The 57671-nt window shown below is 72.6% G+C and carries 47 protein-coding genes, 2 tRNA genes and 1 pseudogene (1 of these 50 running past the window's edge); 15 read left to right on the top strand and 35 right to left on the bottom strand.

Annotation, left to right across the window (positions count from 1 at the left end; translation table 11 throughout):
- Together ACFV88_RS08965 and ACFV88_RS08960 are read right to left on the bottom strand one after the other, a co-directional pair.
- Positions 1-522, bottom strand: the 5' portion of a protein-coding gene (locus ACFV88_RS08965) for a dihydrofolate reductase family protein (protein ID WP_385487631.1). It extends 42 nt beyond the left edge of the window; only the first 522 of its 564 coding nucleotides appear in the window; its start codon is at positions 520-522; its stop codon lies off the left edge, out of view.
- A 105-nt stretch (positions 523-627) separates the two neighbouring features.
- Positions 628-1629 carry a zinc-binding dehydrogenase gene (locus ACFV88_RS08960; RefSeq protein WP_385487629.1) on the bottom strand — a complete coding sequence of 334 codons (1002 nt, stop codon included), beginning with the start codon at positions 1627-1629 and terminating at the stop codon, positions 628-630.
- A gap of 233 nt (positions 1630-1862) precedes the next feature.
- Between ACFV88_RS08960 and ACFV88_RS08955 the strand changes: the two genes are divergently transcribed.
- The gene (locus ACFV88_RS08955) at positions 1863-3539 is read left to right on the top strand and encodes a PA14 domain-containing protein (RefSeq protein ID WP_385487627.1); all 1677 of its coding nucleotides are present in this window, start codon (positions 1863-1865) and stop codon (positions 3537-3539) included.
- 24 nt (positions 3540-3563) lie between these two features.
- On the opposite strand, the gene ACFV88_RS08950 is transcribed toward ACFV88_RS08955, so the two are convergent.
- From ACFV88_RS08950 to ACFV88_RS08935, 4 genes are all read right to left on the bottom strand, one after another.
- Positions 3564-4199 (bottom strand): dihydrofolate reductase family protein, encoded by a 636-nt coding sequence (locus tag ACFV88_RS08950; protein WP_385487625.1) that lies wholly within the window; start codon positions 4197-4199, stop codon positions 3564-3566.
- A 152-nt stretch (positions 4200-4351) separates the two neighbouring features.
- Positions 4352-5614, bottom strand: a complete 1263-nt coding sequence (locus ACFV88_RS08945; protein WP_385487623.1) for a DUF418 domain-containing protein — start codon at positions 5612-5614, stop codon at positions 4352-4354.
- Entirely contained in the window at positions 5611-6228 is a 618-nt protein-coding gene (locus tag ACFV88_RS08940; protein WP_385487621.1) for a TetR/AcrR family transcriptional regulator, read from the bottom strand. The genes ACFV88_RS08945 and ACFV88_RS08940 overlap by 4 nt, the downstream gene beginning before the upstream one ends.
- Before the next feature lie 158 nt (positions 6229-6386).
- Positions 6387-6815: a hypothetical protein gene (locus ACFV88_RS08935; protein WP_385487619.1), complete on the bottom strand. Its 429-nt coding sequence runs from the start codon at positions 6813-6815 to the stop codon at positions 6387-6389.
- Between the two features lie 159 nt (positions 6816-6974).
- Between ACFV88_RS08935 and ACFV88_RS08930 the strand changes: the two genes are divergently transcribed.
- Together ACFV88_RS08930 and ACFV88_RS08925 are read left to right on the top strand one after the other, a co-directional pair.
- Complete coding sequence (locus tag ACFV88_RS08930; RefSeq protein ID WP_385487617.1) at positions 6975-8096, top strand: NADAR family protein; 1122 nt, start codon at positions 6975-6977, stop codon at positions 8094-8096.
- 596 nt (positions 8097-8692) lie between these two features.
- Positions 8693-9050: pseudogene (locus ACFV88_RS08925) on the top strand (hypothetical protein); the annotation flags it as partial.
- Between the two features lie 65 nt (positions 9051-9115).
- On the opposite strand, the gene ACFV88_RS08920 reads toward ACFV88_RS08925, so the two are convergent.
- Entirely contained in the window at positions 9116-9661 is a 546-nt protein-coding gene (locus ACFV88_RS08920; protein WP_385487615.1) for a dihydrofolate reductase family protein, read from the bottom strand.
- 156 nt (positions 9662-9817) lie between these two features.
- Here ACFV88_RS08920 and ACFV88_RS08915 point away from each other — a divergent pair, with 156 nt between their 5' ends.
- Positions 9818-10723, top strand: a complete 906-nt coding sequence (locus ACFV88_RS08915; protein WP_385487994.1) for a LysR family transcriptional regulator — start codon at positions 9818-9820, stop codon at positions 10721-10723.
- On the opposite strand, the gene ACFV88_RS08910 is transcribed toward ACFV88_RS08915, so the two are convergent.
- A complete protein-coding gene (locus tag ACFV88_RS08910; RefSeq protein WP_385487613.1) occupies positions 10681-11157 on the bottom strand; it encodes a hypothetical protein in 477 nt (158 codons plus the stop codon). The genes ACFV88_RS08915 and ACFV88_RS08910 overlap by 43 nt on opposite strands.
- Before the next feature lie 946 nt (positions 11158-12103).
- Here ACFV88_RS08910 and ACFV88_RS08905 point away from each other — a divergent pair.
- Complete coding sequence (locus tag ACFV88_RS08905; RefSeq protein WP_385487611.1) at positions 12104-13300, top strand: response regulator transcription factor; 1197 nt, start codon at positions 12104-12106, stop codon at positions 13298-13300.
- A 75-nt stretch (positions 13301-13375) separates the two neighbouring features.
- Here the strand turns inward: ACFV88_RS08905 and gdhA are convergent, their stop codons facing one another.
- The 8 genes from gdhA to hrcA all read right to left on the bottom strand — a co-directional run bounded on the left by gdhA (position 13376) and on the right by hrcA (position 24132).
- On the bottom strand, positions 13376-14734 hold the full coding sequence (gene gdhA, locus ACFV88_RS08900; RefSeq protein WP_385487609.1) for an NADP-specific glutamate dehydrogenase: 1359 nt from the start codon (positions 14732-14734) through the stop codon (positions 13376-13378).
- Positions 14735-14930: 196 nt separating this feature from the next.
- Positions 14931-15833 carry a ribonuclease Z gene (locus tag ACFV88_RS08895; protein ID WP_385487607.1) on the bottom strand — a complete coding sequence of 301 codons (903 nt, stop codon included), beginning with the start codon at positions 15831-15833 and terminating at the stop codon, positions 14931-14933.
- Between the two features lie 3 nt (positions 15834-15836).
- Positions 15837-16190, bottom strand: coding sequence for a histidine triad nucleotide-binding protein (locus tag ACFV88_RS08890; RefSeq protein ID WP_385487992.1), 354 nt, complete (start codon positions 16188-16190; stop codon positions 15837-15839).
- A gap of 113 nt (positions 16191-16303) precedes the next feature.
- Positions 16304-19612, bottom strand: coding sequence for a S41 family peptidase (locus ACFV88_RS08885; RefSeq protein WP_385487605.1), 3309 nt, complete (start codon positions 19610-19612; stop codon positions 16304-16306).
- Between the two features lie 261 nt (positions 19613-19873).
- Positions 19874-20629, bottom strand: coding sequence for a 16S rRNA (uracil(1498)-N(3))-methyltransferase (locus tag ACFV88_RS08880; protein ID WP_385487603.1), 756 nt, complete (start codon positions 20627-20629; stop codon positions 19874-19876).
- On the bottom strand, positions 20626-21699 hold the full coding sequence (locus ACFV88_RS08875; RefSeq protein WP_385487601.1) for a nitronate monooxygenase: 1074 nt from the start codon (positions 21697-21699) through the stop codon (positions 20626-20628). Before ACFV88_RS08875 ends, ACFV88_RS08880 begins: the two co-directional genes overlap by 4 nt.
- A 282-nt stretch (positions 21700-21981) precedes the next feature.
- Positions 21982-23115 (bottom strand): molecular chaperone DnaJ, encoded by a 1134-nt coding sequence (dnaJ, locus tag ACFV88_RS08870; RefSeq protein WP_385487599.1) that lies wholly within the window; start codon positions 23113-23115, stop codon positions 21982-21984.
- Positions 23116-24132 carry a heat-inducible transcriptional repressor HrcA gene (gene hrcA, locus ACFV88_RS08865; RefSeq protein WP_385487597.1) on the bottom strand — a complete coding sequence of 339 codons (1017 nt, stop codon included), beginning with the start codon at positions 24130-24132 and terminating at the stop codon, positions 23116-23118.
- 262 nt (positions 24133-24394) lie between these two features.
- Between hrcA and ACFV88_RS08860 the strand changes: the two genes are divergently transcribed.
- The 4 genes from ACFV88_RS08860 to ACFV88_RS08845 all read left to right on the top strand — a co-directional run bounded on the left by ACFV88_RS08860 (position 24395) and on the right by ACFV88_RS08845 (position 26777).
- Positions 24395-25123, top strand: a complete 729-nt coding sequence (locus ACFV88_RS08860) for an MBL fold metallo-hydrolase (RefSeq protein ID WP_385487595.1) — start codon at positions 24395-24397, stop codon at positions 25121-25123.
- A gap of 94 nt (positions 25124-25217) precedes the next feature.
- Positions 25218-26027: a DUF3097 domain-containing protein gene (locus tag ACFV88_RS08855; protein ID WP_385487593.1), complete on the top strand. Its 810-nt coding sequence runs from the start codon at positions 25218-25220 to the stop codon at positions 26025-26027.
- A gap of 91 nt (positions 26028-26118) precedes the next feature.
- Positions 26119-26559 carry a hypothetical protein gene (locus ACFV88_RS08850; RefSeq protein WP_385487591.1) on the top strand — a complete coding sequence of 147 codons (441 nt, stop codon included), beginning with the start codon at positions 26119-26121 and terminating at the stop codon, positions 26557-26559.
- Positions 26560-26618: 59 nt separating this feature from the next.
- Entirely contained in the window at positions 26619-26777 is a 159-nt protein-coding gene (locus ACFV88_RS08845; protein ID WP_385487589.1) for a hypothetical protein, read from the top strand.
- Between the two features lie 19 nt (positions 26778-26796).
- Here the strand turns inward: ACFV88_RS08845 and hemW are convergent, their stop codons facing one another.
- Positions 26797-28029: a radical SAM family heme chaperone HemW gene (hemW, locus tag ACFV88_RS08840; RefSeq protein ID WP_385487587.1), complete on the bottom strand. Its 1233-nt coding sequence runs from the start codon at positions 28027-28029 to the stop codon at positions 26797-26799.
- Between the two features lie 89 nt (positions 28030-28118).
- Entirely contained in the window at positions 28119-30434 is a 2316-nt protein-coding gene (locus ACFV88_RS08835; RefSeq protein ID WP_385487585.1) for a SpoIIE family protein phosphatase, read from the bottom strand.
- Between the two features lie 393 nt (positions 30435-30827).
- Here ACFV88_RS08835 and ACFV88_RS08830 point away from each other — a divergent pair, with 393 nt between their 5' ends.
- On the top strand, positions 30828-31424 hold the full coding sequence (locus ACFV88_RS08830) for a two-component system response regulator (RefSeq protein ID WP_385487583.1): 597 nt from the start codon (positions 30828-30830) through the stop codon (positions 31422-31424).
- A gap of 141 nt (positions 31425-31565) precedes the next feature.
- Here ACFV88_RS08830 and ACFV88_RS08825 read toward each other — a convergent pair whose 3' ends face one another.
- A complete protein-coding gene (locus ACFV88_RS08825) occupies positions 31566-33455 on the bottom strand; it encodes an AMP-dependent synthetase/ligase (RefSeq protein ID WP_385487581.1) in 1890 nt (629 codons plus the stop codon).
- A gap of 367 nt (positions 33456-33822) precedes the next feature.
- The gene (lepA, locus tag ACFV88_RS08820) at positions 33823-35688 is read right to left on the bottom strand and encodes a translation elongation factor 4 (protein WP_385487579.1); all 1866 of its coding nucleotides are present in this window, start codon (positions 35686-35688) and stop codon (positions 33823-33825) included.
- Between the two features lie 304 nt (positions 35689-35992).
- On the opposite strand from lepA, the gene rpsT reads away from it, so the two are divergent.
- Positions 35993-36259, top strand: a complete 267-nt coding sequence (rpsT, locus tag ACFV88_RS08815) for a 30S ribosomal protein S20 (RefSeq protein WP_385487577.1) — start codon at positions 35993-35995, stop codon at positions 36257-36259.
- A gap of 326 nt (positions 36260-36585) precedes the next feature.
- Here the strand turns inward: rpsT and holA are convergent, their stop codons facing one another.
- Positions 36586-37572: a DNA polymerase III subunit delta gene (gene holA / locus ACFV88_RS08810; protein WP_385487575.1), complete on the bottom strand. Its 987-nt coding sequence runs from the start codon at positions 37570-37572 to the stop codon at positions 36586-36588.
- A gap of 314 nt (positions 37573-37886) precedes the next feature.
- Here holA and ACFV88_RS08805 point away from each other — a divergent pair, with 314 nt between their 5' ends.
- Positions 37887-38624, top strand: a complete 738-nt coding sequence (locus tag ACFV88_RS08805) for a restriction endonuclease (protein ID WP_385487573.1) — start codon at positions 37887-37889, stop codon at positions 38622-38624.
- Between the two features lie 43 nt (positions 38625-38667).
- Here ACFV88_RS08805 and ACFV88_RS08800 read toward each other — a convergent pair whose 3' ends face one another.
- The 6 genes from ACFV88_RS08800 to ACFV88_RS08775 all read right to left on the bottom strand — a co-directional run bounded on the left by ACFV88_RS08800 (position 38668) and on the right by ACFV88_RS08775 (position 45763).
- Positions 38668-39168, bottom strand: coding sequence for a VOC family protein (locus ACFV88_RS08800; protein WP_385487571.1), 501 nt, complete (start codon positions 39166-39168; stop codon positions 38668-38670).
- 130 nt (positions 39169-39298) lie between these two features.
- Positions 39299-39544: a hypothetical protein gene (locus tag ACFV88_RS08795; RefSeq protein WP_385487569.1), complete on the bottom strand. Its 246-nt coding sequence runs from the start codon at positions 39542-39544 to the stop codon at positions 39299-39301.
- 118 nt (positions 39545-39662) lie between these two features.
- Positions 39663-40541: a YceI family protein gene (locus tag ACFV88_RS08790; protein WP_385487567.1), complete on the bottom strand. Its 879-nt coding sequence runs from the start codon at positions 40539-40541 to the stop codon at positions 39663-39665.
- 216 nt (positions 40542-40757) lie between these two features.
- Complete coding sequence (locus ACFV88_RS08785) at positions 40758-43295, bottom strand: ComEC/Rec2 family competence protein (protein WP_385487565.1); 2538 nt, start codon at positions 43293-43295, stop codon at positions 40758-40760.
- Complete coding sequence (locus ACFV88_RS08780) at positions 43292-44212, bottom strand: helix-hairpin-helix domain-containing protein (RefSeq protein WP_385487563.1); 921 nt, start codon at positions 44210-44212, stop codon at positions 43292-43294. The genes ACFV88_RS08785 and ACFV88_RS08780 overlap by 4 nt, the downstream gene beginning before the upstream one ends.
- Positions 44213-44320: 108 nt before the next feature.
- On the bottom strand, positions 44321-45763 hold the full coding sequence (locus ACFV88_RS08775) for an amidase (protein WP_385487990.1): 1443 nt from the start codon (positions 45761-45763) through the stop codon (positions 44321-44323).
- A 119-nt stretch (positions 45764-45882) separates the two neighbouring features.
- Here ACFV88_RS08775 and ACFV88_RS08770 point away from each other — a divergent pair, with 119 nt between their 5' ends.
- Complete coding sequence (locus tag ACFV88_RS08770; protein WP_385487561.1) at positions 45883-46536, top strand: TetR/AcrR family transcriptional regulator; 654 nt, start codon at positions 45883-45885, stop codon at positions 46534-46536.
- On the opposite strand, the gene ACFV88_RS08765 is transcribed toward ACFV88_RS08770, so the two are convergent.
- The 3 genes from ACFV88_RS08765 to leuS form a co-directional block, all read right to left on the bottom strand.
- Entirely contained in the window at positions 46533-47393 is an 861-nt protein-coding gene (locus tag ACFV88_RS08765) for a DegV family protein (RefSeq protein WP_385487559.1), read from the bottom strand. The genes ACFV88_RS08770 and ACFV88_RS08765 overlap by 4 nt on opposite strands.
- Before the next feature lie 70 nt (positions 47394-47463).
- Entirely contained in the window at positions 47464-48189 is a 726-nt protein-coding gene (locus ACFV88_RS08760) for a hypothetical protein (protein WP_385487557.1), read from the bottom strand.
- 232 nt (positions 48190-48421) lie between these two features.
- A complete protein-coding gene (gene leuS, locus ACFV88_RS08755) occupies positions 48422-51376 on the bottom strand; it encodes a leucine--tRNA ligase (RefSeq protein WP_385487555.1) in 2955 nt (984 codons plus the stop codon).
- 907 nt (positions 51377-52283) lie between these two features.
- On the opposite strand from leuS, the gene ACFV88_RS08750 reads away from it, so the two are divergent.
- Complete coding sequence (locus tag ACFV88_RS08750; RefSeq protein ID WP_385487553.1) at positions 52284-53486, top strand: cytochrome b/b6 domain-containing protein; 1203 nt, start codon at positions 52284-52286, stop codon at positions 53484-53486.
- Positions 53483-55108, top strand: coding sequence for an NADH-ubiquinone oxidoreductase-F iron-sulfur binding region domain-containing protein (locus ACFV88_RS08745; RefSeq protein WP_385487551.1), 1626 nt, complete (start codon positions 53483-53485; stop codon positions 55106-55108). The genes ACFV88_RS08750 and ACFV88_RS08745 overlap by 4 nt, the downstream gene beginning before the upstream one ends.
- Positions 55109-55248: 140 nt before the next feature.
- On the opposite strand, the gene ACFV88_RS08740 is transcribed toward ACFV88_RS08745, so the two are convergent.
- From ACFV88_RS08740 to rsfS, 5 genes are all read right to left on the bottom strand, one after another.
- Positions 55249-55321, bottom strand: a tRNA-Ala gene (locus tag ACFV88_RS08740).
- A 124-nt stretch (positions 55322-55445) separates the two neighbouring features.
- Positions 55446-55679, bottom strand: coding sequence for a hypothetical protein (locus tag ACFV88_RS08735; RefSeq protein WP_255951692.1), 234 nt, complete (start codon positions 55677-55679; stop codon positions 55446-55448).
- 499 nt (positions 55680-56178) lie between these two features.
- Positions 56179-56251 (bottom strand) — tRNA-Ala (locus ACFV88_RS08730).
- A gap of 90 nt (positions 56252-56341) precedes the next feature.
- On the bottom strand, positions 56342-57022 hold the full coding sequence (locus tag ACFV88_RS08725; RefSeq protein ID WP_385487548.1) for a histidine phosphatase family protein: 681 nt from the start codon (positions 57020-57022) through the stop codon (positions 56342-56344).
- Positions 57019-57477, bottom strand: a complete 459-nt coding sequence (rsfS, locus tag ACFV88_RS08720) for a ribosome silencing factor (RefSeq protein WP_385487546.1) — start codon at positions 57475-57477, stop codon at positions 57019-57021. The genes ACFV88_RS08725 and rsfS overlap by 4 nt, the downstream gene beginning before the upstream one ends.
- Between the last annotated feature and the right edge of the window lie 194 nt (positions 57478-57671).

Here is a 57671-nt window from a genome sequence, read left to right as displayed (position 1 = left end):
GAACGTGCGGGTCTCGACCAGTTCGAGGTCCACTCGGCGTTCGTGCCGGGGGAAGAACGGGATGCCGCCGCCGACCAACACCGGGTAGACCACGGCCCGGTACTCGTCGATCAGGCCCGCCTCGGCGGCTTCCGCCGCCAGCCTCGCGCCGCCGATCGCGATCTCGCCCTCCCCCGGCTCGGCGCGCAACCGCTCGATCTCCTCCACCAGGCCGCCGGCAGCCAAGCGGGCGTTGCCCTGCACCGTCGACAGCGTGTGGGAGAACACCACCTTGGGGAGCGGGTTCCAGAGCGCGATCCATTCGCGCTGCGCGTCGTCGAGCGAGGCGTCCTGGTCGGCGGTCTCCCAGTACAGCATCGTCTCGTACAGCCGCCGCCCCAGCAGATGGACGTCGACCCCGCGGATCTCGTCGATCCAGAAGCGGAAGACGTCCGGGTCGGGGGCCGTCCAGTCGAAGGTGCCGTCCGGCCCGACGATGTAGCCGTCCAGGGAGACGCTCATCGAGTAGGTCACGTTGCGCATCGGAAGTCCTCCTCGGTCACGGGGTCCGACCCTACGACCGGGAGCCGTCACGGGACCCGTCGCGACGCGCGCGATCCCCCGGGGTCTCGGGGATCGCCCCGCGTCTCACCCCAGGGTGAGGACCAGCTTGCCGAACTGGCTGCCGCCGGCCAGTTCGGCCAACGCCTCCGCCCCCTCGGCCAGCGGGAACGCCCGGTGCACGACCGGACGGAGACGGTGTTCGGCGACGAACGCCAGCATCGCGTGGAACTCCTCCGCGCTGCCCATCGAGGTCCCCAACAGGCTGATCTGCCGGAAGAACAGTTCGCGCAGCGACAGCGTGACGTCCGCGCCGGTCGTCGCGCCCAGCGTCACGAACCTGCCGCCGGGGCGCAGCGCGGCGAGCGCGGGTGCGAACGTCGCCGATCCGATGCTGTCGACCACCAGATCGGCCGGCCGGACCAGTTCGGCGGCCCAGTCCGCGTCGCTGCGCAGGGTGTGGTCCGCGCCCAACTCCCGTGCCCGGCGGAGCTTTTCCTCGCTGCGGGAGGTGACGCTGACGGTCGCGCCCGCCGCCTTGGCCATGGCGAGGGCGATCGTCGCCACCCCGCCGCCGATGCCGGGCAGCAGCACGTGTTCGCCCGGAGCGAGGGCGCCGCGGGTGAAGAGCGCCCGGTACGCGGTGACGGCGGAGAGCGGGAGGGCGGCGGCCTCCGCCCAGTCCAGGTGCCCGGGCTTCGGGAGGACATTGCGCGCCGGTACGACCACGTACTGCGCGAACGTGCCCTGGGTCGGGCCGCCCAGGATGCCGGGCACCTCCGGCACCTCCGAGGCGCGGTCCCAGTCCAGTGTGGGGTTGATGATCACCTCGTCGCCCACGGCGAGGCCGGTGCCGGTGACCCCGTCTCCGGTCGCGGCGACGAGGCCCGCGCCGTCGGCCCCCAGGACCAGCGGGGCGTCGGCCGGCGTCCGGGCACCGGCGACGAAGAGGTCCCGGTGGTTGAGTCCGGCCGCCTTCAGTTCGATGAGGACGTCCCCGGGGCCCACGTGCTGCACCGCGGTCTCGTTCACGGCCACACCGGCGAGCCCGCCGGGTCCGTCGTGCGTCACGGCCTTCATGCGTTCCATCACCACTCCATCGGTCGGTTGCGTGCCCCGTTCAGCTACTTCTTCACCCTGTCACGGCACCGGTCCGCAGCCATGTGGCGGCCCGTGTCCCCCGGAGGGCGGGGAGCGGGAACGTGCCTGGTCATGGCGGTACAACCAAGGGGCCCCCTCGTAGGTCTGGATCTCGATACCAGCACTGCTGCGCTGCCGGGCCCACCGCTCGGCGGGCGCTACAAGAGGGACCGAGGCACTGAATGAACCCAGCAAGACGCACCACGACGGCCAGCGCCGTGGTGTTCGCGGTGGCGGGTGGACTGCTCACCGCCGTCGTTCCGGCGGCTCCTGCCGCCGCCGCGCCGAACTGCGCGTCCCCCGTGTTCACCCGGCAGTTCTTCGCCAACACCACGTTCTCGGGTGCGCCGAAGAAGACGGACTGCGACGGCTCGGTCAACGAGAGCTGGAGCGGTTCTCCGGCGCGCGGTCTGCCCAAGGACAAGTTCGGGGTCCGTTGGACGGTGACACGTGACTTCGGGTCCGGCGGCCCCTTCTCGCTGCCCGTCGAGGCGCGCGACGGCATCCGCGTGTACGTGGACGGGGCCCGCAAGGTCGACCTCTGGCGGGACGTGTCCCGGACCGTGAAGAAGACGGTGAACGTCACCGTGCCGAAGGGCCGGCACACCCTGCGGGTGGACTTCGTCAACTGGACGGGGCCCGCGAACGTCAAGTTCGGCTACACGCCCCGCACTTCGGCGAGCGTGGACCGGGTCAAGCCGCTGGTGCCCGCGGGTCCCGCGGTGAGCTACGACCGCACCCGCAGCAAGGCGCGCATCAGCTGGGCGAAGAACAAGGAGCTGGACCTCGCCGGCTACCGGGTGTTCCGGCGGGCCAGCGGCGACGCGTTCTCCTCCCGGCCGCTCACCACCACCAGCGCCACCTCGTACACCGACACGCTGCCCAAGGCCGGCACCACGTACCACTACGAGGTCCGCGCCCACGACAAGGCGGGCAACCAGTCGGCCGGCACCGCCGACCTGAAGGTCGTCGCCGTGGACGAGGTCGCACCGGCCCCCGTCACCGGGCTGGCGGCCACCGGGAGCACGGCGGGCAACCGGGTGTCCTGGAAGGCGTCCGCGTCCCGCGACACCGTGCGCTACCAGGTCCACGCCTCGCCGATCGGGTCACCGGACCCGGACGGCCCGACGCTCGTCACCGGCACCTCGTTCCACGACGGCGGCGCGGTGGTCGGGCAGCCGACCCAGTACCGGGTGCTCGCCGTGGACGCGGCGGGGAACGTGTCAGCGGCGGCGAGCACGACGGCCGTGCGGGTCGCCCCGGCCGACGTGCCGGTCCCCGAGGAGCTGACCGGCAAGCCCGAGGACGAGGCCAGCGTCGTCGCGTTCGAACTCATGGTGGACACCGACGGGACGGGCGTCGGCGGCTACCGCCTCTACCAGCGGCAGGGCACCACGGACGGTTGGACGGCCGCCGCGGACATCGAGACGTACGAGCAGCGCGGGCGGCACACCGCCGCGAAGGCGGGACGGACCCAGTACTACGTGGTGGCGCTGGACGGTCAGGGCCGGGAAGGTGCGCCCTCCCGGACCGTCACCGTCAACCGGGTGACCCCCGTGTACGGGACGGAACCGAGCCGCCCGCAGCTGACCGTGGACCGTGAGGGCAGCCCCCACACCGGCAGCTTCGTCGTCAAGGTCAAGCCCGCCGCTGCCGACAAGGACCGCAAACTGGGCGGATACATCTGGGAGTTCTCCGGGGCCTGCGGATACTCCTCGTGGCAGCGGATCTACGGCCAGACCGGGACGATCACCTGGCAACCGACCTGGGACGGTCCCTGCATGCTGTCGGTGCGGGCCGCGGACTACTACGACACCAGGGCCGGCGCGGAGGCCGTCCGGGAGTTCATGATCCGCTGACCCGGGCGGGTGCCGGGGGCGGCTTCAGCGGTCGCCTCCGGCACCCCGGTCCGGTGCGCTCATGTCCCCCGTGGCGGGCGTGCCGTCGGCGAGCCCGTAGCGCAGGTGCACGGTGCCCTTCGGGGTGGCGGCCGGAGGGGCGAGCAGAGTGACGTTGGTGGGCACCGCGCCGTCGGCGAACACCTTCTTGCCGACTCCGAGCACGATCGGGTGCAGCCACAGGTCGAGACGGTCGAAGAGCTTTTCGCGCAGGAGGGTCTGTACGAGGTCCAGGCTTCCGACGACCTTCACGTTCTCGTGGCGGTCGCGGACCTCGCGCACCGCGCGGGCCAGGTCCGGGCCGAGCAGTTCGGACCCGGCCCACGGGAGGTCGGGCCTGCCGCGGGAGGCCACGTACTTCGGGACGGCGTTGAACAGGGCGGCGAACTCGTCGCCGTCCTGGTGCGGCCAGTAGGCGGCGAAGATGTCGTACGTCCGCCGGCCGAGCAGCAGTGCGTCGGTGCCTTCGTACGCGGCGCTGATCTGTGCCCCGGCGACCTCGTCGATCAGGGGCGCCTGCCAGCCGCCGAACGGGAACCCCGCCGGGTCCTCGTCGGGGCCGCCGGGCGCCTGCCCGACGAGGTCCAGGGTCGTGAACAGCTCGATGTGGATGAGGCCCATGGGCTACTCCCGGTGCGTCGGTGCGTTCTCCGTCAAGAGATAGCCCCGTGGGCGCCCACGGGCCCATCGCCGCGCCGGGACGCGGCGTGACGCAGTCGGGTGGAGCAGTCGTTTCGTCCGGCCGGCCCCTTGGTGCAGCGCAGGGACGTCGCTCACCGCTTCGCGGTCCACGTCGGTATCCGCCACACCGTGACCGCCCTCAGGGCCCATTCGGCGGGACCGTAGCGGTGGGTGCGCAACCACCAGTGGCTCATGAGGAGTTGGGCGACGTAGATCAGCGGGACGACGGCGACGACCGTCAACGGGCTGAGCCGGTCGACCAGTCCGAATCCGTAGCCGGTGAACAGGACTCCCAGGGTGGCGGATTGGAGGAGGTAGTTCGTCAGGGCGGTCTTGCCGAGCGGGGCGAGCGCCCGCTGAACCGCACCGCCCGGCCGGGTGCGGAACAGGGCGAGCCCGAGGACCACGTACGAGGCGGTGAGCAGCGGGGCGGTCAGTTGGCCCACTCCGAAGGCGAGGGTTTCCCGGGCGGAACCCTGGGCGTAGGCGGCGCTGGTCGCGTAGAAGACGGCGCCGGCGAGGCCGATGGGGCCGCCGATCAGCAGGGTGCGGCGGAGCAGCGTGCGGTACTGCTCGGGCCGGGCGAAGAGCTGGCGGCGGCCCGCCGCGTAACCCAGGAAGAACATGGCGAGCGCGTTGGCGCCCTGGACCAGGACGAGGATCGCGAAGGTCTCCGCGAGGTGGCCCGAGTGGAAGCCCGCGGTCGCCGCGGCGTCCCCGCCGAACGCGGCGAGCTTGTCGGCGGCTTCGGAGTCGGCCGGGGCGTCCGAGCCGCCGTCCGTGAGAGCGGCGAGGCCGAGGAGCAGCCAGCCGACGCTGATCGTGACGAGCAGGGCGACCGCCACCTTGACCGCCCGGGCCGGCGCGGTGGAGCGGCAGGCCAGCAGGATCAGTCCGAGCAGCGAGTACAGGGCCAGGATCTCGGCGTAGTAGAGCAGGGCGCCGTGCAGCAGACCGAGCACGAGCAGGCCGGCCTGGCGGCGCAGCATGCGGGGGCGGAACGAGGCGCCCGCCCGTTCGGCGGCGCCCATCTGGAGCGTGAAGCTGTAGCCGAAGAGGAACGAGAACAGCAGGTAGAACTTGGTCTCGAAGAGCAGGGACATCGTGAACCTGACGGCGTGGTCGAGTCCCGAGTCGTAGGTCGGATTGCTGGTGGTGCCGGCGTAGTAGGGGTCGGCGAACGCCCAGACGTTGACGATGAGGATGCCGAAGAGGGCGAAGCCCCGCAGGGCGTCCACGTTGAGGAGGCGCACGGCTGCCGCTCCCTCGCCGGCGCCCGCTCCTGATTCGGGGCTCGCGTGCGGGCGCGGGTGTCGCGCTCCGGTGGCGCTCGTGCCGTGGTGGGTGTCCGTCACGGCGCCTCCCCCTCCGGGTGCTCCTCGCGGAGCAGTGCGGTGACCATGCGGCGCAGGACCGGTGCCTGTTCGCGCGGCTGGAACTGGGGGTCGGCGGCGACCCGGGCGAACACCCCGTCGACCAGGGCGGCGAGCCAGGTGGCCGCCGCGTCCGCGGTCAGGGGGGTGCGGAGCTGTCCGGCTTCGTCGGCGGCGCGCACCAGGGCGGCGAGGCCGTCGCGGAAGGAGCGGTCGTTGGCCTTGAAGCGGGTGGCCACGTCCTCGTCCCGGTGGGCCTGGGCGGCGATCTCCAGGGCCAGGCCCGCGAAGACGGGATCGGCGGCCAGGGCGCACACCTCCTCCAGGAAGGCGAGCAGTGCGGCGAACGGGTCGTCCGCCAGGGCCAGTTCGGCCACGGAGGCGGCGGTTTCCGCGCCGTCGCGCTCCACCAGGGCGAGCAGGACCTCGTGTTTGGACCGGAAGTAGTGGAAGAGGTTGCCGGAGCTCATGCCGACGGCCGCGCAGATGTCGGCGGTGCGGGTCGCCTCGTATCCGCGTTCGGCGAAGCAGACGGCAGCGGCGTCGAGCAGCGCCTTGCGCTTGGCGGCGCGCTGGGCCGGGTTCACGGTTCGCATGGATCGAATCTTACATTGACCGGTCACTTAATTAATACCCTCGGGGAGCGTCGCCCCGTCTCAGCTGATCTGGTCCGGTGCCGGCATTTCGAACCGATACCACGCCCGGGCGGTCAGCCAGGACCGGCATGCGAGGGGCCTAGATGGTGCCCTTTGGGTTAGTACGCCGTGGTCGTACCCGGCTCCGCAGGGATCTCACCGCGGAGCAGACGGACAAAGGCATCAGCGAACTTCACCAGGAGGGCCGTATCCAGGTCGCGGTTGAACGACTCTGCCCCGCCGCCGGTTCCGAACGCGTTCACGACGTCCTTCGGAATCGCGGGGGCCCACCGCATCAGCCGCTGCCGCACCCGCTCCGCCAGGGCGAGCACCATGGCGATGCGCTCCGGATCAACTCCCACGTGCTCATCGAGGCACGACGAAACACACCCCATGAAGCCCGTGGTCGCCTGTGATCGCCAATCGGCCCGGGCAGCATCGAGCCACGCCGGACGATCGGCGACATCGTCTGCCTCTTCGGACAGGAGGTAGAGGTACACCTCGGCCTGAAAGTCACGCGCCCAGAACCCGCATCCGCGGTGGTCCATGTAGGAGCTCCCCATGGGCTCAGTAGAGCATTACCTCGCGAAAGCTCCGCGTTCGACCACCAGGTTCAGCGCCGGACGACGTGTCGGACCTTGAGGTGTGGGGAGCCGCCCAGAGGATGTTCACGGTCCGGGCGGCGATGGCTGCGGCACAATCCCGGGATGATCGGCAATCGGATCACTCATCGCACAGCGGACGGCGTCCGCATACCCGGGACCTGGCGGCACGCCTTCATCCGCAACGGCGACCGCTACTTCCTCACTGACCTCTTCATCTACGCGGACGGGCTCATCGACTGCTGGGGCCTGGTCACCGTCGAGGAGTTCGACGAAAAGCTGCGCGCCGGCTGGGTGGCCACCAGCTTTCCGGAGGGTGGCGAGGCGTCCGCCCACGAGCTGGCGGACTGGACGTTCAGCGAGCCGGAGAGCCGACTCACGCCCGAGCTGCTGGCCGCCGAAGTCCGCGACGCCATCGACCAGCTGAACGGGCGGCCCGACTCGACGGACCGCTGCCTGCTCGCTGTCGACGCGTTCCTCGCCGACCGGACCGAGGAGAACCGGGCCGCGGCCCGTGCCGCGTTCCTTGCCGTCCCGGAGCCGCAGCGCCGCTTCGCGCTGGGCGACATGGACAGCAAGGACTGGGCGCTGCGCGTACTGGTGGCAGGGCCTGGTGGCCGGACCTACCTCTCGTTCGACGGGACGGTCACGCAGGAGACCTACGACAGCGCCCTCGCGTACTTCGAGGAGCGGGCCCGGTGGAGGGCCCAGAGGGCCACCCGCGTCCCTGCGGACGGACCGGCGGCACCGCACGCACCGGCTGTCAAGCTGTACCACTCGTATCCGAGCGAGCCGGTGGCCGATCCCGGAAGGCTCGGCCTGCGGCACGATTACCCGGCCCCGATCACGGTCGCCGACACCGGCTACCCCTCCGTCGTCCATGCCTACTGGGCCTTGTCGGTCGCCGAGCCCGAGACGCGGCACACGATCGCGACGGCGGAGACCGCCTCCGCAGCGCGGACGCTCGCGGCCGGGGCACCCCGCCGCGAGGACTGGGAGCACGTCCGGACCGCCGTCATGACGCACCTGCTGCGCGCCAAGTACGACCAACACCCCGAGCTGGCCGAGATCCTGCTGGCGACGGACGACGCCACTGTGATCTACGACGACATGAACTCGCCCTTCTGGGGCGACAATGCCGGCGAGGGCCGCAACTGGTCGGGGCGTCTTCTCGAACTCGTGCGCTCCGAGTTGCGGATGCGGCGGGCAGGGATGTTCGGGGTGTGAGCAAGCCGGATGCACGGCCTCACCAAGCCGGTCGGACTTCGATGAGAATGACCGAACTTGGGGTCCCCGTAGCACTCGGGAAAGATCGGGCGGATATGGCTGAGCAGCTCCAGGTCGATCCGGACGCCATCCGCGCGTACGGGCGGGCGGGCGAAGACCCGCACGGAGCACTTGCGGCTGGCGGCGCGGTACTTGAGATGGATGCCGGGCTCGGGATGACCCGGCTGCGATGGTTGGGCACGGGGCCGGTGGAGGCGTCGCCGGCAGCGGTGAAAAGCGGAGATCGCGAAACTGGAGTTCCTGTACTCCGACCCCGGCCAGCGGTTGCCGATCACCCTCTACCGCGCCGCGTCCAAACCCGAGGCGGAACCTGCGTTCCCGCTGACGGGACCACTGCCGACCCGCCAGCGTAGCGTTCACCTTCACTTCATTGCAACGCCGAGAGGGATGTCGTTGCGTTAAAGCCAAAACCATTGCAACAATATCCGCCCTACGACCTGCATAGATACAGATCCTTCGCAATATCCTTGTTGCCGTGATGATAAATGCAACGTAGCGTTCTCATTATCAGAAACAACGAATCGAAGGAACGCACGATGCAGAAGTTCGACACCCCGGCCCCGATCTCCGCCGACCGCGCCGACACCACGGCCGAGGCCCTGTGCCCGTGGACGCCTCGAAGGCCCGCGACGTGACAGCGGCGGCGCAGACCACGGTCGAATACGGCGACGGGGTCCTGCGGATCGAGGCCGCACCGGCGAAGAAGCGTGCGTCAAACTCGACGAGGCCGCGAGCGCCCGCCTCACCCTCCTCGCCGGTGACGTGTCGATCGACGCCGCCCGCGGAGTCTCAGCCTCCCTGGACGCCGGCACCACCCACGGCCGGATCCACAACGCGCTCAAGGACACCGAAGGCGTCGCCGACCTGCACATCCGTGCGACCACCGCCTACGGCGCCAACCTGACCGCCCCGCCCCGCCCCGCACCAGTGGTCACCCGGCGCGGGCCGATGCGGGTGCGTCAGGCCGCCGGTGCCGGGCGGTAGTCGAGGACGATCGCGCCCGAGCTGAAGGACTGGGTGCCCGCGAGCGTCCAGGTCTTCGGGGCGAGGCCGTCCACGAACAGGCGCTTGCCGGTGCCGACGGTCACCGGGTAGAGGAACAACTTGAGTTCGTCGACCAGGTCGTGCTCGATCAGCGTGTTGACGAGCGTGGCGCTGCCGTAGATCAGGAGGTCGCCGCCCGGCTCGGCCTTGAGCTTGGCGACCTGTTCGACGACGTCGCCGTCGAGGATCGCCGCGTTCCAGGTCGCCGTCTGCAGCGTGGTGGTGGCGACGTACTTGGGGATGTGGTTCATCCGCGCGGTGAACTCGTCCGACTCGTCGCGCGGGGGCCACGTCTTCGCGAAGATCTCGTACGTCGCGCGCCCCAGCAGCAGGGCGCGGCTCGCGCGCAGTTGGCCGTTCTGGTACTTGGCGTGCTCGTCGTTCCAGAACGGGCCGGTCCAGGCGGGGTCCTCGACCACGCCGTCCATCGTGATGTACATGACCGCAACGACCTTGCTCATGCGGAAGTCTCCGTTTCGCAGGATGAGGGAGTGCGCTCCGAGGCCCCGGGGGCCCTTCGGACGCGACCCCTTCAGCGTGCAAGATCAGCGCGCGGCGCAACAAGACCCGACCGAGCCACGCAAGGTTGAGCACGATTAAACGATCAAGGGGTGAGCATGCTGGAACGGATGGAGCTCGAAGCGTTTCTCACACTCACCGAGGAGCTGCACTTCGGGCGCACCGCGGAACGCCTGCACGTCACGACCGGCCGGATCAGCCAGACCATCCGCAAGCTCGAACGCCGCGTCGGCGGCCTGCTGTTCGAACGCAACAGCCGCAAGGTGACGCTGACCGCGCTTGGTGAGCAGCTGCGCGACGACCTGCGCCCCGCGTACGACCAGATCGCCGCCGGGCTCGCACAGGCGGTCACCACGACCCGCGGCGGGCGCATCGAGGGTGTGGTACGCGTCGGCTTCTCCGCGCCGTGGTGCGGCAACCTGCTCGTCAAGGCCGCCGACCGGTTCCGCGTGCGCCATCCGGACAGCGTGGTGGAGATCGAGGAGATCCAGCTCCTCGACCCGCTCGGCCGCATGCGGGCCGGCGAAGTGGACCTGCAACTCACCGATTTCCCCATCGACGAGCCCGACATCGTGCAGGGTCCGCTGATGTTCGCCGAGCCGCGCGGACTGCTGGTGCCCGCAGGCCACCCCTTCGCAGGCAAGGACTCCGTCTCGATGGAAGACCTCGCCGACACGACGCTGGTCACGATCGTCTCGGAACACATCCCCGAATACTGGATGGACCACCACTTCCCCCGAAGAACCCCGTCCGGCCGGCCGATCCCGCAGGGGCCGGCCACCCGCTTCTGGCCCGAGGTCCTGGTCCACGTCAGCATGGGCGTCGGCGTCAGCACGGTGGCGATGCGCGCCCGGGACTTCCACTCCCGCCCGGGCCTGACCTTCGTCCCGCTGCACGACGCCCCACCGATCGACTACGGCTTCCTGTGGCCCCGCACCGGCCTGAGCCCCATCGCCTCGTCCTACCTCGACATCGTCCCCGAACTCGCCACCCCCATCCGCTGACCGCTCCCGATCCCGGTGTTCCTCAACGTCGATGTCGGCGGTTGTGTTCGTCGTTCTCGGCGGTGACGCGGGCGGAGGTCGGGGGCGGAGCGACCCTTCTCCGCGAGGTGCTTGAGTCCGGAGCGTCGCAGTTGGTGGAGCGTGTAGCCGCTGCCGTGCGGGTCGTGCAGCGCGGACGCGGTCTTGAACAGGCGCTCGGCCCGCGGGTACGACAGGCGGCCTCGGCCGGTCGCCGGGTCGATGTCCGCCAGGGCGGGGGCGCGCCTGCCGGAGGCGGGGGCCCGGCGGTCGGCGAGGAACACCGGTCCGATGACGCGGCCTTGGAGCAGGCGGGGCAGCAGGCGCGCGGTGGGAGTCTCCCCGTGCACGTACGCGGTGCCGCCGCCCTTCTCCGCCACCCGGCCGCGGTGGAACTCCAGGTCGAGGCCGGGCACGTCGAGCCCGAGCAGTTCGTCCGCCCGCGCGCACGTCTCGTACGCGAGGCGCTAGAACGCGCGTTCCCGCAGGGCAGAGCGGTCGTCGGTGAACAGCCGTTTCCAGCCGGGCGCGGGGGACGGCCTTGTCTCGGTCGCGAGTCACCTTGCGGCGCTCCAGCCGCCGGCCGGGGTCGGTGGTCAGCCAGTCTTGGCGCGCATCTCCATGTCACATGAGGAATTGGCGACCGAGGCGGCGAGGAAGACCATCCGTCAGCCATATCCGCCCGGTCTTTCCCGAGTGCTACGGGGACCCCAACTTCGAGAATGACCGAACTTCGCCGAGACGGGTCACCCGCTCCCGTCACTACCTTGATTGCGTGTGCTTGCCGGCCCGTCGTCCCCCACGGGACCGTGGAAGGCACACCACCCCGTCACGCCGATCACGACGCGTCCGAGACCTGCTTTCACGGCCCGACCGCCGCATGCGTGTCGCGACGGCCCGTGAAGGTCCGCGAGCGCCGTCGAAAGGAGGACCTCGATGCGCACGGTCGGTGCGGGGACGACACGGAGGGGACCGCGCCGGACGACGGTCTCGGCTCGATCCGGTCCTCGTCGTCCCGGAGGTGGTGACCGTTCGTGGGTGCTCCACGGCCTGCACGGCGGAAGGGGGCGCGTACCGTGCTGTGTCGGTGGATGCGGTCGCGAACCCTCACCGACGGGCAGGCCCTCGCCGTTGCGGCGAGGGCACTCACCGCGGTGGATGACGCGGTCGTCAACGCCGGCAAGCTCGAACGACCGCGGCACCGGGGTCCGGCCGTCGATCGGCGGTCGGACCCTGTACCTGTTCTCCGTACGGCCCTTCCAGGTAACCGCATCCGGCGGCAAAGGCCAAGGAGTGTCCGTACACCGTTTCCGACCGGGAGCACGAAACGTGTTTCGTGCCGGGTGAGAGGGGTCATCAGCCGTGTCCGCACCAGTGGGTTCGTGCCGCACCTGTGGTGGCGTCCTGCCCCCTGCGCGCACCTCGGGGCGTCCCCGCCAGTACTGCTCCAGCACCTGCCGCTCGGCGGGACGCCGGGCCCGCGCCCGCGAGGCCGCCCTCCGACTCCAGGACGGCGGGCCCTGCACGGCGGAGTTGGCCGGCCGACGCTGCCCGCGGCCGGCCGAGCACACGCTGATCGTCAGCGGGACGCCGTTCCGCTTCTGCGCCGCGTGCCACACCGTGACCGCCCAGTACCTCATGGACCAACAGGTGCCGGCCTCCGAACTCGTGACGACTCCCCGGCCCGTCTCCGCCGAGCCGCCCCGTCCGCGCGCCGAGCCGCCCGCCCGGTCCGGGGCGGGGCCGTCCCGCCCGTCCCGCGTGCTGCTGATCGAGGACGACGACGCGATCCGCGAGGCGCTGGGCCTCTCGCTGAAGCGCCAGGGGTACGACGTCCTGACCGAGGGCACCGGCCGCGCCGGGCTGCGCAGCGCCTATCTGCAAAGCCCCGACCTGGTCCTGCTCGACATCATGCTGCCGGACCTCGACGGATACGAAGTGCTCCGCAGGTTACGTGCGGTCAGTGACGTCCCGGTCATCCACCTGACGGCCCGCAGCGATCCCGTCGACGTGGTGGTCGGTCTGGAGAACGGCGCGGACGACTACATCGTCAAGCCGTGCCAGCCCCGGGAGATCGGCGCCCGCATCAGACGGGTGCTGTACCGCCACCGGGCGGCGGAGCGCCGGCAGGGGGACGTGTTCGACGACGGGCTGCTCCGGCTGGACTCCCCGGGGCTCCGGGCGTGGACCGCGGGCTCCCCACTGGCCCTCTCCGCGACCGAGTTCCGGGTGCTCGACCGGCTGGTGCGCCACGCGGGGACCGTGCAGCGCTTCGCGACGCTGCTCGAAGCGGGCTGGGGCACCGCGGACCCGGGCGCCCGCGACCGGGTCAAGTTCACCGTCTCCCGGTTGCGCGGCAAGCTCGACGCGACACCGGTGGGGGGCGATTCCCTCGTCTCGGTCCGCGGCACGGGCTACCTCTACCGCTCCCCCGCCCTGCCCGCTCCGCCGGCCGCCGGGCCCGCCCCCGCGCCGGCCGGCTACGGCCACGCCCGCATGGTGCGGGGCGCGACCCGCAAGCCGGACCGGGGACCGACGGGAACGGACGCCCTCGGCTGACCGACCCCGACGGGACCCGAGCCGGAACCGGTCAGCCGGGACCCGTCAGCCGGGGCCGGTTCAGCCGGGCCGACGTCAGATGACGCCCTGCGCCAGCATCGCGTCGGCGACCCGCTCGAAGCCCGCGATGTTCGCGCCCGTCACGTAGTCGCCGGGGGCGCCGTACCGCTCGGCGGTCTCGTGGCAGGTGGCGTGGATGTCGTTCATGATGTGCGTCAACTCGTCCTCGACCCGCTGCGCCGACCAGGACGTACGGGCGTGGTTCTGCGCCATCTCCAGGGCACTGACCGCGACGCCGCCCGCGTTGGCCGCCTTGCCGGGGCCGAAGGCGACGCCCGCCTGCTGGAACAGGTGGACCGCCGCGGGCGTCGTCGGCATGTTCGCGCCCTCGGAGACCGCCTTCACGCCGTTGCGGACCAGTACGGCCGCGGCGGCGTCGTCCAACTCGTTCTGGGTGGCCGAGGGCAGCGCGACGTCGGCGGGCACGTCCCAGACGCGTCCACCGGGCACGAAGCGGGCCGAGGCGCCCCGGCGCGCGGCGTACGCGTCGACACGGCCCCGCTCGACCTCCTTGATCTGCTTCAGCAGCTCCAGGTCGATGCCCTTGTCGTCCACGACGTACCCGGAGGAGTCCGAGCAGGTCACCGGGTTCGCCCCGAGGGCGTGCAGCTTCTCGATGGTGTAGATCGCGACGTTGCCGGAGCCCGAGACCACCGCGGTCTGCCCCTCCAGGTCCTCGCCGCGTTCGCGCAGCATCGCCCCGGCGAACAGCACGTTGCCGTACCCGGTGGCCTCCGGGCGGATCAACGAGCCGCCCCAACCGCGGCCCTTGCCGGTGAGGACGCCGGCCTCCCAGCGGTTGGTGATGCGGCGGTACTGGCCGAAGAGGTACCCGATCTCCCGGCCGCCGACGCCGATGTCGCCCGCCGGCACGTCGGTGTGCTCGCCGATGTGCCGGTACAGCTCCGTCATGAAGGACTGGCAGAACCGCATGACCTCGGCGTCGCTGCGCCCGTGCGGGTCGAAGTCGCTGCCGCCCTTGCCGCCGCCGATGCCGAGGCCGGTCAGCGCGTTCTTGAAGATCTGCTCGAAGCCCAGGAACTTGACGACTCCCAGGTTGACCGAGGAATGGAAGCGCAGCCCGCCCTTGTAGGGGCCCAGCGCGCTGTTGAACTCGACGCGGAAACCGCGGTTGACCCGTACCCGACCGCGGTCGTCCTGCCACGGCACCCGGAACATGATCTGCCGCTCCGGCTCGCACAGCCGCTCCACGATGCCCGCCTCGGCGTACTCGGGGCGCACCGCGAGGACCGGTGCCAGGGTCTCCAGGACCTCGTGGGCGGCCTGGTGGAACTCGGGCTGGGCGGGGTTGCGCTGCTCGATCTCGGTGAGGATGTCGCCGAGTACGTTCTGCATGTCGGATCGCGTCGTCACAGAGGGGCCTTCCTTGCGCGGCTGTCACCGGATCGGCGGGAACTGCGGCTCGCCCGGGTCCGGTGCGTCCATGAGCGCTCGGCGCCGTTGCCGTGCTCGGGGCAAGGTAAGTGTGACGTGCAGGTAAACGTCTTGACCAGTACCCGGGGGTCGGGCGGCTCAGCATGTGAGACGGGCCCGGGGGGTCGGGCGTTGCCTACCGCTTCGGCAGCGCCACCCTGGTCAGGTCCGCGGCGACGGTCAGCTCCCCGGTGAACCCGGCGGCGCGGGCCTCCGCCTCGAAGGCGGCGGGATCGGCGTAACGCTGGCTGAAGTGGGTGAGGACCAGGTGCCGTACCCCTGCCGCGGCGGCGACCCGGGCGGCCTGCGCCGCGGTCAGATGGCCGTGCTCCACCGCCAGGGACTCCTCGCTCGTGAGGAACGTCGACTCGATGACGAGCAGATCGCACCCCTCGGCCAGGGCGTGCACCCCGTCACACAGCCGGGTGTCCATGACGAACGCGAACCGTTGGCCGCGCCGCACCTTGCTGACCTCGTCCAGGTGGACGCCCCGCAGTTCGCCGTCCCGTTGCAGTCGGCCCACGTCCGGGCCGCCGATCCCGTGCTCGGCGAGGAGCGCGGGCAGCATCCGGCGGCCGTCCGGTTCGACGAGGCGGTAGCCGAAGGACTCGACCGGGTGGGAGAGCCTGGCGGTCTCCAGACGGTACGGTCCCGGGTCCGCGAGGACGCCGTCGGCCGCGGCGGGCGCCTCGGTCAGTTCCACCGTCTCGCGGTAGGCGGTGGCGTAGCGCAGCCGGTCGAAGAAGCGTTGCCCCGAGGCGGGGTAGTGGCAGGTGACGGGGTGCGGGACCCGGTCGAGGTTGATGCGCTGGATCACCCCGGCGAGGCCGAGCGAGTGGTCGCCGTGGAAGTGCGTGACGCAGATCCGGTTGATGTCGTGCGCGGCGACCCCGGCCCGCAGCATCTGCCGCTGGGTGCCCTCCCCCGGGTCGAACAGGATGCCCTCGCCGTCCCAGCGCAGCAGGTAGCCGTTGTGGTTGCGGTGTCGCGTGGGTACTTGGCTGGCCGTGCCGAGGACGACGAGCTCACGGGCGGACACGGGTCAGCCGGGGGGCCACTGGAGGCCGCGGCCCGCCAGGACGTGCGCATGGGCGTGGAACACGGTCTGCCCGGCGCCGGAGCCGGTGTTGAAGACGATGCGGTAGCTCTGCGTGTCGTGCGCGGCGGCGACCCGTCCGGCCTCCCGCAGCACGTCCGCGGCGACCTCGGGCGCGGCGGCGGCGAGCGAGGCAGCGTCCGGATAGTGGACCCGCGGGATGACCAGGACGTGGGTCGGTGCCTGGGGGTTGATGTCCTGGAAGGCGACCGTGGTCTCGGTCTCCCGGACGATCGTCGCGGGCACCTCGCCGGCCACGATCTTGCAGAACAGGCAGTCGTCCTGCGGCTGTCCAGCCACGTCGGTCACGTCGCTCACGTCTCCTCACGGGTCGGGTTCGGGCGTGCGCCCCGGCGGTGCCGGGTACGGGGGCATGCTATCGGTGGCCGGCCCGCCGCCGGGGCGTCGGATCGCTAGGGCAGCTGCGGGGGCGTCTTCGCGGGGTGCCGGGCAAGGGCGTCGAGGGCGATCCGGACGGCCTCGTCCAACTGCCGGTCGCGGCCCGCCGCGTGGTCCTGCGGGGCCTGGACGACCTCCACGTCCGGTTCGACGCCGTGGTTCTCGACGTCCCAGCCGTACCCCTCCAGCCAGAAGGCGTACTTGGGTTGGGTGACGAGGGTGCCGTCGACGAGCCGGTAGCGGCTGTCGATGCCGACGACACCGCCCCAGGTGCGGGTGCCGACGACCGGGCCGATGTCGAGGGCCTTGATCGCGGCGTTCACGATGTCGCCGTCGGAGCCGGAGAACTCGTCGGCGACGGCCACCACCGGGCCGCGCGGGGCGTCCTGCGGGTAGCTCACCGGGCTCTGACCGCGGGGCAGGTCCCAGCCGACGATCCGGCGGGCCAGCTTCTCCACGACGAGTTGCGAGGTGTGGCCGCCCCGGTTCTCGCGGACGTCCACGATCAGGCCCTCGCGGATGACCTCCAGCCGCAGGTCCCGGTGGATCTGGGCCCAGCCCGGGGCCATCATGTCCGGGACGTGGAGGTAGCCGAGGCGCCCGCCGGACCGTTCCAGGACGTGGGCGCGGCGGTCGGCGACCCAGGCGTGGTAGCGCAGCGGCCCCTCGTCGTCCAGCGGGAGGACCACGACGTGCCGCGGGGCGCCGCCCGCGGCGGGGAGCACGGTGAGTTCCACGGGTTTGCCCGCGGTGCCGGCGAGCAGCGGAGCGGGGCCGGTGACCGGGTCCACCGGGTGCCCGCCGACGGCGAGGACGGCGTCCCCGCTGCGGACGGCCACCCCGGGTGCGGCGAGCGGGGAGCGGGCCCGCGGGTCGGAGGTCTCGGAGGGCAGCACCCGGTCGATGCGCCACCGTCCGTCGGGGTGCCGGGAGAGGTCGGCGCCGAGCAGGCCCTGGGCGCCGTCGCCGTGGCCCCAGCCGCCGCCCGGCATGACGTAGGCGTGGGAGGTGCCGAGTTCGCCGTGCACCTCCCACAGCAGGTCGACCAGGTCGTCGTGGGTGGCGACCCGGTCGAGGACGGGCCGGTAGCGGTCGAGGACGGCGTCCCAGTCGACGCCGCCGAGGTCGGCCCGCCAGAAGTGGTCGCGCATCAACCGGCCGGTCTCCGCGTACATCTGGCGCCACTCGGCGGCCGGGTCGATCTGGTGGCGCACTCGGGAGAGGTCCACGGTGAGGTGGGCGTCGCCGTCCTCGTCGGAGGGGGCGCGCCGGTCGCTGGGGACGACCTTCAGCTTGCCGTCCGTCCACAGCAGGACGCGTTTGCCGTCGCCGGTGACGGCGAAGTGGTCGGCGTCGGACGCGAGGTGTTCCATCCGGCGTTGGACCAGGTCGTAGCGCTCCAGGTCGGCCTTGGGGTGCGGGTCGTCCGGGGTGGCGCGGGCCGTGCCGAGGACGCCCACCACGGGGTGGCGCAGCCACAGGACGCCGTCCTTCGCCGCGCGGAGGGTGGAGTAGCGGCCGGACTCCACGGGGAAGGGGACGATGCGGTCGGCGAGCCCTTCGAGGTCGATGCGGGTGGTGGGGGCGCCTTCGCTGTCCGGGGTCTCGTCCTTGTCGGGCGTCTCGAAGGGGCGGCCGTGGCGCTGCGGTCCGAACGGGGACGGGGTGGTGGCGGCGAGGGTGATCAGGTGCGGGCGGGAGCCGTCGACGAAGACGAGGTCGAAGACGTGCTCGTCGTAGACGGGGTCGAAGGCCCGGGCGGAGAGGAAGGCGAGGTGCTTGCCGTCGGCGGTGAACGCCGGCGCGTAGTCGCGGAACCGCAGCGGGGTGGCCTCGGTGACGGTCCCGTCGGCGGTGTGGGCGAGTTTCAGCTGCCGCAGTGGGCCGGGGCCGGCGTGTGACCAGACCAGCCAGGCCGAGTCCGGGGAGAAGGCGAGGCCGGAGGCGTCGCCGTGCTCGCCGCGGTCGATCTCCCGGACCTCGCCGCTGGTCCGCTCCACCAGCAGGACGCGGCCGTCGTGCGCGGCGACCGCGGCGCGGGAGCCGTCGGGGGCCACGGCGAGGGCCACGACCCGGCCGAGTTCCCCGGCGCCGATGCGGCGGGGCGGGTGCGCCGTGGTGGCGGGCGCGGTGGTGTCGGTGGCGGCGGTGCCCGTGCCGGTGGCGCCCGTGGCGGCGTCGGCGGGGGCGGGCTCCGCCGGGTCGATGGGGGCCGGGCCGCCGGGCAGCGGGGCGCCGGTGGCGGGGGCGAATTCCAGTGCGTCCTCGCCCGTCGCGTCGGTGACCCAGACGACGTGTTCCTCGCCGTCCGCCCGGAAGGTGCGCGGCATCCTGGCCCGGACGCCCGGCTCGGCGGCGAGGGCGCGGGCCGGCCCTTCGCGGTGGGTCACCCAGTGGACCGAGCCGCGCACCGACACCGCACTGCCGCGTCCGGTGTGGTCGGGGGAGGCGGCGCCGAACCAGCGTTCGGCGCTGACGGGGTGCGGCTGGAGGTCGGTGCGCTGGCCACCGAGGCGGATGTCGAGACGGCGGGGCACGGCGCCCGACAGGTCGTCCAGGAGCAGGAGTTCACCGGCGCTGGCGTAGACGAGGCGGGTGCCGTCGCCGGCGGCGTGCCGGGCGTAGAAGCCGTCGAGCGGGGTGTGGCGGCGCAGTTCGGTGCCGTCGGCGAGGGAGGAGTACACGGCGCCGACGCCCTCGTGGTCGGAGAGGAACGCGATCCGCTCCCCCACCCGGACGGGGTACTCGATGTTGCCGTCGAGGTCGGCGTGGAGGCGGACGAACGTGCCGTCGCCGGTGCGGTCGATCCACAACTTGCCCGCGGTGCCGCCCCGGTACCGCTTCCACCAGGCCGCTTCGCGGTTCATCCCCGCGGAGAGGAGCACCGTCCGGTCGCCGGGTCCGGTCACGACGTCGCCGACGGGGCCGTGCGGCAGGGTTTCGGCGGGGCCGCCGTCGAGCGGGACGGCGCGGGCCCAACTGCGGCGGATGCTCGCCTGGTCGTGGGAGCCGAGGACGAGGACCCGACCGTCGTCGGTCCAGCCGCGGACGGTGGTGCGGGAGCCGCCCCAGTGGGTGAGCCGGCGGGACGGGCCGCCGTCGACGGGCGCCAGATGGACCTCGGGGGCGCCGTCGCGGGTGGAGGTCCAGGCGACGGTGGTGCCGTCCGGGGAGATCCGCGGATGGTTCACGGGCACGTTGTCGGCGCTTACCCGCCAGGCACGCCCACCGTCGAGTGGCGCGATCCAGACGTCGTCCTCTGCCGTGAAGGCGACCAACTCGCCGTGGACATGCGGGTACCGGAAGTACGCAGACTGAGTCACCCGATCACCCTAGGCAGCGGTGGGTTCCCAGGTCACCGGTTTCGATCACATTCAAAGGCACGGCCGTCCCGTCGCCCTCCAGGCCGCCGCACCGAGACGCCCAGAACTCAGGGGCGCGAGGAACTACGCAACCCCCAACGGAACAGCGCACGCGCACCGGAACGCACAGAAATCAGGGGCGCGAGGAACTGCGCAAACCCCCCAGCGCACCGCGCAGAACAACGCACGCGCACCGGAACGTACGGGTCGGGGGGCCGACCCTCAGGACCAGCGTCCGGTGCGAGCCAGCACCAGCCCGGCGGCCACCGTACCAGCAGTGGAGGTCCGCAACACGCTCGCCCCGAGCCGATAAGCACCCGCACCCGCCTCGGCGAAAGCCGCCAACTCCTCGGGAGAGACACCCCCTTCGGGACCGACGACGAGGACGATCTCCCCGGCACCGGGGAGATCGGCAGTGGCGAAGGGCGCACTGCCGTGGTGCTGGTCCTCGTGCAGGACGCCCGCGAAGTCGGCGGTGGCCAGGAGCGCGGCGACCTGCTTGGTGGTCATGACGTCCGCCACCTCGGGGAAGCGCACCCGTCGCGACTGCTTGCCCGACTCCCGAGCGGTGGCCCGCCACTTGGCGAGGGCCCGGCCGCCCCGGTCGCCGCGCCACTGGGTGACGCAGCGGGCGGCGGCCCACGGGACGATCGCGTCGACGCCGGTCTCCGTCATGGTCTCCACGGCGAGTTCGCCCCGGTCGCCCTTGGGCAGGGCCTGGACGACGGTGAGCCGCGGCGCCGGGGGCGGTTCCTCCTGGGACGAGGTGACGTGCACGAGCAGTCGGTCCTTGCCCTCGGAGCCGGTGACGACGCAGTCCGCCCAGCGGCCCTGCCCGTCGGTGAGGACGATCTCCTCACCGGCCCGCAGCCGTTTCACGGACACGGCGTGCCGTCCTTCGGGGCCGTCGAGGACGAAACGCCCGCCGGGAGCGTCGAGGCCGTCGAGGCGGGGGACGACGAAAACGGGTGCGGTCACGAGGCCCTCCCCACGGCCAGGGTGTCGACGGCGTCCGCGGTTTCCGCCCACAGCACCTCGACCAGGTCCCCGGCGGGCATCTCCCGGGCGAGCCGGTGGCCCTGGCCCGCCCACAGGGCCATGCCCTGCGGGTCCGCGGCCTTGGCGGCGGCCTTGCGCAGCGGGCCGGTGAGGTGGTGGACCTGGGGGTACGCGGCGGGGGCGTAGCGGCCGTGCTCGCGCAGGAAACGGTTGACCAGGCCGCGCGCGGGGCGCCCGGTGAACGCGCGGGTGATCTCGGTGCGGGTGAACAGGGGGTTGGTGAGCGCCTGTTTGTGCATCAGGTGGGCGCCGGACTCGGGGGTGGGCAGGAAGGCCGTGCCGAGTTGCGCGGCATCGGCCCCGGCGGCGAGCACGGCGGCGATCTGGGCGCCGCGCATCAGCCCCCCGGCGGCGATGACGGGGATCTCCACGTTCTCCCGGACCTGGGTGACGAGGGCGAGCAGCCCGAGTCCGGTGCCGTCGTTGTCGAGGCTGTCCCGGTGGGTGCCCTGGTGTCCGCCCGCCTCGATGCCCTGGGCGATCACCCCGTCGGCGCCGGACCAGGCGACGGTCCGTGCCTCCTCGGGGGTGGTCGCGGTGACGAGGGTGAGGGTGCCCGCCTTGCGGAGGGCGGCGATGACCTCGCGGGTCGGACAGCCGAAGTGGAAGGAGACCACGGGTACGGGGTCGTCGAGGAGGATCGCGAGCTTGGCGTCGTAGCCGTCGTCCCGACCGCTGTCGGGGTCCCCGAGCTCGGTGTCGTACCAGCCGGCCTCACCGGCGAGCTGGTGGCCGTAGACGTCCACGACCGCCGGGTCCGCGTACTCGGGTTGGGGCATGAAGACGTTCACGCCGAAGGGGAGGGACGTCAGGCTCCGCACCTGCTTGATCTCCTGGTACATGCCGTCGGCCGTCTTGTAGCCGGCGGCGAGGAACCCCAGTCCGCCCGCTTCGGACACGGCTGCGGCCAGCTGCGGCCGGGACACCCCGCCCGCCATCGGGGCCTGCACGATCGGGCACGGAAGGAGATCGGTCAGTGCGGAGGACATGACGGCATGTTGTCACGTCCTCCACACAAGTCCGAATCCAGCCGTACATCTGGCATATTCCGGCCGTGCGTGGATACGGGTGGATCTTCGACGGGAGCACAGCTGCGCTGGTCAGCGCGGTGCTTGAGGTTTGCACCAGCTCGGGAGCGGCGATTGTTCGCCAATTCCCCGACAGCTCTAGCGTTTTCGCACCGATGCATGGGCGACCCCCGCCCGGACGAGAACCGGGACGGGGGTGCCCCACTACGGAGGGTGGCGATCCGGCCGCCGCGACGCACTGCGTCAGCGACCGTTGAACGCGTCCTTCAACCGGGAGAAAAGCCCCTGCTGACCTGGCTGGAACTGACCGATGGGGCGCTCCTCACCGCGCAGCTTCGCCAGCTCCCGCAACAACCGCTCCTGCTCGGCATCGAGCTTGGACGGGGTCTGCACCTCTACGTGCACGATCAGGTCACCCCGACCGCCGCCCCGCAAATGCGTCACGCCCCGACCGTGCAAGGGGATCGACTGGCCGGACTGGGTACCGGGCCGGATGTCGATCTCCTCCATGCCGTCCAGGGTCTCCAACGGCACCTTGGTGCCCAGCGAGGCCGCCGTCATCGGCAGCGTCACCGTGCAGTGCAGATCGTCACCGCGCCGCTGGAAGACCGCGTGCGGCAGCTCGTGGATCTCGACGTACAGGTCACCGGCGGGGCCGCCGCCCGGGCCGACCTCGCCCTCGCCCGCGAGCTGGATGCGGGTGCCGTTGTCGACACCGGCCGGGATCTTCACCGTCAGGGTGCGACGGGAACGGACCCGGCCGTCGCCCGCGCACTCCGGGCACGGGGTGGGCACGACCGTGCCGAAACCCTGGCACTGGGGGCAGGGACGCGAGGTCATGACCTGGCCGAGGAACGACCGGGTCATCTGCGACACCTCGCCCCGACCGCGACACATGTCACAGGTCTGGGCACTGGTGCCGGGCGCCGCGCCCTCGCCGTTGCAGGTGTTGCAGACGACGGCGGTGTCGACCTGGATGTCCTTGGTGGTCCCGAAGGCCGCCTCGTCCAGCTCCACCTCCAGCCGGATCATCGCGTCCTGACCGCGCCGGGTGCGGGAGCGGGGACCGCGCTGGGACGCCGTTCCGAAGAAGGCGTCCATGATGTCGGAGAAGTTGCCGAAGCCACCGGCGCCGAAGCCGCCGGGTCCACCGCCCGCCTGGGACAGCGGATCGCCGCCGAGGTCGTAGACCTGCTTCTTCTGCGGGTCCGACAACACCTCGTAGGCGGCGTTGATCTCCTTGAACCGCTCCTGGGTCTTCGGATCGGGGTTGACGTCCGGATGCAGCTCGCGCGCGAGCCTGCGGAACGCCTTCTTGATCTCGTCCTGGGACGCGTCGCGGCGTACGCCTAGTACGGCGTAGTAGTCCGTGGCCACTTACGACTCCGCCAGGATCTGTCCGACGTAACGTGCCACTGCGCGTACTGCTCCCATCGTTCCCGGGTAGTCCATGCGGGTCGGGCCGACCACGCCGAGCTTGGCGACTGCCTCGCCGCCCGAACCGTAGCCCACCGACACGACGGACGTGGAGTTGAGCCCCTCATGGGCGTTCTCGTGACCGATCCTTACGGTCATGCCCGAATTCTCCGCCTCGCCGAGGAGCTTGAGGAGGACGACCTGCTCCTCCAACGCCTCCAGGACGGGCCGGATCACGAGGGGAAAATCATGTCCGAAGCGGGTGAGGTTGGCGGTACCGCCGATCATCAGCCGCTCCTCCGTCTCCTCGACCAGCGTCTCCAGCAGAGTGGAGAGGATGGTCGAGACACTGCCCCGGTCCTCGGTGTCGAACACCTCGGGCAGGTCCTGCACCAGTTGCGGCACGTCGGCGAACCGACGAGCCGCGACCCGGCTGTTGAGCCGCGCCCGCAGATCGGCGAGCGAGGTCTCGCCGAACGGAGCCGGGCAGTCGACCATCCGCTGTTCCACCCGACCGGTGTCGGTGATCAGGACGAGCATCACCCGGGCCGGGGCCAGCGACAGCAGTTCCACGTGCCGCACCGTCGAACGGGTCAGGGACGGGTACTGCACCACGGCGACCTGCCGGGTCAGCTGCGCCAGCAGCCGGACCGTGCGGCCCACGACGTCGTCGAGGTCCACCGCCCCGTCGAGGAAGTGGTGGATGGCGCGCCGTTCGGGGGCCGTCATCGGCTTGACCCCGGCCAGCTTGTCCACGAACAGGCGGTACCCCTTGTCGGTGGGGATGCGCCCCGCACTGGTGTGCGGCTGGGCGATGAACCCCTCCTCCTCCAGTGCCGCCATGTCGTTACGGACCGTAGCCGGGGAGACGCCCAGGCGGTGCCGTTCGGTCAGCGCCTTGGAGCCGACCGGCTCCTCCGTGCCGACGTAGTCCTGGACGATGGCGCGCAACACTTCCAGCCTGCGTTCACTGAGCATCGCGCACCTCCCGTTCCTCTGGTTCCCTCTGCGTCGACGCGGGCCCGAACCGGCCCCGCGGAACGGTGCCTGGCACTCATGACAGTCGAGTGCCAGCGTTCCCAGCCAAGTGTACGGCCGGTGGGTACGCACGTAGCAAGGCCGTGTCACGAGCCACTGCGCCGCGCCGTCCGGCCACGCGTCCCGGCCGGCCGGCCGACCGTGCGCCCGCCGGGTCCGGGGCAAAGCCGCGTGCCCGCCGGGAATGACCTAGCGTCACGGTATGCGGACGACACGGGACATCCCCTGGGCGACGGAGGGCTGGGAGCGGATCGGGCCCCGGACGGGACGGCAACGGCTGCCCGGCTGGGACTGCACGGTCGGGCTGGTCGCGGGCGAACGGGCGGCCCTGCTGGTGGACGCGGGCTCCACCCTGCGGGAGGGCGCCGAGCTGCGGGAGCAGACCGAGCGGCTGCTCGACGGCGGGCACGTCACGCACCTCGCACTGACCCATCCGCACTTCGACCACGTCCTCGGCGCGCCGGCGTTCCCCGGGGCGACGGTGTACGGGGCGGCCGGAATCGGTGCGCTGCTGGTCGCGGGGCGGGAGGAACTGCGGGACGACGCGGTGCGGTACGGGGTCGACCCCGGTGAGGCCGCGGCGGCGGCCGGGGCGCTGCGCGCGCCCGGGGTGGAGGTGACGGGGACGCTGGCCCTGGACCTGGGGGGCGTGTCGGTCGTCCTCGCGGACGTGGGACCCGGGCACACCGGGCAGGACCTGGTCGTGGTCGTCGCCGGGGAACCCCTGGTGGTGTTCTGCGGCGATCTCGTCGAGGAGTCCGGGGAGCCGCAGGCGGGGCCCGATGCGCACCCGGCGGCGTGGCCGGGCGCGTTGGACCGGGTGCTCGCGCTCGGCGGGCCGAGCGCACGGTACGTGCCGGGGCACGGGTCCGTGGTGGGGTCGGCGTTCGTCACGGCCCAGCGGGACGTGCTGCGCACGGCGGCGGGCTGAGGCACGGGCGGGCGGGGCGCCGGGCTGGGGCGGGGCCTGGGGCTGGGGCGAGGTCTGGGGCTGGGGCCGGCGCTGGGCGTTCTATCGTCGCGGGATGCGTCAGTACTCAGCGGATCTGACTCCGCCCTGGAAGAAGCAGAGCGCCGCACCCGAGGTCCCCGCGGAGGCGGACCTCGTGGTGGAGGAGGTCGCGACGGGGTTCTGCGGTGCAGTGGTCCAAGTGGAGGCGGGCACCGTCACCCTGGAGGACCGGTTCGGCAAGCACCGGGTCTTCCCGATGGAACCGCGCGGGTTCCTGATCGACGGCAAGCCGGTCACCCTGGTCCGTCCCGGGCGCCCGGCCCCCGACCGCCCCACGCGCACCGCCTCCGGTTCGGTGGCCGTACCGGGGGCGCGGGCACGGGTCGCACGCGCCGGGCGCATCTACGTCGAGGGCCGTCACGACGCCGAACTCGTCGAGAAGGTGTGGGGTGACGACCTGCGCGTGGAGGGCGTGGTCGTGGAGTACCTGGAGGGCGTGGACGACCTGCCGGCGATCGTCGCGGAGTTCGCCCCGGGCCCCGACGCCCGGCTCGGCGTCCTGGTGGACCACCTGGTGCCCGGCAGCAAGGAGTCCCGGATCGCGGCCTCGATCACGGACCCGCACACCCTGGTCGTCGGCCACCCCTTCGTCGACGTCTGGCAGGCGGTGCGGCCCGCCGCGCTCGGCATCGCCGCCTGGCCGCGGGTGCCGCGGGGGCAGGACTGGAAGACGGGGGTGTGCACCGCCTTGGGCTGGCCCGCCAATACGGGCGCCGCCTGGCAGCACATCCTGTCCCGGGTGCACAGCTACAAGGACCTGGAGCCGGAGCTGCTCGGGCCGGTCGAACACCTCATCGACCATGTGACCGTCGGCTTCAGCTGACCGCCCGACTGCACCGGAGCCCCCTGCGCACCCCATCGACGCCGAGCGAACCGACGGGGCCGCCGCGCGGGCCGAACGGCGAAGCGGCCAGTTGCTGTTGCTCCTGCTGTGGCCGATCGCGCTGCTCGCCGAGGCCCTGCTCGACCTGCTCGGCGGCACCCTGTGGTGGGCGGTGCTGGCCGCCCTCGTCGGATGGCCCCTGCTCGCCCGCCGGTGGCCGCGACTGTGGGAGTGGCGCGGACCGGAGCACGGGGTCCGCCCGCTCGGCGCGCACGCCACGGCGGCGCTGCTCGTCGGTCTGCTGGCCGCCCCCGGGGAGCGGGGGACCGCGTCGCGCCCGCCGGACGTCACGGCCACCCCCTCGGCCGGGCCCGGCGGCCCCCCTCGCCCTGTCCCAGCCGCTCCGTCCCGTCCGCACCGCCCCGGCCCACGGGCCTGCCGTCCTTCGCGGCCCCAGGGGCGACGGGCCCCACGCCCACGGCCGACCGGATCGCCCGCGCACGGTGGAACCCGGGCTCCGACGGGACGCTGACCGCGGACCTCGACGAGGTCCCGGCGCTGCGCACCACCTCCGCGGACGGGGACACCCGGGTGCCGAGCGGGGAACGGACCCGCACCACCGACACGAACGCCACCACCACCTGGGCCGAGGCCGAACTGCGCACGGCCGCCGGCCGACCGCCGGCACTCCACCTGGTCCGGGCGACGACCTCGGCCGCCCGGCTCGTACGGGAACTGGGCGAGCCCTGAGCCGGGCGGGGTGGAGCGCTCAGTCCACCAGGTCCCGGACCACCCCGTCCGCGAGCAGCCGGCCGCGCAGGGTCAGCACGGCCAGGCCCCGGTCGAAGGGGTCGGCTTCGAGGAGTCCGTCGGCGAGGGCGCGACGGGCCGCCGCCAGCCCCTGCGGCCTCAGCAGGTCCAGCGGGCAGCCGTCACGCAGACGCAGTTCCAGCAGGACGCGCTCCACCCGCCGGTCCTCCGCCGCCAGGACCTCCCGGCCGGCGCCGGGCGACCGGCCCTCGGCGAGCGCCGCCGCGTAGGCGCCCGGGTGCTTGACGTTCCACCAGCGCACCCCGCCGACGTGGCTGTGCGCGCCGGGGCCCGCTCCCCACCAGTCGGCGCCCCGCCAGTACAGCTCGTTGTGGAGGCACCGCCCGGCCGCCGACCTGGCCCAGTTGGACACCTCGTACCAGGCGTAGCCGGCGGCGGCGAGCCGCTCCTCGGCGATCAGGTAGCGGTCGGCGTGCACGTCGTCGTCGGTCATCGGGACCTCGCCGCGCCGGATCTGCCGGGCCAGCCGGGTGCCCTCCTCCACGATCAGCGCGTACGCCGACACGTGGTCGGGTTCCGCGCCGATCGCGGCGTCCAGGGAGGCCCGCCAGTCGTCGTCGGACTCCCCCGGGGTCCCGTAGATCAGGTCCAGGTTGACGTGCTCGAACCCGGCGGCCCGCGCCTCGGCGACACAGCGCTCAGGGCGCCCCGGGGTGTGCGTGCGGTCGAGGATCTTCAGGACGTGCGGGCGGGCGCTCTGCATGCCGAACGAGATCCGGGTGAAGCCGCCCTCGCGCAGCGCGGCCAGGTACGCCGGGTCGACCGAGTCGGGGTTGGCCTCGGTGGTGATCTCCGCGTCGGGCGCGAATCCGAACTCGTCCCGGACCGCGCCGAGCATCCGCACCAGGTCGTTCGCGGCGAGCAGGGTGGGCGTGCCGCCGCCGACGAAGACGGTCCGCACCTGGCGGGGGTCGTCCCCGAGCACCTTGCGGGCGAGCCGGACCTCGTCGACGAGGGTGGCCGCGTAGTTGTCGCGGGACGCGAGCACCCCGCCGCTGCCCCGGAGCTCGGTGGCGGTGTAGGTGTTGAAGTCGCAGTACCCGCAGCGGGTGGCGCAGTAGGGGACGTGGAGATAGAACCCGAGGGGGCGGTCGGCCGCCCCGGCGAGCGCATCGGCGGGCAGCGCCCCGCTTTCGGGCACGGCCTCACCCTCGGGAAGTACGGAAGGCATGCCCCCATTGTCCCCCGTCGCCGCACGTTCCCCCGCCGGGCGGCCCACCGGGCCGGACGCCGGGCCGGACGAGCGCCCCCGCCGGCCCCTCAGACGGCCTGGAGGACGAGGATCGCGAGGTCGTCCTCCGGGGGCGCGTCACCGAAGGCGTGCACCTGTTGCCGCAGCCGCTCGGCCAGTGCGCCGGCGGAGAGCCCCGCACACCCGGAGAGGGCCACCGCGAGCCCCTCGGCGTCGTCGAACTGGCGCCGCCCCGCCCGGCGCTCGGTGACCCCGTCGGTCACGCACAGCAGGGTGTCCCCCGGCGCCAGGTCGAAGGACTCGGCGCGGTACGTGACGTCCTCGACCACGCCCAGCAGCATCTGGGACCCGGCGACGACGCACACCTCCCCGTCGGGGCGCAGCACCAGCGGCAGCGGGTGGCCGGCCGAGGCGAGGGTGCACCGGACCCCGTCCGCCGTCGGCACCAGTTCCCCGTACAGCGTGGAGAGGAACCGGGGCATGAAGCCCTCCGCCGACAGCGGGCCGCCCTCCGCCCCGGCGAGCGCCCGCGCCCCGGCCTCGGCGGCTTCCGTCGCATCGTCCAGGAGCAGCTGGTTGAGCCGGTCCAGCACCTCGCCCACCGCGTAGCCCTCGCGGGCCAGCAGACGCAGCCAGGGCCGGGCGAGCCCGACCACGACCGCCGCCTCGGGGCCCTTGCCCTGGACGTCGCCCAGCGCGAAGCACCAGCGGCCCCGTCCGGCCGGGAACACGTCGTAGAAGTCGCCGCCGGGCCCGCCGCGCTCCCGGGGTTCGTAGACCAGGGCGCTGCGCATCCCGGGGATCTCCGCGACCGCGCTGGGCAGCAGTCCGCGCTGGAGGACCCGGCTGATGGTGGCCTGCCGGGCGTACTGGCGGGCCGCGCCGATCGCCAGCGCGACCCGGCGGCAGAAGTCCTCGACGAGCCCGGTCACCTCGTCGGGGAACCTCAGCAGTCCGGAGCGCCCGATCAGCAGGGTGCCCAGTGGTCTGCCGCCCGCGACCAGCCCGAACGCCACGCAGGCCCCCAGTGGTTCGTCCGCCCCGAACGAGGCGCCGGGCCAGCGCACGGGGACCGCTCCGGAGCGCGCCGGGTCCTCGGTGGGCAGGGGCGGTTCCTTCTCCAGGACGCGGCGCAGCTCCTCGATGCGCTCCTCGCTGCCGTGCCACACCCGGGCCAGCCGGGGGCCGCTGCCCGGCGGGGTGCAGGTGCCGGGTCCGGAGCCGTCGGCCTCGTCGCCTAGCCAGACCGCGCACCAGTCGGCGAGCCGGGGCACCAGCAGTTGGCCCGCGAGCGTCGCCACCAGGTCCTCGTCCAGTTGCCCGGCGAGCAGTTCGGACGCCTCGGCCAGGAAGGAGAGGGCGCCCCGGCCCACCCAGTCCGAGTCGCCGCCCGGGGTCCAGGGGACGGCGGGGTCCGCGCCGGGCGCGCGCGCCGGGAGGTCGGGCGCCGGTCCGGAGGGCAGGGGGCCCGCCGGACCGGGGGCGTCCGCCCCGCCCGGCGCGGGCCAGCCGGGTCCGGTGGGGCGGGTGCCGTCGGGTGCCGCGCCGGCCATCACGCCGTAGCCGGCGACCGCCTCGTAGCCGGGCATGACCACCTCGTCCGGACACCCCCACTCGTCCGGCACCGCACCCGGGACGCCGGTCCCGCGCGGGTGTACGGGAATCCGCGCCCACACCGTCTTGGTGCCGGGTCGGTAGGTGACGCCCCAGGCGGTGGCGAGTCGGGCGACGAGTTGCAGTCCCCGGCCGTACTCGGGCGCGTCGCTGCTGCGGGCGGCGGGGGCGCCGTTGATGGGGCGTGCGGGGTGCTGGTCGGAGACCTCGATGACGAGGGCACCGGAGTCCGCGAGTAATTCGGAGTCGGGATCGGGGTCGGCATCGAGGTCGGCAGGGGAGCCGGGGGCGGGGATTCCGGGAGCGGTACCGGGGGTTGGAACGGGTTCCGCTTCCGGATGGGGTGCCGTGTCGACGTCGTCCGCCGCGCACTCGGGGGCGTACGCCGGGTGGTGCGGCTCGGACGGCTGTTCTGCGAGGTCGGCGGGACGGGCGGGGCCTACGGGGTCTGTGGGGTCGGCGAGGTGGGCGAACTCAATGTCGGCCACCCCTCCGTGGCCCTCCGCCTCACCCTCTGCCTCACCCTCTAGAGGCTGCTGTTCCTCCCACCGGCAGAGCAGTCCCACATCCGTGCCCGCATGCACCACCGCATTCGTCACCAGCTCGCTGACCAGCAGGGACGCATCCTGCACCAGACGGTCGGATATGCGGGCCGCGGCCGGCCGCGCACCCTGCGCGCCCTCGCGGGCCCACTCCCCGAGGACACGTCGGGCGAAGACCCGAGCGGCCGAGGGGGCCAGCGAGTTGCCGGGCAAGGAGGTGCGCGCCACGCGTGCGCCCGCGCGCCCCCGCGCTCGTCGTACTCCGGCACGAACTGTGTTCTCCCGGTTCTCCCGTCGCATCGGAACGGACTCCACTCCTCGACTGCTGGGAACTTCGGGCGAATGCGCCTCGGGCGACAGAGACAGAGTGACAGACTGACCGCACCCGTACGCACCGAGTGACCGAAGTGGGTCATCCCGAACGGCGGAGCGGCCCGCACCCTTCGGGATGAGGGTTCTCACGCGCACTGGGGACGCCGCCCTACGACGAACGGCGTACCCGGATACGCGCACATGCCGGCGGCGAGCGCAACGGGCACGGACCACGACGACAGCGGTCCGCTCCCGGCCCGGTTCCGGATCGGCGGGCCGGGGAACCACGGACGACGAGGCACGGTCACGATGAGCGGTGGGGCAGTGGACGACGACCGGGCGGGCATCCTGCTGGTCGACGACATGGAAGACAATCTGACGGCCCTGGAAGCCGTACTCGGCTCCCTCAACGCACCTCTGGTGCGGGCCCGTTCGGGCGAGGAGGCACTGAAGGCGCTGCTGCGCCGGAGATTCGCGGTGGTGCTCCTGGACGTCCACATGCCAGGGATGGACGGCTTCGAAACGGCCGCCCAGATCAGACGGCTCGACCCGGCGAAGGACGTGCCGATCATCTTCCTGACCGGCCTGGAACCCGATGCGGGCTTCGCGTTCCGCGGCTACGCCACCGGGGCGGCGGACTACCTCACCAAGCCCTTCGACCCCTGGGTGCTGCGCGCCAAGGTGACCGTCTTCCTGGACCTGCACCGCAAGAACCGGCAGCTGGAGCGGATGCTCGCGCGGGAGGAGCGGCAGTTCGACGCGCTGGTCGACCGGCTCACGGCGATCGAGCGCCGGATGGCGCAGGCACCGCCGTGCCGGGACCACGCCGCCACCGACCTCCGCGCGGACATCAACGATCTGGGGCGGATGCTCCGGGAGATGCGGCGCGGCCGGGTCGCGCTGTGAACCGTGGGCCCGCAGGGTCGCCCGTGCGGGTGAGGCGGGAGTGCACAGGGCGGGAACGAGTAGCGCGGGCGGGGCGGGCGTGGGCAGCGCGCGTGCGGCGGTCGCCGATCCGCCGTCGGCGACCGGCGCACGCGCCCGGGCTCAGGATTCCTTCGCGCCCGTGTACATCTCCTCCAGCAGGTGCCCGAACTCGCGCTCCACGGCCGGGCGCTTGAGCTTCAGGCTCGGGGTCAAGTCACCGTGTTCGACGTCGAGGTCACGCGGCAGGATGCGGAACCTCTTGATGGTCTGCCAGCGCTGGAGCCCCTGGTTCAACTCCGTGACGTAGCCGTCGACGAGGGTGACCGTCTCGGGTGCGGCGAGCACCTGCGCGTACGACTTGCCGGCGAGGCCGTTGTCGCCGGCCCAGCCGAGGATCGCCGCCTCGTCCAGGGCGATGAGCGCGGTGCAGAAGTTGCGGGCGGCGCCGTGCACGACGATGGCGGAGACGTACGGACAGATCGCCTTGAACTGTCCTTCGACCTCCGCCGGGGCCACGTACTTGCCGCCCGAGGTCTTGATCAGGTCCTTCTTGCGGTCGGTGATCCGCAGGTAGCCGTCCTCGGACAGTTCGCCGATGTCGCCGGTGTGCAGCCAGCCGTCGCTCTCCAGGACCTCGGCGGTCCGTTCGGGCAACCCGTGGTAGCCCTCCATGACGCCCGGTCCGCGCACCAGCACCTCGCCGTCCTCGGCGATCCGCACCTCGGTGCCCGACAGCGGCTTGCCGACCGTCCCGGTGCGGTAGGCCCCGCCCGGGTTGACGAAGGACGCCGCCGACGTCTCGGTCAGGCCGTAGCCCTCCAGGATGTGCACCCCGGCGCCGGAGAAGAAGTAGCCGATCTCCGGGGACAGCGCCGCGGAGCCGGAGATGCAGGCCCGCAGCCGCCCGCCGAACGCCTCGCGCAGCTTGCCGAAGACCAGGGCGTCGGCGACCTTGTGCTGGGAGCGCAGGCCGAAGGGGACGTCGGCGCGGCCGGTGCGGCGGAAGCTCTCCTGGCTGGTCTTCGCGTACTCGCGGGAGATCCCGGCGGCCCACTGGAAGATCCGGTACTTGGCGGCGCCGCCCGCCCGGGCCTTCGCCGCGACCCCGTTGTAGACCTTCTCGAAGATCCGGGGCACGGCCGCCATGTACGTCGGCTGGACGACCGGCAGATTCTCGATGATCTTGTCGACGCGTCCGTCGACGGCGGTGACGTGGCCGACCTCTATCTGCCCGGAGATCAGCACCTTGCCGAAGACGTGGGCCAGCGGCAGCCACAGGTACTGGACGTCCTCGCCGCTGATCAGCCCGGTCGCCGCGATGGCCTTGGCCATGTACGACCAGTTGTCGTGCGGGAGCCGTACGCCCTTGGGCCGGCCGGTGGTGCCGGAGGTGTAGATCAGGGTGGCCAGCCGGTCGGCGGTGATCGCCGCGACCCGCTCCCGGACCAGGTCCGGCTGCCGCTCCAGCAGGGCGGCGCCCCGGGCCTCCAATTCGGCGAGGGTCAGCACCCAGCCCTCGGGGTCGGTGGGGTCGGGCTCGTGGCCCTCGCCGTCGATGAGGACGACGTGCGCCAACTCCGGCAACTGCGCGCGGCACTCACGGGCCTTGGCGAGTTGCTCCGCGTCCTCGGCGACGAGGACCCGGCTGCCGGAGTCCGCGATGATGTACGCGGATTCCGGTGCGTTGGTCTGCGGGTAGACGGTGGTGTTGGCGGCGCCCGCACACAGGATCGCGAGGTCGGTGAGGATCCACTCCACCCGCGTCGCCGCCATCAGCGCCACGCGTTCTTCGGGCTCCACGCCCAGGTCGACCAGTCCCGCCGCGATGGCGTACACCCGCTGAGCGGCCTCCCCCCAGCTCAGGGACCGCCAGGCGTCGGGCCCCGTGCCGGAGGCCGCCCGCACCGGGTACCGGTACGCCTCGGCGTCGGGTGTGCGTTCGACGCGCTCCAGGAACAGATGGGCCACCGAGGGCGGCCGGTTCTCGATCAGGCTCTGTGTGTCGCTCACGACGTCCTCCGGGCCCGCGGCATTGCGTGGCGCCTCCGACTGCGGGCGGCTCGCTGCGGCTGTGTACGTACGGCTACTGGGGGGTGGCGGCTTCCTACTTAACTCACTGGTACTTAACTCACTGGTAACTACCGGGCAGTGATCAGGTTAGAGCGCACCGATCCCGTGCGTAAGGGGTCGGATGCCCTCACTGGTCACAGTTGTCGATCGGTATGGACACGGCAAAGCGGGTGACGGGCAGACATCCCGCCCATCAGGCCCCACACACCGACCCGGGCCCCACACACCGATCGGGCCGCACACGACAACGGGCCCGTGGACACGGTGTCGTGTCCACGGGCCCGTCGTCGAACGAACCGCTCGCTCGCTACTTCTTGCTCTTGCCGCTGTCGTCACTGGACAGCACGGCGATGAACGCCTCCTGCGGGACCTCCACGGAGCCGACCATCTTCATCCGCTTCTTGCCCTCCTTCTGCTTCTCCAGCAGCTTGCGCTTGCGGGAGATGTCGCCGCCGTAACACTTGGCGAGGACGTCCTTGCGGATGGCGCGGATGGTCTCGCGGGCGATGACCCGCGCCCCGATCGCGGCCTGGACGGGCACCTCGAAGCTCTGCCGCGGGATGAGCTCCCTGAGCTTGGCGACGAGCCGGACACCGTACGCGTACGCCTGGTCCTTGTGGGTGACCGCCGAGAAGGCGTCCACCTTGTCGCCGTGCAACAGGATGTCGACCTTGACGAGCTGGGCGCTCTGCTCGCCGGTGGGCTCGTAGTCGAGGGAGGCGTAGCCGCGGGTCTTCGACTTGAGCTGGTCGAAGAAGTCGAAGACGATCTCCGCGAGCGGCAGGGTGTAACGGATCTCGACCCGGTCCTCGGAGAGGTAGTCCATGCCGAGCATGACCCCGCGCCGGGCCTGGCACAGCTCCATGATCGAACCGATGAACTCGCTGGGCGCGAGGATGGTGGCCCGCACGACCGGCTCGTACACCTCGTCGATCTTGCCCTCGGGGAACTCGCTCGGGTTGGTGACGATGTGCTCGGTGCGGTCCTCCATGATCACCCGGTAGACCACGTTGGGCGCGGTCGCGATCAGATCGAGGCCGAACTCGCGCTCCAACCGCTCCCGGACCACGTCCAGGTGCAGCAGCCCGAGGAAGCCGACGCGGAAGCCGAAGCCGAGCGCGGCGGAGGTCTCCGGCTCGTAGACGAGCGCGGCATCGTTGAGCTGGAGCTTGTCGAGCGCCTCACGCAGGTCCGGGTAGTCGGAGCCGTCCAGGGGGTACAGCCCCGAGAAGACCATCGGCTTCGGGTCCTTGTAGCCGCCGAGCGCTTCCACGGCGCCCTTGTGCTGGCTGGTGATGGTGTCACCGACCTTGGACTGCCGGACGTCCTTCACGCCGGTGATCAGATAGCCGACCTCGCCCACGCCGAGCCCGTCGGAGGGCAGCATCTCGGGCGAGCTGACGCCGATCTCCAGCAGTTCGTGGGTCGCGCCGGTCGACATCATCTTGATCCGCTCGCGCTTGCTGAGCTGACCGTCGATCACCCTGACATAGGTGACGACGCCCCGGTACGAGTCGTAGACCGAGTCGAAGATCATGGCGCGGGCGGGCGCGTCGGCCACCCCCACGGGGTGCGTGACCTCGGCGACCACCCGGTTGAGCAGCGCGTCGACCCCGACCCCCGTCTTGGCGGAGACCCGCAGGACGTCGTCGGGCTCGCAGCCGACCAGGTTCGCCAGTTCCTCGGCGAACTTCTCCGGCTGCGCCGCAGGCAGGTCGATCTTGTTGAGCACCGGGATGATGGTGAGCTCGTTCTCCATCGCCAGGTACAGGTTGGCGAGGGTCTGTGCCTCGATGCCCTGGGCGGCGTCCACCAGGAGGACGGTTCCCTCACAGGCGGCGAGCGATCGTGACACCTCGTACGTGAAGTCCACGTGACCCGGGGTGTCGATCATGTTGAGGATGTGGGTGGTGCCCTGGTCGGGCCCCTCGGTCGGCGCCCAGGGCAGTCGAACCGCCTGGGACTTGATCGTGATGCCGCGCTCCCGCTCGATGTCCATGCGGTCGAGGTACTGGGCGCGCATCTGCCGCTGGTCGACGACTCCGGTGAGCTGGAGCATACGGTCAGCCAGCGTGGACTTTCCGTGGTCGATGTGCGCGATGATGCAGAAATTCCGGATCAGAGCCGGGGCGGTACGGCTGGGCTCTGGTACATGCTGAGTGGTCGCGGGCACGCAGGGTCCTGTCTCTTGAGGCTTCTCACGCCTCGGCTCGGATCGTCACCTAGCCTCCATCGTCCCACGGGCGGGGCACTGCGGCCGGTTTGGGCCGCCGGGAGGCCGACTGGTAACCTGGGCCGTTGTGCCTCCTGCCCTCTCAGCTGGAGACACGGCACGGAGCACCGGATCCCGGTGATCCACTCGGCACCCCGGTCCGGCCGGTCCTCCCGGTCCCGGTCCGTGGCGCCACCCCAGAACGAAATCACCGGCGCGTACGGGCCTCGACCCACGCGCGCCTTGAACCTGTGAAGGCTCATTCGTGGCGAACATCAAGTCCCAGATCAAGCGGATCAAGACCAACGAGAAGGCCCGGCTGCGCAACAAGGCCGTCAAGTCTTCCCTGAAGACCGCGGTCCGCCGTACCCGTGAGGCCGTCGCCGCCGGCGACGTCGAGAAGGCCACCGCCGCGCAGCGCGACGCTTCGCGCAAGCTGGACAAGGCCGTCTCCAAGGGCGTCATCCACAAGAACCAGGCCGCCAACAAGAAGTCGTCCCTGGCTTCCCAGGTCGCCGCCCTCAAGGGCTGAAACCGTGACGCGTGGGGTCTGACCCCACGTCCACGCACCGTGGTCAGGACCAGCACGTGAGGCGTTCGCGCCCGCGCACCGGTTCCGCCGCCACACCGACTCGACCAGCCGGAGGGGACCCAGCGGGCCCTCTCTTCCGCTCCCGTCCGGCAATCCGGGCCGGCACGCGGCCTGCGTTCGCCACGCGGGTGCCGGCTCATCCATCTTGATCCGAGGACCCCGTACCCCGCCTTCCCCAGGCGGCCGGTACGGGGTCCTCGGCGTTTGCGTTCGTCAGCGTCTTCCGGGCCCGGAAGACGCTGACGAGCGCGTGGGGTCCGGACGGGTCAGCCGCGGCGGGAGCGGGCCGCGCGGGCGATCGTCACGACGGCCTTCTCCAAGGCGTACTCGGGGTCGTCGCCACCGCCCTTGACCCCCGCATCGGCCTCCGCCACGGCGCGCAGTGCCACGGCCACCCCGTCCGGGGTCCACCCGCGCATCTGCTGACGGACCCGGTCGATCTTCCAAGGGGGCATGCCCAACTCGCGGGCGAGGTCGGCGGGGCGCCCCCCGCGCGCGGAGGACAGCTTGCCGATCGCCCGGACCCCCTGGGCGAGCGCGCTGGTGATCAGCACCGGGGCGACACCGGTCGACAGCGACCAGCGCAGCGCCTCCAACGCCTCGGCCGCCCGCCCCTCGACCGCCCGGTCGGCGACCGTGAAGCTCGACGCCTCGGCGCGGCCGGTGTAGTAGCGGCCGACGACCGCCTCGTCGATGGTGCCCTCGACGTCCGCGACCAGTTGGGCCACCGCCGAGGCCAGCTCCCGCAGATCGCTGCCGATCGAGTCCACCAGTGCTTGGCAGGCCTCGGGGGTCGCGGCCCGGCCGAGCGTCCGGAACTCCCCGCGCACGAAGGACAGCCGGTCGGCGGGCTTCGTCATCTTCGGGCAGGCCACCTCACGCGCGCCCGCCTTGCGCGCCGCGTCCAGCAGTCCCTTGCCCTTGGCGCCGCCCGCGTGCAGCAGCACGAGCGTGATCTCTTCGGCCGGCGCACCGAGGTACGCCTTCACGTCCTTGACGGTGTCCGCGGACAGGTCCTGCGCGTTCCGTACGACGACGACCTTGCGCTCGGCGAACAGCGACGGGCTGGTCAGCTCGGCGAGGGTGCCGGGCTGGAGCTGGTCGGGGGTGAGGTCGCGGACGTCCGTGTCGGCGTCGGCGGCCCGTGCGGCGGCCACGACCTGCTGCACGGCGCGGTCGAGCAGCAGTTCCTCCTGCCCCACGGCGAGCGTGAGGGGGGCGAGCAGGTCGTCGGTTGCGGTCTTCTTGGCCATCACGCTCCAGCATCCCACGTCCCGCTGACACTCCCGGCTGTCCGCCCGGCCGGTGCTCGGCGCGGGTGCTCGGTGGCGGTGCTCGATGTGGGTGCTCGGTGCCGGTACTCGGCGCGGGTGCTCGATACGGGTGCCCTGACGGCCCGTTCCGGCCAGGGCAGTCGGTTTGCCGCCAACTCCGGGCAACCCGGTCACGAGGCGGTCCCGTGCTGGCTACACAGGGGAGCACGGTGCGGCCGGGGGGTCGGGGACCGCCGAGGGGGAGGACCTGTGGTGTCCGTGATGGGGAACGACGAGCGAAAGGCCGGTGAGCGGTGAGCCCGCGCCGACCTCGCCGAGGGCCCGTACGACGGCCGGTCCGTCGATCCGCTGGACGGTCGGGACGTCGGCCCGCCCGCCGACGCCGGGGAACCAGCGGCAAACAGCTGGTCGTGGCCCTGTTCGCCCTGGTGGTGGTGTGGGTGATGGTGACGGGGGCGCTGCGGTGGCTGGCCGCGCACCCGGTCGTCCTCGTGTCGTTGCTGGCCGCCGTCGGCGGGGCAGCGGCGTTCTGGATCGTGCGGCGACGGGAGCGGGCCCGGTGGGAACGGGTGCGCCAGCACGGACTGCGCTACGCCATGCCGCAGATCGACGCCCTGCACCATCGACAGTTCGAGTACGCGGTGCGGGACCTGATGCGCCGGGACGGCTGCGCGGACGCCATCCAGGTGGGGGGAGCCGGCGACAACGGCGCCGACGTGAAGGCGACCGACCCGTACGGACGGCGGTGGGTCATCCAGTGCAAGCACCGGAGGGCGGGCCTGTCCGGTTCCGCGGTCGGCACCCCCGACCTGCACGTGCTCAACGGCACCGGCCGCCCCGTGCACCACGGTGACGTGGTCGTCCTCGTCACCAACGGTCGCTTCACCGGCAACGCCGTCGACTTCGCCCGTTCCCAGCGGCTCCACCTCGTCGACCGTGCCCTCCTCGCCCGCTGGGCCGGCGGGTCGACACCCCTGTGGGAACTGCTCCGCGCGGTGCCTCCGCCGCGCCAGCCGACCTCCCTGTCCTGACCCGGGCGGGTGCGGGGCCTCATCGGGGCGGTGCCAGCCGAGGTCAGAGGGCCGAACCGGGGCGGGTGCCGGGGAAGAAGTCGGCGCTCTGGACGTACTCCATGGCCCGGGCGAACTCCGGGTCACCGAGGCGGCGTTCGATCTCCTGCGGGCTCGGCTCCTCCACCCGGGTCTGGATCCAGTACAGGTTGCCCAGCGGATCGCGCACCCGACCGACCCGGTCGCCGAAGAACAGGTGGGTGACCTCGGTGACCGAGGTCCCGCCGGCGGCGACCGCGCGACGGTGCACCGCGTCGGCGTCCTCGACGTAGAGGCGGAGGAACCCGGGGGTCGGCGGCCACTCCGGCCGCGCGTCGAGCATCATCACCACCGCGTCGCCGATCCGCACTTCCGCGTGCTGGACGGTCCCGTCCTCGTCGGTGAGGCAGGAGAGTTCCTCCGCCTGGAAGGCCCGCGTCATGAAGTCGATGAGTTGCCGTGTGTCGCGGGAGATGATCCACGGCGTCACGGTGGTGTAGCCCTGGGGAACCGGCTCGACGGACATCCGACTGCCTCCTGAAGTGCGAGCGCCTCAACGTGTTGACCACGCTGGAGCCCCTATAGGTCAGATCTCGTCCTAGAGGTCGGTTGCGGTGTACGAACCGCACGCACCCGGTGAACACCGCCCGCGCCGGCTAGGGCTCCTCCCGCCAGCCCTCCCACTCGGCGGCGAAGTCATCCAGCCCCCGCGGATCGAGGCGGCCCTGCGGGTCCTCCACCACCACCAGCCACTGCGCGTCCTCGGCGTCGTCCTCACCGGCCAGCGCGTCCCTCACAAGTTGCGGTTCTTCCAGCACCCCGAACCGGTCGCGCAGCGCTTCGGCGGCTTCCTCCGCGGCGTCCCGGTCGGGCAGCACCAGTACGTGTCTCACATCGCTCACCCCGTCATTGTCCGGCACGGTCGCGGACGGGATCGTCGGTGTCCCGCGGGGCTCGACCGTTCACCGTGGTCGAGCGACCGATGACCGGGCGGGCGGGGTGTGGGGCGGGGTCGGGCGGTCAGCCCTTGGGGACGATCTGGATGTCGAGCGTGATCTCGATGCTGGGTCCGACCACGGCGATCCCGCGGGCGAGCATCGTCTGCCAGGTGATCGTGAAGTCGTCGCGGTGCAGTTCGGTGACCGCCCGGCAAGCGGCCCGCGGCTCACCCTCCATGCCGTTGCCGAGGCCCAGGTACTCCGTGTCGAGCGTCACCGTCCGCGTCACGCCGTGCAACGACAGCGCCCCCGCGACGTTCCAACGGTTGCCGCCCCGGTGTGCGAAGCGGTCGCTGTAGAACTCCAAGGTCGGGAAGCGTTCGACGTCGAGGAAGTCCGCCGACCGCAAGTGGTCGTCGCGCATCCGGACGTTGGTGTCGATGGACGCGGCGTCGATCACCACGTGCAGCGCGGACCCCTCCATCCGCTCGCCGATCCGCAGCGCGCCCGCGAAGGTGTTGAACCGCCCGTGGATCCGGGCCATGCCGATGTGCCGTGCGGTGAACCCGATGGAGGAGTGCGCGGGTTCGACCGTCCAGTCACCGGCCACGGGCAGGGGCTGGGGCGGTGCGGGCTGGAGCAGCACGTCACCGACCGATGCGTGCGCCCCCTCGCCCACCGTCGCGCTCCCCCGGTACGGCGTGTAGCCCTCCGAGGCCACGGCTATCCGGTACTCGCCCGCAGGCACCGTCGCCACGAACTGTCCGTACGGATCAGTGCCGCCGCTCACCACCACGCGCCCGGCGGGGTCGGTGACCGTCAACTCGGCCTTTCCCACGGGCTCGTTCACCACGTCGAGCACCCGGCAGCTGAGCGCTCCGGCGGACGGGGGCACCGTCATCGCCGAGAGGAGACCGCCCCGCCGCGCGTTCCTGCGGTTCCCCAGCCAACGGCCCAGCATTCCCGATACCCCCCACGGTCGCGCAACATCGTTCGACGTTCAATCGGCACAGCATTCGACCACCTTCACCGCTTGCGAAGCAAACGCACCCCGCACCGCACCGCCCCTCGCCTCCCCGACGCTCACTCAACATCCCTGGCCACCACCGCACTCACCCTCTCCCCCTTAAGCGACACCCTGTTCACTCAGCGTTCCCATACGCAATGCTCGCAACGGTCAACCCGCTGTGACCACTCCGGCTGAACCGTCCTCCATGCCGACCACCGCCACGGAACCGTCGCGGTCGGTGCGCAACACCCTCGCCCCGGTCGCCCGCAGCGCCCCGACCGTACGACCCGAAGGGTGTCCGTACGGGTTGTCGGCACCGCAGGAGATCAGCGCCAGCCGCGCACCGGTCCGACCGAGCAGTTCGGGGTCCTGGAACGCCGACCCGTGGTGAGCCACCTTCAACACGTCCACCCGGGCCGTCCGGGCGCCCAACGGGCCGCTCGCCAAAGCCCGTTGCCCCGGCGGTTCCAGATCCCCCAGCAACAGCATCCGCAGGCCCCCGCTGCGCACCAACAACGTCACGCTCGCGTCATTGGGGCCCAACGGGACCGTCGGGCCCCCGGCGAGCGACGGCCCGAACGGACCCGGTGGAGTGCCGTCCCCGGGGCCCGGCGGCCCCTGGGGCCACAACACCTCCCAGGCGACGGACCCGGTGCGCCGCCGCTCGCCCGCGACGGGGCTCCGCAGGGGCACACCACCGCCGGCTGCGACCCGCCGGACCATGGCGGCCTGGGCGACCGGCTCCGCCAGCCCCGTCGTCTCGATCGCCCCCACCGCCCGGCCCCGCAACACCCCCGCGAGACCGCCCACGTGATCGGCGTGGAAATGCGTCAGCAGCACGAGCGGAACGCGGGTGATCCCGAGGGACCGCAGACACGCGTCGATCCGCTCGGGGTCCGGCCCGGTGTCCACGACCACCCCCGTGGCGGTGCCCGCCGCCAGCACCAGCGCGTCCCCCTGACCCACGTCGCACATGACGAGCCGCCAGCCGGGCGGCGGCCAGCCGGTGACCCACCGGGTGAGCGGCACCGGGCGCACCACCGCCAGGACCAGCGCCACCGTGCACAGCAGCGCCAGCCATCGGTGCCCCAGCAACCAGCGTCCGACCCACAGGACCCCGAGCGTGACCGCCACGAGGAGCAGCGCACCGCGCCAGCCGCCCGGCCAGTCGACCGACCCCCCGGGCAGCGCCGCCCCGGCCCGGGCGATCCGGGCGATCCACTCGGCCGGCCAAGCCGCGCACCAGGCCGACGCCCGGGCCAACGGCATCGCCACCGGTGCCGCGACCAAGGCGCCGAACCCCAGCACCGTGGCGGGCGCCACCGCGAACTCGGCCAACAGGTTGCACGGCACCGCGACCACGCTGACCCGCTCCGCGAGCATCGCCACCACCGGCGCGCACACCACCTGGGCGGCGGCCGACGCGGCGAGCGCTTCGGCCGGGCGGCCCGGCACCCCCCGGCGTTGCAGCGCGGCGCTCCAGCCGGGCGCCAGGGTCAACAGCGCCCCCGTCGCCAGTACGGACAGCAGGAACCCGGGACTACGGGACAGCCACGGGTCGTACAGCACCAGCAGGAGCACCGCCGCGGCAAGCGCCGGGAGCAGGGACCTGCGGCGCCCGGTCACCATGGCCAACAGGGCGATGCCCCCGCACGCCGCGGCCCGCACGACACTGGGCTCCGGCCCGCACACCACCACGAACCCGAGGCTCAGCCCGGCGGCCAGGAACGCCGTCGCCCGCAGCGGGATCCCGAGCCTCGGCGCCAAGCCGCGGCGCTCCGCCGACTGCGCGGTGCCCGGCGGGCCGATCAGCAGCGCCAGCAGGATCACGAAGTTCCCCCCGCTGACCGCCAGTAGGTGCGTCAGATCGGTCGCCTCGAACGCCTCCCGCAGGTCGGGTTCGACCCGTGAGGTGTCGCCCACGACCAGTCCGGGCAGCAGTACCCGTGCGTCGGAGCGCAGCCGGGAGGTCGCCGCCCGCAAGCCGCCGCGCAGGTCCCCGGCGAACTGCTGCACAGCCGACGGTCCCGCCACCGTGACCGGGCCCCGGCGCCCGTCCACCCGTACGACGGCCGCGATGTCGCCCCGGCCGCCGTACGGCGGCGACAGCCGTCCTTCGACTCTGAGCCGGGTGGAGGGCAGCACCGACAACCAGCGCTGCGGCGCCCGGTCCGCGTCGACCATCACCAGGACCGGGGTGCGGGTGCGGGTCGCCGTCCCGTCCCACCGGTCCACCCGGACGACCCGCGCGTCCATCAGCACCAGTGGTGGCGGTGCACCGCCGCTCGACGCCCGTGGCCGGGCCCGCCGGGGGTCCGCTGTCACCTCCACCTCCAAGGTGGCCGCCGCGTGCCGGTCCGCGAGTTCGGGTACCGGGCCGCGCCACAGGTCAGCCGCGTGCAGGGTCGCCGTTCCGGCCGCCGCCGCCACGCACAGCAGCAGTGCCGCCCCGGTGACCATCGCGCCGGCCCGGTCCCGGCCGGCGCCCCCTGTGGCCGCCCGTCGTCGGGCGGCCACCAGGAGGCCTGCCGCGCCCAGCACCGCGCCCGCCACCACGGCCACGGACCGACCCGGTGGGAGGCCCAGCGCCAGTGCGGTCGTGCCCCATGCCGTGAGGGCGACGGGCACCAGGCGCAGGTCGGCGCCGGCCCCGGCTCCTGCCACCCCGGTCGGCGGGGGTGCAGGGCCCAGCGCGGGAGCGTTCACGGCTGGACCAGGTCCTTCAGGTTCGCGAAACGGCGATCGCCGATACCGGTCACCTCACGGAGCTGCTCCACGTTCCGGAATCCGCCGTGCGCCGCCCGGTGGTCGATGATGCGTTGGGCCAGCACGGGGCCGACGCCGGGCAGCGCGTCGAGTTGCGCGGCGGTCGCCGAACTCAGCGAGACGGGTCCGGCGGACGGGCCACCGGGTCCGGCCGGGCCGGTCGAACCCGCCGAACCGGCCGCGCCCGCTCCGAGCGGGGCACCGGCGGGGGCGCCGGGTGCTTCGGCGCCCTGGGCCGAGGGGCGAGCGCCCACGACGACCTGTTCCCCGTCCACGAGTAGCCGCGCCTGGTTGAGGCCGGTCGTGTCGGTGCCCGGCCGCACCCCGCCCGCGGCGCGCAGTGCGTCCGCGACCCGGGCGCCGACGGGCAGCCGCAGCAGTCCGGGCCGGCGTACCTTGCCGCCGACGTCGACCACGACCTGCCGGCCGCCCCCGCCCACCCGACCGGCCTCCCCGGCACCGGCCCCCGTCCCCGTCCCGGTTCCTGTCCCGGCTCCGGCACCCGCCGCGGTACCGGCGGTCGCTCCCGGGGCCGATGCGTCCCGCTCCGGTGGTGCCGGACCGACCGCCCGGGGGATGCGCACGGGCTCCGGACGTCCGGTCCGGTAGTGGTGCACGGCCAGGCCCACCGCGAGCAGCAGTACGACCGTCAGCGCGACGAGCGCCCGCCAGTGCAAGGCGCACCGCACCCGGAGCCAGACGGGGAGGCGTTCCCGTACGAACAGCGCGACGCGCTGGCTGCGGCGGGCGGCCTGCTCCCCCGTCACCGGTGGGGCGGGGGCACCCGACTGGCCGTCGTGGGTGGCGGGTCGGGCGAGAGGTGGGGCGAGGGACCGGGAGGGAGATCGAGGGGTCATGTGCTCGACGGTAGGTGTCCCGCTCCATCCGGGATGATCATGGTCAAAATCCGTGGAACAGCTGGTAGTTGTGGATAACTCGCTCACCCTGACGAGGGATTCCAGCAACTACCAGTTGACGTTTGAGGGCACAGCACCCCCGCGCGGGTCGACCGGTACGAGGACGCCGAGCCGGTCCTCGATCGCCTGCGCCGCGTCCAGGCACAGGTCCTCCCGGAACGCGCGCCCGACGACCTGCACTCCGGAGGGGAGCCCGTCGGCCGTCCCGGTCGGTACGGCCACCCCGGGCACGCCCACGAAACTGGTCACGGTGCACAGGCGCATCCCCGACGCGACCCGGTCCCGTCCCGCCCGGTCGCGCGACTCCAGCCCCGGCTCGACCGGTGGTTCGGTGAAGACCGGCCCGAGCAACAGCGGGTACGCGTCGAGGAATTCGGCCCAGGAGCGGCGGATGTTCGTCCAGGTGCCCAGCAGCCCCACCAACTCGTCCGCGCTCGCCGGCGGCGTCTCCTCCATCGCCATCCCGAGGTAGCGGTCGCCGCCCTCGCCGAGCAGTCGGCGCACCACCGGCCAGGTCGGGGCGAACTCGGTCATCGTGATCCGGCCGTACGCCTCCAACGCCTCGTCCAACCGAGGCACGTCCGGCACCTCGCACACGTCGTAGCCGGCGTCGCGGAGGGCGTCGGCCGCGGTCGCGACGGCCCGGCCGACCGCGGGGTGGACGCCGCGCCCGCCGGGGTCCGCCACGACCGCGACCCGCACCGGCCCGGGAAGCGGTTCGCCGTAGGCGGGTACCGGCACGGCCCGCGGGTCACGGGGATCGGCCCCGGCCAACACCTCGTAGACGAGCCGGAGATCGCTCACGCGGCGGGCCAACGGACCGTCAGTGACCAGCAGCTGGGAGGCCGGGCCGGGGTCGTCCGGGCCGAGGACCCGCTGGTCGGCGGGGAACCGGCCGGTGGACGGCTTCAGACCGGCCACACCGCAGAACTGGGCCGGAATGCGCACCGACCCGCCGGAGTCGTTGCCGAGTCCGAGCGCCGCCATGCCGGTGGCGACGGCGACCGCGTCACCCCCGCTGGAGCCGCCCGGGGTCCGACCGGGGTCCCAGGGATTGGCCGTGTCGCCGAACAGTTCGCTGCGCGTGTGCATCCCCGCCAGGATCAGGGTGGGCACATTGGCGTGCCCGATCGGGACGGCCCCCGCCGCGCGCAGCCGGGCCACCGGGAGCGCATCGGCCGGCGCCACCAGATCGCGGAAGCGCGGCGTCCCGAAGGTGGTCGGCACGCCTTCGACGGCGGTGGTCTCCTTCACCGTGAACGGCACGCCCGCGAGCGGGCCCAGCGCTTCGCCGGCGGCCCGCCGACGGTCCGTCCGCGCCGCGGCCTCACGGGCGCGCTCCGCCAGGAGTTGCGTGATCGCGTTCACCCGCGGGTTGACCTCGGCGATGCGGTCCAGGTGGCTGTCGATCAGCTCGACCGCCGAGACCTGCCCGCTGCGCACGGCCTCCGCCTGCGCGGTCGCCGACAGTTTCCACAGGGCGTCCTGCATGACGTCCCCCTCCTCGTCCAGGTACCGATGCACTTGCATCGGTACCGTACCCATGGAAGCGATGCGACCGCATCGAATAAAGTGCACGGTCCGGGCCGCAGCACGCGAGGAGACGAGACATGCCCAGGCAGGTGGACCACGCGGGACGACGCCGCCTCATCGCGGAGGCCGTCTGTCGGCTCGCCGACGAACGCGGACTGGAGGGCGTGACCCTGCGCGACGTCGCCCGGCGCGCGCAGGTGTCGATGGGCGCCGTCCAGCGGTGCTTCCGCACCAAGGAGGAGATGCTCGTGTTCGCCCTCGGGCACATCGGCGAACAGGTCAACGAACGGGTGCGGGCCCGGCTGGTCAGGAGCCCCGCCCAGTCGGCCGGCACCGCCCTGGGCCATGCGGCGACCGAGGTCTCACTGCTCCGGGAGGAGCACCGCGCCGAGGCCCGGGTCTGGCTCGCCTTCGTCGCACAGGCGGCCGTGAACGAGGCGCTCGCCAGCACCCTGAAGGCGAACTACGCCGCCTTGCAGGAGGCGTTCACCCGGCTCATCGCGGAAGCCGGCGAGGGCGCCACCCGGGCGGTCGACAGCGACAGCGACACGGACGGGAACGACGTGCGCCCCGATCCACGGCTAGACGCCCGCACCCTGCTCGCCCTCGCGGACGGTCTCACCGCGCACGTGCTCATCGGCCACCTGACCCACGAGGAGGCCCAGGACGTGCTGCACGCCCACCTGGCCGGCCTGTGGGAACGACCGGTCCGACCGTCCCGGACCCGCTAGGCGGGACCGGGGCACGCCGAGACCACGACCGCCAGCAGCCCGGGCCCGGTGTGCGCCCCGATCACCGCCCCGACCTCGCTGACGTGCATCTCGCCCAGTGCGGGGACGCGCCCGCGCAGCCGCTCGGCCAGCGCCGCGGCCTTCTCCTCCGCGGCGAGGTGGTGCACGGCGATGTCGGCCGGCCCGACGGCAGCCGCGCGTTCCACCGCCAACTCCTCCAGCCGGGCGATCGCCTTGGCGGCCGTACGGACCTTCTCCAACGGCTCGATCCGCCCGCCCTCCAGCTGGAGCAGCGGCTTCACGGCGAGCGCGGAGCCGAGGAGGGCCTGTGCCGTACCGATCCGTCCCCCGCGGCGCAGATAGTCGAGGGTGTCCACGTAGAAGTAGGCGGAGGTCCCCTCGGCCCGCTTCTCGGCGGCGGCCACCGCCTCGTCGACGGAGGCGCCCGCGGCTGCGGCCTCGGCGGCGGCCAGGGCGCAGAAGCCCAGCGCCATGGCGATCATCCCGGTGTCGACGACCCGGACGGGCACGGGCGCGGAGCGTGCGGCGAGCACCGCGGCGTCGTACGTGCCGGACAGCTCCGAGGAGAGGTGGAGGGACACGATGCCTGAGGCCCCCGCGGCGGCGACCTCGCGGTAGGTGGCGGCGAACTCCTCCGGGCTCGGCCGGGAGGTGGTCACGGACCGGCGCTTCTGGAGGGCCTCGGCCACGGAGCGGGCCGAGATCTCGGTGCCCTCCTCCAAGGCGCGGTCGCCGAGGACCACGGTCAGGGGCACCGCGGTGATGTCGTGCTGACGCATCGCCCGCTTCGGCAGGTAGGCCGTGGAATCGGTGACGATGGCGACATGGCGGGACATGGGCTGGAGGTTACCTGTCGGGGCGTGGGGGCGGCAGTCCGGGCCGGGCCCGCCCGCCCGGGGCGGTGGGTCAGGTGGTGCTTTCCGGCCGGGGCTTCTTCTCCCACGTGTACGGGGGCGGCGGGGTGCTCGGCGCGATGGAGGGCCGGGACCGCTCCTGCCCGGCGGACCGCTCCTGTCCGGCGGGGCGGACCGGGTCGGGGGTCGCGGTCGGTCCCTGCGGGGTGGCGGAGGACGCCCCCGGGGACGGCTCGGTCGTCCAGTGCCGCAGGGCTCCGGCCTCCATGTCGATCTGGAGGCTCAGGGAGTCGAGGTCGTCGTGGGCGAAGCGGTGGGCCCGGTCTCGGGCGGCCCAGCGCAGGGAGTCGGCGGAGTTCACGATCTGGTCGGTGCGCTCGCGCATCTCCGGCAGCACCGCGACCAGCTTGGACCGGTCGGGCTCGCTCTCCAGCCGCTTCAGCTCGTGGTCCAGCTCGTGACCGTGCGTGCTGAGACGGTCGAAGAGGGCGAGCGACTCCTTGAGCGACTCGTCCTCGTCGACGCCCGCTTGGAGGGCGTCCTGCGTGGCGCGCATGGACGTCCGCAACTTGAGCCGGAGTTGCGCCAACTCGGCGGCCGGACCGATCTGCGTGTAGGACTTGGCCTTGAGCGTGGTGTCCTCCACCGTGCGCCGCGCCTGGGTGATCGTACGGTCCACTCCGCGCTTGGCGGCACCGACCACCTTGACCACCGCATAGGCGCCCACCGCCACCAAGAGCACGCAGAGCAGCACCACGATGGCGATCAGGGCTTCCATGACGGTCCTCTCGCGGTCCTGTACGACTCTCCACGGTAAACGCTAAACGCCGCCCGGGGGTTCCCTCTCTCCCCGGGGCTCCCTCCGGGGATTCCCTTAGGTGACGCCCCGTACGCACAACGGAGCCCCACGGGTCCCGTACGGCACGGTCCGCCCCCGGGGAGAGTGCCCCGGTGACGGACCGTTCGCACGGCCGGATCGGGCGGCCCCGGGACGACCGCCCGCACCGGGATCACGCCGGCACGATGTTGACCAGCTTCGGCGCGCGCACGACGACCTTGCGGATGTCGGCGCCGCCCAGCGCGGTCCGGACCTTGTCGTCGGCGAGCGCGACGCGCTCCAACTCCTCGTCGGAGATCGACGGGGGCACCTCCAGACGGGCCTTGACCTTCCCCTTGACCTGGACCACGCAGGTGACGGTCTCGTCCACCAAGTAGGCCGGGTCGGCGACCGGGAAGTCCCGGTGGACGACCGAGTCGGTGTGGCCGAGCTTGCGCCACAGTTCCTCGGCGACGTGCGGGGCCAGCGGGGCCACCATGAGCACCAGGGGTTCGGCCACCGAACGCGCGACCGGCCCGGACGCCCTGGTCAGGTGGTTGTTCAGCTCGGTGATCTTGGCGATGGCGGTGTTGAAGCGCAGGCCCTCCAGGTCCTGGCGGACCCCGTCGACGGTCTTGTGCAGGGCACGCAGGGTGTCCTCGGCGGGCGCCTCGTCCGTGACGGTGACCTCTCCCGTCGCCTCGTCCACGACGTTCCGCCACAGTCGCTGGAGCAGCCGGTACTGGCCGACGACCGCACGGGTGTCCCAGGGGCGGGACACGTCCAGGGGACCCATGGCCATCTCGTACAGGCGCAGGGTGTCGGCACCGTACTCGGCACTGATCTCGTCCGGGGTGACCGCGTTCTTCAGGGACTTGCCCATCTTGCCCAGCAGCCGGCTGACCTCCTCGCCCTGGTGGAAGAAGACGCCGTCGCGCTCCTCGACCTCGGCGGCCGGCACCGCGATGCCCCGGGCGTCCCGGTACACGTACGCCTGGATCATGCCCTGGTTGAACAGCTTGTGGAACGGCTCGGACGAGGAGACGTGCCCCAGGTCGAACAGGATCTTCGACCAGAAGCGGGCGTACAGCAGGTGCAGCACGGCGTGCTCGGCGCCGCCGACGTACAGGTCGACGCCGCCGGTCGGCATGCCCTCGCGCGGGGACATCCAGTAGCGCTCGATGTCGGGGGCGACCAGCTGCCGGTCGTTGTGCGGGTCCAGGTAGCGCAGCTCGTACCAGCAGGAACCCGCCCAGTTGGGCATGGTGTTGGTCTCGCGGCGGTACGCGCGCGGGCCGTCGCCGAGGTCCAGGGTGACGTTGACCCAGTCCGCGTTGCGGGACAGCGGGGTCTCGGGCCGGGTGTCCGCGTCGTCCGGGTCGAAGGTGCGCGGCGTGTAGTCGTCGACCTCCGGCAGCTCCAGCGGCAGCATCGACTCGGGCAGCGCGTGGGCGACGCCGTCCTCGTCGTAGACGATCGGGAAGGGCTCGCCCCAGTAGCGCTGGCGGCTGAACAGCCAGTCGCGCAGCCGGAAGTTGACGGTGCCCTCGCCGATGCCCTCGCGCTCCAGCCACTCGGTGATGCGGGCCTTGGCCTCGGTGACGCCCAGACCGTCCAGGCTGATGTCCGCGCCGGTGGAGTTCACCAGCTGCGCGTCGTAGGAGGCGAAGGCGTCGTCCCAGGTGGCGGGGTCGGTGCCGCGGCCGTCGTCGGGGTCGACCACGCAGCGGATCGGCAGCTCGAAGGCGCGGGCGAAGGCGAAGTCGCGGGTGTCGTGAGCGGGCACGGCCATGATGGCGCCGGTGCCGTAGCCCATGAGCACGTAGTCGGCGATGAAGACGGGGACCTGCTCGCCGCTGACCGGGTTGGTGGCGTAGGCGCCGGTGAAGACACCGGTCTTGTCCTTGGCCTCGGCCTGGCGCTCCACGTCGGACTTGGCGGCGGCCTGCCTGCGGTAGGCGGCGACGGCCTCGCCGGGCGTGGCGTGAGCGCCCGTCCAGATGTCGTGGGTGCCCTCGGGCCAGTCGGCCGGGACGATCCGGTCGATCAGGTCGTGCTCGGGCGCCAGCACCATGTACGTGGCCCCGAACAGGGTGTCCTGACGGGTGGTGAAGACGGTGATGACGTCGGCGCCGGGGGCCGAGCCGGTGCCGCCCGAGACGGCACCCGTGACGGCGGCGGGCGCGGAGCCGTCCACGGTGACGGGGAAGTCGACGCGGGCGCCCTCGGAGCGGCCGATCCAGTTGCGCTGCTGGAGCTTGATCGCCTCGGGCCAGTCCAGCCCGTCCAGATCGCTCAGCAGCCGGTCGGCGTAGGCGGTGATGCGCATGTTCCACTGGCGCAGCTTGGCCTTGAAGACCGGGTAGTTGCCGCGCTCGGAGCGCCCGTCGGCGGTGACCTCCTCGTTGGCCAGCACGGTGCCCAGGCCGGGGGCCCAGTTGACGGGCGCGTCGGAAGCGTACGCCAGGCGGTAGCCGCTCAGGACGTCGGCGCGTTCCTTGGCGTCCAGCTCGTGCCAGGCGCGACCGTCGCCGGGTACGGCGCGTTCACCGCTCTCGAACTGGGCGATCAGCTGGTCCACGGGGCGGGCCTTGCCGGCCTCCTCGTCGTACCAGGAGTTGAAGATCTGGAGGAAGATCCACTGGGTCCACTTGTAGTACGCGGGGTCGATCGTGGCGATCGAGCGGCGCTGGTCGTGGCCCAGTCCCAGACGGCGCAGCTGGCGCTTCATGTTGTCCATGGCCACCTCGGTGGACACCCGGGGGTGGGTGCCGGTGGCGACCGCGTGCTGCTCGGCGGGCAGGCCGAAGGCGTCGAAGCCCAGGGTGTGCAGGACGTTGTGGCCGGTCATGCGCTGGTAGCGGGCGTACACATCGGTGGCGATGTACCCCAGGGGGTGTCCCACGTGCAGTCCCGCACCCGAGGGGTACGGGAACATGTCCATGATGAACTTCTTGGGGCGCGCGACCAGGTCGGGGTCCCCGGCCAGGTCACCGCTCGGGTTGGGCGCCTCGTAGGTGCCCTCGGCCTCCCAGGTGTCCTGCCAGCGTGCCTCGATGTCGGCGGCCAGGGCCGCCGTGTAGCGGTGCGGAGCGGCTGCCTCCACGGCGCTTTCCGCAGTGGCGGGGGAAGAATTCGTCTCGCTCATGATCCCTAAAGCTCCATCGATCGTCATCTGCCTGCGGTCGGCGGCCCGTTCACGGTGCGGCCCGGAAACGAAAAAACCCCTCGCACAGGAGGGGGCGCCACGCTGATGCCGACCGGATCCGTCGTCCGTCGGGACTGATCAGCGCGGCCCGCTAAGCAGAAGGCGTACGGCACGCATGGCGTCAGGGTACCGCAGGCCCCGTGGGGGCGCCTACGGCACGGGGGGCCTCGGCGGGGCGGGCGGCACCGGGGCGCGGGACCGGGGTGGAGCGGGGCGGAGCGGGGCGCGCCTCCCGACCCGCTCCGCGGGGGCCGTTGCGCGCGGGCATGGGAGGCGGCTCATGCGGGCATGGGAGGCGACTCATGGAACCTCCGGGGACGGACCGCGCGAATCGGGCGGGCGTCGCACCGGCCCGCGACGGCGCGTTCGGCCGGAATCCGGGCCGAAGGGGGCGACGGTCCACCGGCCGGCCGGGTGTACGTGAGAGGCACGTGAAGGTTCCGTGAGCCCATCCACACCCAGAGCTTTGGCCAACGGTTACTCCGCGTATCTCCACCTACCGGGACAAGCGCTGGATCAAACTCCCCTTTGGTCACAGGGCAATAACTCGAACCCCGTACGCCTCGCGTGGGAGCCGACTTAGAGTGCCGCAGCGGGACCACTTTGCCGCGCCCCTGGGAGTCGCCCCATGAACCCTCCGAACCCTCACACCCGCAGTCCCCTCAGTCCCCTCAGTCCCCTCAGCCCCTGCGATGCCCGCAGTGCCCTCAGCCCTCGCCGTGCCCGCCCGGCTCGCAGCCCCCGGGACGGAAGCCGAAGCCGACGGAGGAGGGGAACCAGGAAGAGGAATGCGCCCGCCGGCCCTCCCCATTCCTGGACGAGGGGAAGTGCGACGGCGGGCCTGCTGTTGCTGGCCCCCCTCCCCGTCGTCGTCGGGGGCGAGGAGTTCCGCGGGTTCGTCGACTTCGCCGCGGGCGTGCTCTCCCTGGTCGCGCTCACCTGCTCGGTGATCTGGGGACTGGTCGCCTCCGACCGCGTCTTCCTGAACCCCCGTCAACGACTGCTCGCGCAGGCCGTCCACCGGACGACGGCGGTCGCGTCCGTCGCGTTCCTGCTGCTGCACGCCACCGTCAAGGTCACCCTCGACCACACGACGCTCCTGGCCGCACTGGTCCCCTTCAGCCTCGGAACGGGCGGCACGGCCGGACTGATCGGACTCGGCTCCCTGGCGGCCCTGCTGATGATCGCCACGGCGCTCACGGGCGCCCTGCGCAGCACCTTCGCCTCTCCGGCCCCGGTGGCCGCCCGCTGGCGCGCGGTGCACGCGCTGGCGTACCCGGCCTGGTGCGCCGCCCTGCTGCACGGGCTCTTCGCCGGGCGCCCCGCGGCGGGCTGGGTGACGTTCCTGTACGGCACGAGCCTGCTGGCCGTGATCACCGCGATCGGGCTGCGTGCGGCGCCCGGCGCGGTGAAGCGGAACCTCACCGACCGGGTCCTCGCCGCTCTCGGCCCCCGTCCGGCCGGACCCGAGCGCCCGCCCCGCCGCGACCGCGAGGGATCGCCGCTGCCCGGCGTCGAACCGGCCGCCCGACCGTTCGCCGCCGTACGGGACCCGTACGGCGCAGGGCGGGCCGGGGACCTCCCGGCGTCCGCCCCGGCGCTCGACCGCCACGGGGTTCCCCCGCTGCCGCTGACCGCACCCTCGATCGGCGGCGGGGCCCACGCCACCACCGGCTCCGGCCTCGGCATGGCCGCCGCCTACCGCGCGGTGTCGCCGGAGCCGAGCGGACCGGGGCGGTGGCCGATCCCCTCGCCCGCACCGCCCGCCGAAGCCCCGCGGCCGGCACGCGAACCACTGGACGTCACGACTCCGCTCGACGTCACAGCTCCGCTCGATGTCCCGGCTCCGCGCGGGGCGCAGACGTCCGGCGCGCCGGGCGCCCCCGCGCACCCCCGCCACGCCGCGCACCCCGTACGCCCCCCACACCCCGCACACCCCGCGGCAGAAGCACATCCCGGGCCCTTCCAGGCCGCCCCGCGCTCCGGCGAGCCCTGGAGCTCCCCCGCCGCACCCACAGCCCCGTCGGGACCCACCGGGGGGCGGCAGTGACGGGCGGCGCCGGCCTGCCCGACGTGCCCGAGGTACGGGTCGTGGGACTGCCCCACCTCACCTCGGGGTTCGACCTCGTGGAACGGCTCGACCTCGGGACGCACCTCAAGGTGCACGGCCCGCTCGCCCCGATCGGCGGTGAACGGCTCGCCGCGCTCGCCGAGCGGATCGCGCTGCGGGGGCGCGGCGGCGCCGGGTTCCCGTTCGCGCGGAAACTGCGCGCGGTCGCCGACTCGGCGATCCGCCGGGGCGTACGCCCCGTGGTCGTCGTCAACGGCAGCGAGGACGAGCCCGCCTGCCGCAAGGACACCGTCCTGCTCAACCGGGCCCCGCACCTCGTCCTGGACGGCGCCCTGCTCGCGGCCGAGGCACTCGGGGCGCGCGCCCTCGTGGTCGGGGTGACCAGGGAGTCCACCCAGTGGTCCATGGAGCAGGCCCTCGCCGAACGCGGGCTGTCCGCCCGCAGGGGTGCACCCCTGCGGGCCCGGGTGCAGCGCAACCCGGTGCGCATGGTGACCGGCGAGTCGTCCGCGCTGATCCGTTCGGCGGACGGCGGCCCGCCGAAGCCCCCGGGGCGCAAGGTGCGCGCCTCGGAAGCCGGGGTGGGCGGGGCACCGACCCTGCTGTCCAATGCGGAAACGTTCGCGCAACTCGCGGTGGCGGCCCGGACGGGCGCCGACCGGTACCGCGCCACGGGGCTCCCCGACGAGCCCGGGACGGTCCTGCTCACCCTGTCCGGCGCGGTCGCCCGGCCGCTGGTGCTGGAGGTGCCCTCGGGCGTGCCGCTGAACTACGTGCTCCAGCTCGCCGGTGCGCCGCCGCTGCTCCAGGGCGTGTTGACCGGTGGGTACCACGGCCGGTGGTTGGACGCCTCCACCGCGCACGAGGCGGTGGTCGCCCGGGCCGCCCTCGACGCGGTGGGCGGGGCGCTCGGGGCCGGGGCCGTGCTCCCCCTCGGCCAGGACACCTGTCCGCTCGGCGAGGCCCTGCTGGTGGCGCGCTGGCTGGCGGGCGAGAGCGCCGGGCAGTGCGGTCCCTGTCACCGGGGGCTGCCGGCCGCGGCGCGGGGTCTGGAGGACGTCCTCCAGGGCGGTGGGCCGGCGGCTCTGGAGGCGTTGCGACAGGTCACCCGGGCCGTGAAACGACGGGGCGCGTGCCAGCACCCGGACGGCTCGGCCGCGTTCATCGAGTCCGCCCTCGCCGCGTTCACGGACGATCTCGCCGCGCACGTGCTGGGCGGCGGCTGCGGTCGTCCGGTGCGGGCGGTGCTGCCGCTCCAGGCGGTCGGCGAGGGGGTGCCGGGGAGCGGCGACGCGGGCCCCAGCGGACAGCGTCTCGCCGTCGACTGGACGCTCTGCCAGGGGCACGGGCTGTGCGCCGACATCGTGCCCGAGCTGATCCAGCTGGGACCCGACGGCTACCCGTCGACGGCCGAGGTGTCGGTGCCGCGCCACGCGCAGTCCCGGGCGGTCCGGGCGGTGCGCCGGTGTCCCGCGCTGGCGCTGCGTCTGGAGGAGGACCCAGCGGACCCGGCGGACCGGGCGGGCGCTGCGGTGCTGCCGGTGCTCCCGGCCCGGCTGCCCGGTCGGGGCCGGCACGCCCTCGGCGGCGGACCGGACTGAGCGGTCGCGCCCGGCCGGCGCGGGCCCCGGCCGGGTGACGAGCACGTCGGGCGCCTCTGACACGTCGAGCACGTCGAGCACGGGAAAGCGGAAGGTCCCGCCCGTTCGTGACGGGCGGGACCTTCCGCTTCAACTTCCTGTGGAGCTAAGGAGAATTGAACTCCTGACCTCCTGCATGCCATGCAGGCGCTCTACCAACTGAGCTATAGCCCCGTGCTGTGTGCCTCGGGTTCTCCCCGGCGGCGACGCCAACATTAACGCCCCCCTAGCCGGTTCACCAAATCGGTTTCCGACCGCCCTGATCAGGCAAGGGACGGCCGGAGCGGTACGGGCCGGCTCAGGCCGTGGCGAAGGAGTAGAAGCGCTTCAGGGTGCAGTGCTCGTCCAGCAGACGGCCGTAGATCGGCTCGCCCTCCAGTTCCCGGTAGGTCTCGATCGGGTCGCCCTTGATGATCAGCGCCCGCGCGCACTCCTCGCACCAGTACTGGTAGTCGGGGTTGACCGGCTCCATGTCACGGACGATCGGCGTGCCGCCACCGCACCAATCACACTTGCGCCTGTGCGCGCCCATCGATCAGCTCCGGGAGCGGCTGCGGGCCGCGCGCACGAAGGAGCTCCCGAGGTGTTCGCCGGACGTCCGAGCGAGGGGGGCGACACCGGGGGGCGGGCAGTCGGGACGGGTTCCGGTCGAGGGTTCCGGAAGCGCTCCGCGCCCGGGTGGCATCCCCAGGGCGAGAGGGCGGTCGTCCCCCTCGCGGATGCTCGAAGGCATCGCTTCTCCCTCCCGTCGGGCCGCGTCCCCATCCGGCCGCTTGATTCTGCCACGGACGGACCGCCGTGGTCAGCGACGCATGCGTACCGGTCCGGACACGGCGCGCCGCTCCGCGCACCCCGGACGGCGCACGGACGTGCGCGCAAGCGCGCCCACGGGTACATACGGTCCGAACCGCCCGTCGCCTCAACGGGCTTCGGGCCGTTTCCCGGCGCACGCCCGCGCCCGGCACAGGTCCGGCGACGACAAAAGAGATCGGCCCCTCCGCGTTTCCGCGAAGGGGCCGATCCCGTTCCTGTGGAGCTAAGGAGAATTGAACTCCTGACCTCCTGCATGCCATGCAGGCGCTCTACCAACTGAGCTATAGCCCCGCGCGTTCTTCCCGCCCGGCGGGCTGAACAAGAAGAACTTTAGCCTGCGGGCGGCCGGAAAGTGAAATCCGCGGCCGGTCGCCACAGCGGTCAGTCGTCGTCGCCCAGCACCGGCTCGGGCAGGGTGCCCGCGTTGTGCTCCAGCAGGCGCCAGCCCCGCGCACCGCGGCCGAGCACCGACCAGCAGCAGTTGGACAGGCCGCCGAGGCTCTCCCAGTGGTGGGAGTCGAGGCCGAGGAGACGCCCGATGGTGGTGCGGATGGTGCCGCCGTGGCTGACCACGACCAGGGTGCCGCCCTCGGGGAGCTTCTCGGCGTGGTCGAGGACGACGGGCGCGGCCCGGTCGGCGACCTCGCTCTCCAGTTCCCCGCCGCCCCTGCGGACGGGCTCGCCGCGCTTCCACGCCGCGTACTCGTCGCCGTGGCGCTCGATGATCTCGTCGTGCGTGAGCCCCTGCCAGACGCCCGCGTAGGTCTCGCGCAGGTTCTCGTCGTGCGTGACCGTCAGGCCGGTGAGGTCCGCCAGCTCGGTGGCCGTGGTGGCGGCGCGCTTCAGGTCCGAGGCGATGATCGCGTCGGGGTCGAGCGAGGCCAGCAGCCGGGCGGCGCGGCGCGCCTGGAGCACGCCCGTCTCGGTCAGCCCGATGTCCGTGGTGCCCTGGAAGCGACGCTCCAGGTTCCACGCGGTCTGACCGTGCCTCCACAGGATGATCCGGCGGGTGCTCCCGGACTCGGAGAAGGGCTTGAGGTCCGTCCGGCTGGAGGCGCTCATCGCAGTTCCCCACCCAGCTCGCGCAGCTCGCCCGCCTCGTCAGCGGCCTGCTGGCGCTGCGCGTGCTCGGCGGCCTTGCCCTTGGTCGCCTGCGCGTCGGCGGGGAGTTCGATCTCGGGGCAGTCCTTCCACAGCCGCTCCAGGGCGTAGAAGACGCGGTCCTCGCTGTGCTGCACGTGGACGACGATGTCCACGTAGTCGAGGAGGACCCAGCGGGCCTCGCGGTCGCCCTCGCGGCGGACGGGCTTGACGCCCAGTTCCTTGGCGAGCTGCTCCTCGATCGCGTCGACGATCGACTTGACCTGGCGGTCGTTCGGCGCGGAGGCGAGCAGGAAGGCGTCCGTGATCGCCAGGACGTCGCTGACGTCGTAGGCGATGATGTCGTGGGCGAGCTTGTCGGCCGCTGCCTGGGCGGCGGCGGAGATCAGCTCAAGGGCACGGTCAGTTGCGGTCACTGCGCGGCTTTCGTTCGATGGTCGGTACCCCTCAAGAGTCTCACGGACGGCAGACCGTGAACCAAACGATTACCGTCCGTCACCGAGGCTTGACGGACCCCGGTCCGTCGGGGGCCGCCGCCCCCGGGCCCGCCCCCCCCCCGGCGAGCCGCAACCCCGCCCGGACCCCGGCCACGAAGACAAGACCCACGCCC

This window comes from Streptomyces sp. NPDC059816 (assembly GCF_042732055.1).
Classification (GTDB): domain Bacteria; phylum Actinomycetota; class Actinomycetes; order Streptomycetales; family Streptomycetaceae; genus Streptomyces.
The sequence above is the reverse complement of the archived record's forward strand: the minus strand, read 5'-3'. Positions and strand labels throughout refer to the sequence as shown.

What these genes read in the sequence shown, in the direction of transcription:
- ACFV88_RS08960 (WP_385487629.1), bottom strand. Translation starts at nt 1,629, where the DNA reads ATGGAACGCATGAAGGCCGTGACGCACGACGGACCCGGCGGGCTCGCC.
- ACFV88_RS08955 (WP_385487627.1), top strand. Translation starts at nt 1,863, where the DNA reads ATGAACCCAGCAAGACGCACCACGACGGCCAGCGCCGTGGTGTTCGCG.
- ACFV88_RS08950 (WP_385487625.1), bottom strand. Translation starts at nt 4,199, where the DNA reads ATGGGCCTCATCCACATCGAGCTGTTCACGACCCTGGACCTCGTCGGG.
- ACFV88_RS08940 (WP_385487621.1), bottom strand. Translation starts at nt 6,228, where the DNA reads ATGCGAACCGTGAACCCGGCCCAGCGCGCCGCCAAGCGCAAGGCGCTG.
- ACFV88_RS08935 (WP_385487619.1), bottom strand. Translation starts at nt 6,815, where the DNA reads ATGGACCACCGCGGATGCGGGTTCTGGGCGCGTGACTTTCAGGCCGAG.
- ACFV88_RS08930 (WP_385487617.1), top strand. Translation starts at nt 6,975, where the DNA reads ATGATCGGCAATCGGATCACTCATCGCACAGCGGACGGCGTCCGCATA.
- ACFV88_RS08920 (WP_385487615.1), bottom strand. Translation starts at nt 9,661, where the DNA reads ATGAGCAAGGTCGTTGCGGTCATGTACATCACGATGGACGGCGTGGTC.
- ACFV88_RS08915 (WP_385487994.1), top strand. Translation starts at nt 9,818, where the DNA reads ATGCTGGAACGGATGGAGCTCGAAGCGTTTCTCACACTCACCGAGGAG.
- ACFV88_RS08875 (WP_385487601.1), bottom strand. Translation starts at nt 21,699, where the DNA reads ATGTCCTCCGCACTGACCGATCTCCTTCCGTGCCCGATCGTGCAGGCC.
- hrcA (WP_385487597.1), bottom strand. Translation starts at nt 24,132, where the DNA reads ATGCTCAGTGAACGCAGGCTGGAAGTGTTGCGCGCCATCGTCCAGGAC.
- ACFV88_RS08860 (WP_385487595.1), top strand. Translation starts at nt 24,395, where the DNA reads ATGCGGACGACACGGGACATCCCCTGGGCGACGGAGGGCTGGGAGCGG.
- ACFV88_RS08855 (WP_385487593.1), top strand. Translation starts at nt 25,218, where the DNA reads ATGCGTCAGTACTCAGCGGATCTGACTCCGCCCTGGAAGAAGCAGAGC.
- hemW (WP_385487587.1), bottom strand. Translation starts at nt 28,029, where the DNA reads ATGCCTTCCGTACTTCCCGAGGGTGAGGCCGTGCCCGAAAGCGGGGCG.
- ACFV88_RS08830 (WP_385487583.1), top strand. Translation starts at nt 30,828, where the DNA reads ATGAGCGGTGGGGCAGTGGACGACGACCGGGCGGGCATCCTGCTGGTC.
- holA (WP_385487575.1), bottom strand. Translation starts at nt 37,572, where the DNA reads ATGGCCAAGAAGACCGCAACCGACGACCTGCTCGCCCCCCTCACGCTC.
- ACFV88_RS08800 (WP_385487571.1), bottom strand. Translation starts at nt 39,168, where the DNA reads ATGTCCGTCGAGCCGGTTCCCCAGGGCTACACCACCGTGACGCCGTGG.
- ACFV88_RS08790 (WP_385487567.1), bottom strand. Translation starts at nt 40,541, where the DNA reads ATGCTGGGCCGTTGGCTGGGGAACCGCAGGAACGCGCGGCGGGGCGGT.
- ACFV88_RS08780 (WP_385487563.1), bottom strand. Translation starts at nt 44,212, where the DNA reads ATGACCCCTCGATCTCCCTCCCGGTCCCTCGCCCCACCTCTCGCCCGA.
- ACFV88_RS08775 (WP_385487990.1), bottom strand. Translation starts at nt 45,763, where the DNA reads ATGCAGGACGCCCTGTGGAAACTGTCGGCGACCGCGCAGGCGGAGGCC.
- ACFV88_RS08770 (WP_385487561.1), top strand. Translation starts at nt 45,883, where the DNA reads ATGCCCAGGCAGGTGGACCACGCGGGACGACGCCGCCTCATCGCGGAG.
- ACFV88_RS08765 (WP_385487559.1), bottom strand. Translation starts at nt 47,393, where the DNA reads ATGTCCCGCCATGTCGCCATCGTCACCGATTCCACGGCCTACCTGCCG.
- ACFV88_RS08760 (WP_385487557.1), bottom strand. Translation starts at nt 48,189, where the DNA reads ATGGAAGCCCTGATCGCCATCGTGGTGCTGCTCTGCGTGCTCTTGGTG.
- leuS (WP_385487555.1), bottom strand. Translation starts at nt 51,376, where the DNA reads ATGAGCGAGACGAATTCTTCCCCCGCCACTGCGGAAAGCGCCGTGGAG.
- ACFV88_RS08735 (WP_255951692.1), bottom strand. Translation starts at nt 55,679, where the DNA reads ATGGGCGCGCACAGGCGCAAGTGTGATTGGTGCGGTGGCGGCACGCCG.
- ACFV88_RS08725 (WP_385487548.1), bottom strand. Translation starts at nt 57,022, where the DNA reads ATGAGCGCCTCCAGCCGGACGGACCTCAAGCCCTTCTCCGAGTCCGGG.